55 protein-coding genes and 3 riboswitches (2 of these 58 only partly in view) are annotated in these 56,435 nt (G+C 64.1%); of the genes, 29 read left to right on the top strand and 26 right to left on the bottom strand.

Going from position 1 to position 56,435, the window contains the following annotated elements; translation table 11 throughout:
• Window positions 1-673, bottom strand: the 5' portion of a protein-coding gene (locus K5554_RS01615) for a DUF362 domain-containing protein (protein ID WP_255565456.1). Its footprint begins 407 nt before the window's first position; the window shows 673 of its 1,080 coding nt (coding positions 1-673); it begins with the start codon at window positions 671-673; its stop codon lies off the left edge, out of view.
• A gap of 160 nt (window positions 674-833) precedes the next feature.
• A riboswitch (molybdenum cofactor riboswitch) is annotated at window positions 834-949 on the top strand.
• A 43-nt stretch (window positions 950-992) separates the two neighbouring features.
• Here K5554_RS01615 and K5554_RS01610 point away from each other — a divergent pair.
• From K5554_RS01610 to K5554_RS01570, 9 genes are all read left to right on the top strand, one after another.
• Entirely contained in the window at window positions 993-1,202 is a 210-nt protein-coding gene (locus K5554_RS01610) for a hypothetical protein (protein WP_221040639.1), read from the top strand.
• A gap of 13 nt (window positions 1,203-1,215) precedes the next feature.
• Window positions 1,216-2,448, top strand: coding sequence for a gephyrin-like molybdotransferase Glp (glp, locus tag K5554_RS01605; protein WP_255565455.1), 1,233 nt, complete (start codon window positions 1,216-1,218; stop codon window positions 2,446-2,448).
• A 40-nt stretch (window positions 2,449-2,488) separates the two neighbouring features.
• Window positions 2,489-4,438, top strand: coding sequence for a molybdopterin biosynthesis protein (locus K5554_RS01600; RefSeq protein ID WP_221039431.1), 1,950 nt, complete (start codon window positions 2,489-2,491; stop codon window positions 4,436-4,438).
• A complete protein-coding gene (moaA, locus tag K5554_RS01595) occupies window positions 4,410-5,381 on the top strand; it encodes a GTP 3',8-cyclase MoaA (RefSeq protein WP_221039430.1) in 972 nt (323 codons plus the stop codon). Before K5554_RS01600 ends, moaA begins: the two co-directional genes overlap by 29 nt.
• A 3-nt stretch (window positions 5,382-5,384) precedes the next feature.
• Window positions 5,385-5,879, top strand: a complete 495-nt coding sequence (moaC, locus tag K5554_RS01590) for a cyclic pyranopterin monophosphate synthase MoaC (RefSeq protein ID WP_221039429.1) — start codon at window positions 5,385-5,387, stop codon at window positions 5,877-5,879.
• A complete protein-coding gene (locus K5554_RS14635; RefSeq protein WP_370636932.1) occupies window positions 5,867-6,850 on the top strand; it encodes a molybdenum cofactor synthesis domain-containing protein in 984 nt (327 codons plus the stop codon). Before moaC ends, K5554_RS14635 begins: the two co-directional genes overlap by 13 nt.
• A gap of 121 nt (window positions 6,851-6,971) precedes the next feature.
• Window positions 6,972-7,089, top strand: a riboswitch (molybdenum cofactor riboswitch).
• A gap of 72 nt (window positions 7,090-7,161) precedes the next feature.
• Window positions 7,162-8,061, top strand: coding sequence for a substrate-binding domain-containing protein (locus tag K5554_RS01580; protein ID WP_255565454.1), 900 nt, complete (start codon window positions 7,162-7,164; stop codon window positions 8,059-8,061).
• Between the two features lie 54 nt (window positions 8,062-8,115).
• Window positions 8,116-8,814: an ABC transporter permease gene (locus K5554_RS01575; protein ID WP_221039428.1), complete on the top strand. Its 699-nt coding sequence runs from the start codon at window positions 8,116-8,118 to the stop codon at window positions 8,812-8,814.
• Window positions 8,811-9,578, top strand: coding sequence for an energy-coupling factor ABC transporter ATP-binding protein (locus K5554_RS01570; RefSeq protein WP_221039427.1), 768 nt, complete (start codon window positions 8,811-8,813; stop codon window positions 9,576-9,578). The genes K5554_RS01575 and K5554_RS01570 overlap by 4 nt, the downstream gene beginning before the upstream one ends.
• A 99-nt stretch (window positions 9,579-9,677) precedes the next feature.
• On the opposite strand, the gene K5554_RS14540 is transcribed toward K5554_RS01570, so the two are convergent.
• The 12 genes from K5554_RS14540 to K5554_RS01510 all read right to left on the bottom strand — a co-directional run bounded on the left by K5554_RS14540 (window position 9,678) and on the right by K5554_RS01510 (window position 22,217).
• Window positions 9,678-10,760, bottom strand: coding sequence for a glycine betaine ABC transporter substrate-binding protein (locus tag K5554_RS14540; protein ID WP_221039426.1), 1,083 nt, complete (start codon window positions 10,758-10,760; stop codon window positions 9,678-9,680).
• 187 nt (window positions 10,761-10,947) lie between these two features.
• A complete protein-coding gene (locus K5554_RS01560) occupies window positions 10,948-13,104 on the bottom strand; it encodes a heavy metal translocating P-type ATPase (RefSeq protein ID WP_221039425.1) in 2,157 nt (718 codons plus the stop codon).
• 151 nt (window positions 13,105-13,255) lie between these two features.
• The gene (locus tag K5554_RS01555; RefSeq protein WP_221039424.1) at window positions 13,256-13,681 is read right to left on the bottom strand and encodes a metalloregulator ArsR/SmtB family transcription factor; all 426 of its coding nucleotides are present in this window, start codon (window positions 13,679-13,681) and stop codon (window positions 13,256-13,258) included.
• A gap of 183 nt (window positions 13,682-13,864) precedes the next feature.
• Window positions 13,865-14,449, bottom strand: coding sequence for an orotate phosphoribosyltransferase (gene pyrE, locus K5554_RS01550; protein WP_370636931.1), 585 nt, complete (start codon window positions 14,447-14,449; stop codon window positions 13,865-13,867).
• 23 nt (window positions 14,450-14,472) lie between these two features.
• The gene (locus K5554_RS01545) at window positions 14,473-14,973 is read right to left on the bottom strand and encodes a hypothetical protein (RefSeq protein WP_221039423.1); all 501 of its coding nucleotides are present in this window, start codon (window positions 14,971-14,973) and stop codon (window positions 14,473-14,475) included.
• A 5-nt stretch (window positions 14,974-14,978) separates the two neighbouring features.
• Entirely contained in the window at window positions 14,979-15,905 is a 927-nt protein-coding gene (gene pyrF / locus K5554_RS01540; protein WP_221039422.1) for an orotidine-5'-phosphate decarboxylase, read from the bottom strand.
• Window positions 15,906-16,204: 299 nt separating this feature from the next.
• On the bottom strand, window positions 16,205-17,683 hold the full coding sequence (locus K5554_RS01535) for a sodium:solute symporter family protein (RefSeq protein ID WP_221039421.1): 1,479 nt from the start codon (window positions 17,681-17,683) through the stop codon (window positions 16,205-16,207).
• Window positions 17,680-17,886 (bottom strand): hypothetical protein, encoded by a 207-nt coding sequence (locus K5554_RS01530; RefSeq protein ID WP_221039420.1) that lies wholly within the window; start codon window positions 17,884-17,886, stop codon window positions 17,680-17,682. The genes K5554_RS01535 and K5554_RS01530 overlap by 4 nt, the downstream gene beginning before the upstream one ends.
• A 15-nt stretch (window positions 17,887-17,901) precedes the next feature.
• The gene (locus K5554_RS01525) at window positions 17,902-18,816 is read right to left on the bottom strand and encodes a dihydroorotate dehydrogenase (RefSeq protein ID WP_221039419.1); all 915 of its coding nucleotides are present in this window, start codon (window positions 18,814-18,816) and stop codon (window positions 17,902-17,904) included.
• Window positions 18,813-19,601, bottom strand: coding sequence for a dihydroorotate dehydrogenase electron transfer subunit (locus tag K5554_RS01520; protein ID WP_221039418.1), 789 nt, complete (start codon window positions 19,599-19,601; stop codon window positions 18,813-18,815). Before K5554_RS01520 ends, K5554_RS01525 begins: the two co-directional genes overlap by 4 nt.
• Window positions 19,598-20,899, bottom strand: a complete 1,302-nt coding sequence (locus K5554_RS01515; protein ID WP_221039417.1) for a dihydroorotase — start codon at window positions 20,897-20,899, stop codon at window positions 19,598-19,600. Before K5554_RS01515 ends, K5554_RS01520 begins: the two co-directional genes overlap by 4 nt.
• A gap of 19 nt (window positions 20,900-20,918) precedes the next feature.
• Window positions 20,919-22,217 carry a Zn-dependent hydrolase gene (locus K5554_RS01510; protein WP_221039416.1) on the bottom strand — a complete coding sequence of 433 codons (1,299 nt, stop codon included), beginning with the start codon at window positions 22,215-22,217 and terminating at the stop codon, window positions 20,919-20,921.
• Window positions 22,218-22,432: 215 nt separating this feature from the next.
• On the opposite strand from K5554_RS01510, the gene K5554_RS01505 reads away from it, so the two are divergent.
• From K5554_RS01505 to pth, 14 genes are all read left to right on the top strand, one after another.
• A complete protein-coding gene (locus tag K5554_RS01505) occupies window positions 22,433-22,648 on the top strand; it encodes a DUF4177 domain-containing protein (protein WP_221039415.1) in 216 nt (71 codons plus the stop codon).
• 84 nt (window positions 22,649-22,732) lie between these two features.
• Window positions 22,733-23,557, top strand: a complete 825-nt coding sequence (locus K5554_RS01500) for a cyanophycinase (protein ID WP_221039414.1) — start codon at window positions 22,733-22,735, stop codon at window positions 23,555-23,557.
• Between the two features lie 71 nt (window positions 23,558-23,628).
• Window positions 23,629-26,268, top strand: a complete 2,640-nt coding sequence (gene cphA, locus K5554_RS01495; protein ID WP_221039413.1) for a cyanophycin synthetase — start codon at window positions 23,629-23,631, stop codon at window positions 26,266-26,268.
• A gap of 112 nt (window positions 26,269-26,380) precedes the next feature.
• The gene (gene ispE, locus K5554_RS01490; RefSeq protein ID WP_221039412.1) at window positions 26,381-27,283 is read left to right on the top strand and encodes a 4-(cytidine 5'-diphospho)-2-C-methyl-D-erythritol kinase; all 903 of its coding nucleotides are present in this window, start codon (window positions 26,381-26,383) and stop codon (window positions 27,281-27,283) included.
• A complete protein-coding gene (locus K5554_RS01485; RefSeq protein ID WP_255565563.1) occupies window positions 27,262-27,999 on the top strand; it encodes a GntR family transcriptional regulator in 738 nt (245 codons plus the stop codon). Before ispE ends, K5554_RS01485 begins: the two co-directional genes overlap by 22 nt.
• Entirely contained in the window at window positions 27,953-28,750 is a 798-nt protein-coding gene (locus K5554_RS01480; RefSeq protein WP_221039410.1) for a nucleotidyltransferase family protein, read from the top strand. The genes K5554_RS01485 and K5554_RS01480 overlap by 47 nt, the downstream gene beginning before the upstream one ends.
• The gene (purR, locus tag K5554_RS01475; protein ID WP_221039409.1) at window positions 28,720-29,544 is read left to right on the top strand and encodes a pur operon repressor; all 825 of its coding nucleotides are present in this window, start codon (window positions 28,720-28,722) and stop codon (window positions 29,542-29,544) included. Before K5554_RS01480 ends, purR begins: the two co-directional genes overlap by 31 nt.
• Before the next feature lie 3 nt (window positions 29,545-29,547).
• Window positions 29,548-30,633: a redox-regulated ATPase YchF gene (ychF, locus tag K5554_RS01470; RefSeq protein WP_221039408.1), complete on the top strand. Its 1,086-nt coding sequence runs from the start codon at window positions 29,548-29,550 to the stop codon at window positions 30,631-30,633.
• 29 nt (window positions 30,634-30,662) lie between these two features.
• The gene (locus tag K5554_RS01465) at window positions 30,663-31,052 is read left to right on the top strand and encodes a RidA family protein (protein WP_221039407.1); all 390 of its coding nucleotides are present in this window, start codon (window positions 30,663-30,665) and stop codon (window positions 31,050-31,052) included.
• 110 nt (window positions 31,053-31,162) lie between these two features.
• Window positions 31,163-31,429: a septation regulator SpoVG gene (gene spoVG, locus K5554_RS01460; protein ID WP_221039406.1), complete on the top strand. Its 267-nt coding sequence runs from the start codon at window positions 31,163-31,165 to the stop codon at window positions 31,427-31,429.
• A 50-nt stretch (window positions 31,430-31,479) separates the two neighbouring features.
• On the top strand, window positions 31,480-32,883 hold the full coding sequence (gene glmU / locus K5554_RS01455; RefSeq protein WP_221039405.1) for a bifunctional UDP-N-acetylglucosamine diphosphorylase/glucosamine-1-phosphate N-acetyltransferase GlmU: 1,404 nt from the start codon (window positions 31,480-31,482) through the stop codon (window positions 32,881-32,883).
• A 28-nt stretch (window positions 32,884-32,911) separates the two neighbouring features.
• Window positions 32,912-33,859 carry a ribose-phosphate pyrophosphokinase gene (locus K5554_RS01450; protein WP_221039404.1) on the top strand — a complete coding sequence of 316 codons (948 nt, stop codon included), beginning with the start codon at window positions 32,912-32,914 and terminating at the stop codon, window positions 33,857-33,859.
• A 12-nt stretch (window positions 33,860-33,871) separates the two neighbouring features.
• Window positions 33,872-34,513, top strand: coding sequence for a 50S ribosomal protein L25 (locus K5554_RS01445; RefSeq protein WP_221039403.1), 642 nt, complete (start codon window positions 33,872-33,874; stop codon window positions 34,511-34,513).
• 6 nt (window positions 34,514-34,519) lie between these two features.
• Window positions 34,520-35,104, top strand: coding sequence for an aminoacyl-tRNA hydrolase (gene pth, locus K5554_RS01440; protein WP_221039402.1), 585 nt, complete (start codon window positions 34,520-34,522; stop codon window positions 35,102-35,104).
• A 174-nt stretch (window positions 35,105-35,278) separates the two neighbouring features.
• On the opposite strand, the gene K5554_RS14630 is transcribed toward pth, so the two are convergent.
• The 9 genes from K5554_RS14630 to K5554_RS01395 form a co-directional block, all read right to left on the bottom strand.
• Entirely contained in the window at window positions 35,279-35,554 is a 276-nt protein-coding gene (locus K5554_RS14630) for an AbrB/MazE/SpoVT family DNA-binding domain-containing protein (protein ID WP_221039401.1), read from the bottom strand.
• Between the two features lie 64 nt (window positions 35,555-35,618).
• Window positions 35,619-37,016 (bottom strand): dihydrolipoyl dehydrogenase, encoded by a 1,398-nt coding sequence (gene lpdA / locus K5554_RS01430; protein WP_221039400.1) that lies wholly within the window; start codon window positions 37,014-37,016, stop codon window positions 35,619-35,621.
• A 20-nt stretch (window positions 37,017-37,036) separates the two neighbouring features.
• Entirely contained in the window at window positions 37,037-38,386 is a 1,350-nt protein-coding gene (locus K5554_RS01425) for a 2-oxo acid dehydrogenase subunit E2 (RefSeq protein ID WP_221039399.1), read from the bottom strand.
• A 176-nt stretch (window positions 38,387-38,562) separates the two neighbouring features.
• Window positions 38,563-39,846 (bottom strand): TRAP transporter large permease, encoded by a 1,284-nt coding sequence (locus tag K5554_RS01420; protein ID WP_221039398.1) that lies wholly within the window; start codon window positions 39,844-39,846, stop codon window positions 38,563-38,565.
• 4 nt (window positions 39,847-39,850) lie between these two features.
• Entirely contained in the window at window positions 39,851-40,327 is a 477-nt protein-coding gene (locus K5554_RS01415; RefSeq protein WP_221039397.1) for a TRAP transporter small permease, read from the bottom strand.
• Between the two features lie 73 nt (window positions 40,328-40,400).
• A complete protein-coding gene (locus K5554_RS01410; protein WP_221039396.1) occupies window positions 40,401-41,399 on the bottom strand; it encodes a TRAP transporter substrate-binding protein in 999 nt (332 codons plus the stop codon).
• A 65-nt stretch (window positions 41,400-41,464) separates the two neighbouring features.
• Complete coding sequence (locus K5554_RS01405) at window positions 41,465-42,226, bottom strand: SDR family NAD(P)-dependent oxidoreductase (protein ID WP_221039395.1); 762 nt, start codon at window positions 42,224-42,226, stop codon at window positions 41,465-41,467.
• A gap of 85 nt (window positions 42,227-42,311) precedes the next feature.
• A complete protein-coding gene (locus K5554_RS01400) occupies window positions 42,312-43,283 on the bottom strand; it encodes an alpha-ketoacid dehydrogenase subunit beta (RefSeq protein WP_221039394.1) in 972 nt (323 codons plus the stop codon).
• Complete coding sequence (locus K5554_RS01395) at window positions 43,271-44,260, bottom strand: thiamine pyrophosphate-dependent dehydrogenase E1 component subunit alpha (RefSeq protein ID WP_305038866.1); 990 nt, start codon at window positions 44,258-44,260, stop codon at window positions 43,271-43,273. The genes K5554_RS01400 and K5554_RS01395 overlap by 13 nt, the downstream gene beginning before the upstream one ends.
• A gap of 104 nt (window positions 44,261-44,364) precedes the next feature.
• Here K5554_RS01395 and K5554_RS01390 point away from each other — a divergent pair, with 104 nt between their 5' ends.
• Window positions 44,365-44,529 (top strand): hypothetical protein, encoded by a 165-nt coding sequence (locus K5554_RS01390; RefSeq protein ID WP_221039393.1) that lies wholly within the window; start codon window positions 44,365-44,367, stop codon window positions 44,527-44,529.
• A 171-nt stretch (window positions 44,530-44,700) separates the two neighbouring features.
• Here the strand turns inward: K5554_RS01390 and K5554_RS01385 are convergent, their stop codons facing one another.
• From K5554_RS01385 to K5554_RS01370, 4 genes are all read right to left on the bottom strand, one after another.
• Window positions 44,701-46,665 carry a sigma-54-dependent Fis family transcriptional regulator gene (locus K5554_RS01385; protein WP_221039392.1) on the bottom strand — a complete coding sequence of 655 codons (1,965 nt, stop codon included), beginning with the start codon at window positions 46,663-46,665 and terminating at the stop codon, window positions 44,701-44,703.
• 138 nt (window positions 46,666-46,803) lie between these two features.
• Window positions 46,804-47,481 carry a cell wall hydrolase gene (locus K5554_RS01380; RefSeq protein WP_221039391.1) on the bottom strand — a complete coding sequence of 226 codons (678 nt, stop codon included), beginning with the start codon at window positions 47,479-47,481 and terminating at the stop codon, window positions 46,804-46,806.
• A 7-nt stretch (window positions 47,482-47,488) separates the two neighbouring features.
• A riboswitch (cyclic di-AMP (ydaO/yuaA leader) is annotated at window positions 47,489-47,625 on the bottom strand.
• Window positions 47,626-47,845: 220 nt separating this feature from the next.
• The gene (locus K5554_RS01375; RefSeq protein ID WP_221039390.1) at window positions 47,846-48,049 is read right to left on the bottom strand and encodes a hypothetical protein; all 204 of its coding nucleotides are present in this window, start codon (window positions 48,047-48,049) and stop codon (window positions 47,846-47,848) included.
• A gap of 31 nt (window positions 48,050-48,080) precedes the next feature.
• Window positions 48,081-48,302, bottom strand: coding sequence for an aspartyl-phosphate phosphatase Spo0E family protein (locus K5554_RS01370; RefSeq protein ID WP_221039389.1), 222 nt, complete (start codon window positions 48,300-48,302; stop codon window positions 48,081-48,083).
• A gap of 361 nt (window positions 48,303-48,663) precedes the next feature.
• Between K5554_RS01370 and mfd the strand changes: the two genes are divergently transcribed.
• From mfd to mazG, 5 genes are all read left to right on the top strand, one after another.
• On the top strand, window positions 48,664-52,167 hold the full coding sequence (gene mfd, locus K5554_RS01365) for a transcription-repair coupling factor (protein WP_221039388.1): 3,504 nt from the start codon (window positions 48,664-48,666) through the stop codon (window positions 52,165-52,167).
• A 30-nt stretch (window positions 52,168-52,197) separates the two neighbouring features.
• Entirely contained in the window at window positions 52,198-53,127 is a 930-nt protein-coding gene (locus K5554_RS01360) for a peptidylprolyl isomerase (protein WP_221039387.1), read from the top strand.
• A 111-nt stretch (window positions 53,128-53,238) separates the two neighbouring features.
• Complete coding sequence (gene spoVT, locus K5554_RS01355) at window positions 53,239-53,796, top strand: stage V sporulation protein T (protein WP_305038865.1); 558 nt, start codon at window positions 53,239-53,241, stop codon at window positions 53,794-53,796.
• 93 nt (window positions 53,797-53,889) lie between these two features.
• Window positions 53,890-55,485, top strand: coding sequence for a polysaccharide biosynthesis protein (locus K5554_RS01350; RefSeq protein WP_221039385.1), 1,596 nt, complete (start codon window positions 53,890-53,892; stop codon window positions 55,483-55,485).
• A 5-nt stretch (window positions 55,486-55,490) separates the two neighbouring features.
• On the top strand, window positions 55,491-56,435 hold the 5' portion of the coding sequence (gene mazG / locus K5554_RS01345; protein ID WP_221039384.1) for a nucleoside triphosphate pyrophosphohydrolase. Its footprint extends 528 nt past the window's final position; only the first 945 of its 1,473 coding nucleotides appear in the window; it begins with the start codon at window positions 55,491-55,493; its stop codon lies off the right edge, out of view.

The following is a 56,435-nucleotide window of genomic DNA, read 5'->3' as shown; positions in this document are numbered from 1 at the left end:
CGTACGCATCCACCAGGACAGGATCCCGCCCTACCAGCACTTGGTCCATGGCGACAGGATTGCCGCCCTCCTCAAAGGTGAGGTCACCGCACAATCCGTCTACTACTACCAAATCGGATTTCACCACTTGGTTTAGCGCGGCAATGGGCCGGTGCAGGCCGAGGGCATGGAAGCGCCGTTTCTCGCTATCGGGCAGGCAACCCTTGAGGTTTTTCAAAGCGCAGGTGAGTCTAGTCTGGCAGTGGGCTTTGAGTACAGGGACATTGATGAAATAGTCAAGGCTGAGCGCCGTCCGGCAGACGCGCATTTCTTGGCCGTGAGCGGTTACTTTTTGGGTCGCGTCGTGCTTAAGGTCCACAAGTTTTACACCGTAGCGGCTGGCCAACCGGGTATAGCCGCAGACGGCGAAGGCGCGCTCCGTCCTATGACCGACCGCGCTGCTTTCTAAGATAGTTATGTCCTTGCACCCGGCCGCGTGCAGGTATTCGATAATCCCGGCTACCACCTCCGGCGAAGTTGTCGCCCCTGAAGACGCCGGTTTTTCCACCACCAGGTTGGGCTTGATACCGATGCGCATAGCAGGGCGCAGAGCCTTTGCCACATCGAGGGCTGCCAGGGCTTGCAGCACCATTTCCCGCGGATTTGTTCCGTAGCTGACCACCAAAGTGTTCACGCTTGTTACCCCCAATCACTACTTTTTCCGTTACGATGTCTTGGACCTTGATGCGTCCGCCTTGAGGCAAGTATACATTACTCGCGCCGACCCGCGACAGAAACAGAGGAAAAGGAAGAAGGATTTGCTCCACCGGCGAAGAATTATAGACCTAAGATGTAAATTCGATAAGCTCCGAGTCCCAAGGCCTACGGTGAAGCTAAGGCCCGGGACCGTTAGGGTGGGTTGGGAAACCGGCCCGCCTCCCTCATGGAAAGGAGCGCACGGGGAGCCACCATGAGGGCTCCCTTTCTGATTATTCGCGATGGGGGTGTGCAAAATGGCGGAAGAATTGGGCAAACTCAAACCGCAAGAGAAGAGTACGGCGGTGCTGAAAGAAGAACTGCTTAAGCTGGCCAAGGACGGTAAGGTGAGCTGCGCCCAGGCCACCGCTCTCGCCGAGCGGCTGGGGGTCGAGCCGCGGCGGGTGGGCGCCGCGGCCGACGAACTGGGACTTAAGATCACCGCCTGCCGCTTGGGCTGCTTCTGAGGGGGGCGCCGGGTTGGACGACTTTTTTCACGTGCGGCCGGTGGCGGCGGCGCGGGAGGAGCTTTTTTCCCGCTGGCAGCCGCAGCCGCTCGAGGTGAAGCGGGTGCCGCTGACGGCGGCGGTGGGCCGGGTGCTGGCCGAGCCCGTCCGCGCCGCGGAGGACGTGCCGCCCTACACCCGCTCCACGGTGGACGGGTATGCCGTGCGGGCGGCGGATACGTTTGGAGCCAGCGAGGGCCTGCCGGCGCTCCTCGACCTGCTCGAGGACATCCGCATGGGGGCCGTGCCGCAAAAGGCACTGGCACCGGGGCAGGCAAGCCGTATCGCCACGGGGGGGATGCTCCCGCCCGGGGCGGACGCGGTGGTGATGGTGGAGTACACGGAGGAGCTGGATGCGACCTCGTTTGCCGTTCTGCGCCCGGTGGCGCCGGGCGAGAACGTGATCCGGGCCGGGGAAGACGCGGCGGCCGGGGAAGAGCTCCTGCCGGCGGGTGCTCGCCTGCGCCCGGCCGATGTCGGGGCGCTGGCGGCCCTTGGCATTACGACGGTGCCGGTGGGGCGGCGGCCGCGCGTAGCGGTGCTTTCCACCGGCGACGAGATTGTACCTCCCGAGGTTACGCCGGCGCCCGGTCAGATCCGCGACAGCAACAGTTACTCTCTGGGCGCTGCGGTGGCAGCTGCCGGGGGCGAGCCGGTTTACCTGGGGCTGGCGCGGGACGAGTACCAGGCGGTGCTGGCCGGCGTGCGGCGCGGGCTGGAAGGGGCCGACCTGGTGGTGCTCTCGGGCGGGAGCTCGGTGGGGGTGCGCGATGTGGCGGCCCGGGTGCTGGCCGAGCTGGGGCCGCCGGGGGTGCTGGTGCACGGTGTGGCGCTGCGCCCAGGGAAACCGGTGCTCATCGCCCTCTGCCAGGGGAAACCCGTTTTCGGCCTCCCCGGCCACCCGGTCTCCGCTCTGGTGACGTTTGATCTCTTCGTGCGGCCGGCCATCGCGCGGCTCCTCAGGCTGAAGACACGGCCACAGGCCGGCGTGCGGGCCCGCCTGGCGCGCAACCTGGCCTCCGCCGCCGGGCGCGAGGACCACGTGCGCGTGCGCCTGGTGGAGACGGCGGAAGGCCTCACGGCCGAGCCCGTTCTGGGCAAGTCGGGCCTCATCACCACCCTGGTGCGGGCCGATGGCACCATCGTGATCCCGCCTGCCCGCGAAGGCCTGCGGGCCGGGGAGGAAGTTGAAGTGTACCTGCTCTGAGCCCTTGTTCGGCTACGCAGGAAAAGTTAGGAGCGATAGCATGGAGCGACAGGTGTACCTTGAGGACATCCCGTACGAAGAAGCGCGGCAGGCCTTCCTTACGCCCTTCGCCGGCCGGGTGATGCCGCCCGAGACCCTGCCCGTGCCGGAGTGTGCCGGGCGCGTCACGGCCGCCCCCGTCTTCGCCCGCCTCTCCTCGCCCCACTACCACGCTGCGGCCATGGACGGCGTGGCGGTGGCGGCCAAGGTCACCTTCGGGGCGAGCGAGACCAGCCCGGTGCGGCTCACAGTGGGGGAGGACGCCTTCTGGGTGGATACGGGGGATCCGCTGCCTCCCGGCACCAACGCGGTGATCATGGTGGAGGACCTGCACGAGCTGCCGGGTGGCGAACTGGAGATCATCCAGGCGGTGAGCCCTTGGGAGAATGTACGCCTCTTGGGCGAAGACATGGTCCAGACGGAGCTTATCCTCCCGGCCAATCACCGTCTGCGCCCCGTGGACTTGGGGGCCCTCCTGGCCGGAGGTGCCACGGCAATCGCCGTCCGCCGCCGCCCGCGCGTGGCGATCCTGCCCACGGGCACCGAGCTGGTGCCGCCGGGGAAGGAGCCGGCGCCGGGCGAGATCATCGAGTTCAACTCCACCATCTTCGCGGCCCAGGTGAAGGAGTGGGGAGCGGAACCGGTGGTCTTTCCCATCACCCCGGACGATTACGAGCTGATTAAAGCGCGGGTGGCCCAGGCAGCCGGCGCGGCGGATGTCATTCTCATCAACGCCGGCTCTTCTGCCGGTTCGGAGGATTTCAGCGCCCGCGTCATCGGCGAGCTGGGGCGGCTGTTCGTGCACGGTGCGGCCACCCGGCCGGGGAAACCGGTTATTCTAGGCAGCGTCCAGGGCAAACCAACGATCGGCGTACCGGGTTACCCGGCTTCGGCCGTGCTGGCGCTCGAGCTGTACCTCAAGCCGCTTCTCACCCGCCTCCTGGGCCTCCCGCCGGAAGAGCCGCCCAAGGTTACGGCCCGTCTGGCCCGCAGCCTCACTTCGCCCCTGGGCGTGGACGAGTTCGTGCGCGTCAAGCTCGGCCCCGTCGGCCCCCACCTTATGGCCACGCCGCTCCCGCGCGGCGCCGCCCTCACCACCTCCCTCGTGCGGGCCGACGGGATCCTGAAGGTGCCGCGCGGCAGCGAGGGGATCAAGGCGGGGGCGCAGGTGGAGGTCAGCTTGCTCAAGAGCGAGATGGAAATCCGGGGCACGGTGGTGGCCGTCGGCAGCCACGACCTCACGCTCGACATCATCGCCAACCTGCTGCGGGAGAAATACCCGGAATTTACGCTCTCCTCCGCCCATGTGGGGAGCCTGGGGGGACTTCTCGCCCTGCGCCGCGGTGAGGCCCACCTGGCGGGAACGCACCTCCTGGATGAGGAAACCGGCGAGTACAACATCCCCTACCTCAAACGGTATCTTCCTGAGGAAGAGGTGTACCTTATCACCCTCGTTTACCGCGAGCAAGGCTTGCTGGTGCCGCCGGGGAATCCGAAAGAAATCCGGACGCTGGCCGACCTTACCCGTCCGGATGTTACCTTCATCAACCGGCAGAAAGGTGCCGGCACGCGGGTGCTCCTCGACCGGGCCTTGAAGGAGGAAGGCATCGACCCGCAGAAGATCCAGGGCTACCAGCGCGAGGAGTACACCCACACCGCAGTGGCGGCAGCCGTAAAGAGCGGGGCGGCGGACGTGGGCTTAGGTGTCCTGTCGGCGGCGCGCGCCCTGGAGCTGGACTTCATTCCCTGGCGGGCGGAACGCTACGACCTGGCCATCCCTGCTGTTTACCTGGATCACCCCGGGGTCAGGGCCGTCCTGAGCATCATCCAGAGTCCCGAATTCAAAGAACAGGTTACAGCCCTGGGGGGCTACGACCTCAGGGATACCGGCAAGATCCAGTGGCCACGAAGGGGGGAGGAGGATGCGCGACCGGCTGGGACGGGAGATTGATTACCTGCGGGTTTCGGTGACGGACCGCTGCAACCTGCGCTGCCTGTACTGCCTGCCGCCGCAAGGGGTACGGCCCAAGGCCCACGACGAGATTCTGCACTACGAAGAGATCGTGCGCCTGGTGGAGGTAGGGGTGAGCCTGGGTATCCGGCGGGTACGCCTGACCGGCGGGGAGCCGCTGGCGCGCCTGGGGCTTACCAAGCTGGTGGCCCAGCTCGCCGCCATCCCTGGCCTTGAGGACCTTTCCTTAACGACCAACGGCACGTTGCTGGCCCCGCTGGCGGCGCCGCTCAAGCAGGCCGGGCTGAAACGGGTAAATGTCAGCTTAGACACGCTGCGGCCGGAGCGCTTTCGGGCCATCACCCGCCGGGGCACCCTGGCCGATGCCTGGGCGGGGATCGAGGCTGCCCTGGCGGTGGGCCTTGACCCGGTGAAGATCAACACGGTGGCCTTGGCCGGGGTGAATGACGATGAGATCGGTGAGCTCGCGGCCCTTACGCGCCGGCTTCCCCTGCACGTGCGCTTTATTGAGGTGATGCCGCTGGGGGCGGACCTCGACTGGGCGGCGGCCCATGCCCTGCCCATGGCGGCCGTCCGGTCGGCCGTGGAAAAGGCAGGGCTCTTGGAGCCGGCCGACGTGGCCGGGGCGGGCCCGGCGGCAGCCTGGCGCTTCCCGGGGGCACCGGGGACGGTGGGTTTCATCGCCGCCCTTTCGGAAGCCTTTTGCGCGCGCTGCAACCGCCTGCGCCTTACGGCCGATGGCCGGCTCAAGCCCTGCCTGGCGTCCGACGTGGAGGTGGACGTGCGGGGGCTGCTGCGGGGCGGTGCCGGCACCGGGGAACTGAAGGGTGCTTTCCGGCGGGCGCTGGAGCTGAAGCCGACCCACCACGACCTGGCGAGCTATACCGAGCACACCCGCGTGATGTGCCAGATAGGGGGCTAGAGCATGGAACTTACGCATCTTACGCCGGCCGGCGAAGCCCACATGGTGAACGTGGGGCAAAAGCCGGTCACCCAGCGCCGTGCGGTGGCGCGGGGGGCGGTTAAGATGGCCCCGGCCACGCTGGCGCTGATCGCTGCAGGCGGCGTCCCCAAGGGCGATGTGCTGGCGGCGGCGCGCCTGGCCGGCATTATGGCGGCGAAAGAAACGCCGCACCTTATCCCCTTGTGCCACCCGCTCAACCTGGGCGGGGTAGAGGTGCGGCTCAGACTGGATAAAGGGGCGAGCTGCGTGGAGATTGAGGCAGAGGTGACGCTGGCCGGCCGGACCGGTGCCGAGATGGAAGCGCTTACAGCGGTGAGCGTGGCTGCCCTGACCGTTTACGACATGTGCAAGGCCGTGGACAAAGGTATGAGCATCGAGCACATCCGCCTGGTGGCCAAGTCCGGCGGCAAGAGCGGTATTTACCGGCGGGAGGGTGAGGAACCATGGGAAGGGTAGCCGGCCGCGTAAAGGCGGTCTGTACCAGCACCGCCAAGGGAACCCGCAAAGAGGACCGGGGAGAAGGGGTCTTTAGACCCGGTTACGGTGTCGAGGGCGACGCCCATGCCGGTCCGTGGCACCGGCAGGTGAGCCTCTTGGCTCAAGAGAGTGTCGATAAGATGATCGCCAAGGGGATTAAGCTGGTTCCCGGCGACTTTGGGGAGAACCTTACCACCGAAGGAATTGACGTTGCCCACCTGCCCGTCGGCACCCGCCTGAAGGTAGGCGCGGACGTGCTGCTGGAGGTCACCCAGATCGGGAAAAAGTGCCACCACGGCTGCGCCATCTACCAGCAGGTGGGCGACTGCATCATGCCCCGCGAAGGGATCTTCGCCCGCGTGCTCTTAGGGGGCCGGGTTAGAAACGGTGATCCCATCCTGATCGAAGAAGGTTACCGCCTGGCCATCGTCACCGCCAGCGACAAGGGGGCGCGCGGGGAACGCGAAGATACCGGCGCCCAGGTGATTCGCCGGCTGGTGGCAGAGCTGGGCGAGGTGGTGGAGTACAAGGTTCTGCCCGACGAGCGCGAAGAGCTCGCGGCCGAGCTTAAGCGCTTGGCCGACGAGCGGGCCATCGACCTTATCCTTACCACCGGCGGCACGGGGCTCGGACCTCGCGACGTTACCCCGGAGGCCACCCTGGACGTGGTCGACCAGCTGGTGCCTGGCCTCCCCGAGGCCATGCGCGCGGCGGGCTTCGCCAAAACGCCGCACGCCCTCCTTTCCCGCGCCGTAGCCGGCATCCGCGGGCGTACGCTGATCGTGAACCTCCCCGGCAGCCCCCGCGGTGTGGAGGAAAACCTCAGCGTCATCCTGCCGGCCCTGCCGCACGGCCTGGCCGTCCTCACCGGCCGCGCCGCCGAGTGCGGGCGGCCTGCGGCCGACCGGCAGTTCAAAGCCGTCCATTCGTTCCAAGGCGAAGCCGAGTAGAGTCTGCACGTTGACCGTAGGAACGCTCATCCGCCTTAGAGGGGTTGTCCGCCGACCGGCGTAATTCGTGTATTGTCCGGTAGGCGGGAAGCCGCTCTTTCCGGCTCCCAAGCAGTTCCCGGCGGTCAGCATCTTCGACCCCGTGCGCCTAAGGCGGGAGCTACGGCGGCGGGGCGTTAGGGTTAGGCCGGAAACAGCCTGGCCTCCCGCATTTGGAAAGAAGGTGCAGGGCCGGCCGCCCCCCGGGCCGGTACCGGGCGGCAAAAGGAGGTGCACGGAGGGGGTAAACTGCCGCAAAGGAGAGACCGCAGGTGAAAAAGTATCTTGTCGTGGCCCTCTGTGTTCTGCTTGCCCTGGCCCTCTTCGGCTGCGCGCCGAAGGCCCGGCCGGAGCAGCAGGCCGATCAGGAAGCCGGTAAGGAGCCGGCGCAGCCGGCCGGTGCCCCGGCGGGCAGTAAAGAGGTCATCCTCGCCACCACCACCAGCACCCAGGACAGCGGCCTCTTGGATGTCCTCATCCCCATTTTTGAGCAGAAGACGGGCTACCGGGTAAAGACGGTGGCGGTCGGCACCGGCCAGGCCCTGGCCATGGGCGAGCGGGGCGAGGCGGACGTGCTCCTGGTGCACGCCCCGGCAGCGGAGAAGAAGGTAGTGGAAAGCGGGGCGGCCATTGACCGCCGGCTGGTCATGCACAACGACTTCATCATCGTCGGGCCGGAAAAGGACCCCGCCAAGATCAAGGGTTCGGCCACCACGGCGGATGCCTTCAAGAAGATCGCCCAGGCCAAGGCCCTCTTCGTCTCGCGCGGCGACGACTCCGGGACCAACAAGAAGGAGCTCGAGCTCTGGAAAGCAGCCCAAATCGAACCCAAGGGTTCCTGGTACCAGGAGTCCGGTACCGGCATGGGCCAGACGCTGAACATCGCCTCGGAAAAGGGCGGCTACACCCTGACCGACCGTGCCACCTACCTGGCGCTCAAGAAGAACCTGGCCCTCACCATCCTGCTCGAGGGAGACAAGTCGCTCCTTAACGTGTACCACGTGATGCAGGTCAACCCCGATAAGTTCCCCAAGGTGAACGCCGCCGGCGGCAAGGCCTTTGCCGACTTTATGGTGGACGCTGAAACGCAAAAGGTGATTGGCGACTTCGGCAAAGACAAGTTCGGCCAGTCCCTCTTCTTCCCGGATGCCGGGAAGCCGGACACCTATTAGGGTGAACACCGGGGGGCCGCGCCAGTGCCGGTCTCCCGAGCCTAAGGTGATAAAATGGATTTAGTGGTGCAAGGTCTGGCCAAGGCCTTCCGCCTGCTCGTAAGCGGCGACCCGGAGGTGCTGCAGATTACCTTCCTCACCCTGCGGGTGTCGGGCCTGGCCACCCTGATCAGCCTGGGTTTGGGCGTGCCTTTGGGGCTGTACCTGGCGGTGGCGCGCTTTCGGGGCCGGGAGCTTCTGGTAGGCGCTGTGAATACCGGGATGGGCCTGCCGCCCACGGTGGTGGGGCTCTGGGTGAGCATCCTCCTCTGGCGCAACGGGCCGTTGGGCATGCTTAACCTCATGTACACCCCCACGGCCATCGTTATCGCCCAGGCGGTGATCGCGGCGCCGGTGGTGACCGGCCTCACCATGGCTGCGGTGCAACAGCTCAACCCGAAACTGCGCCTTCAGGTTTTGGCCCTGGGCGCCTCACCGCTTCAGTTCTGGTGGCTCATCATCCGCGAGGTGCGCTTCGGGATCCTGGCGGCGGTGATGGCCGGCCTGGGAAGCGTCATCTCCGAGGTGGGGGCGTCCATGGCGGTGGGCGGCAACGTGCGCTGGTACACGCGCGTCCTCACCACGGCCATCGTGCTCGAGGTGAGCAAAGGGAACTTCGACATGGCCTTGGCTTTGGGGTTTGTTCTCATGCTTCTCGCCTACAGCATCACGTATGTCCTCACCATCGTGCAGCAGAGGAGGCGGCGCTTGTGACGGCGGTGCTGGAAGCGCGCGACATGGTGATAAGAAAAGGCGGGCGGCGCATCTTAAGCGTCGCCCACCTTACGGTGGAGCCGGGCGAAGTGCTCGCCGTCATCGGCCCCAACGGCGCGGGCAAGAGCACACTGCTTACCGCCCTGGCCTGCCTGGACCTGCCGAAAAGCGGGGCCGTGTTCTTCCACGGCCAGCGCGTCACGCGCGCCAACGCCCTTGCCGTGCGCCGCCGGCTCGCGGTGGTGTTTCAGGAACCGCTGCTCCTCGATACCACGGTGCTCGAGAACGCGGCGGTGGGGCTTAAGCTGCGCGGCCGGCGCCGGGAGGCGGAGGCCAAGGCCCGGGTCTGGCTGGAGCGCTTCGGCGTGCTCCACCTGGCCGACCAGCCGGCCCTCACCCTTTCGGGCGGCGAAGCCCAGCGGGTGAGCCTGGCCAGGGCCTTCGCTCTGGAACCGGAGGTACTGCTGCTCGATGAGCCCTTTGCTTCGGTGGACGTCATTGCGCGCGCCGGACTCATCCAGGAGTTCAAGAACGTACTCGGCAGCACGGGCACCACAGCAGTCCTTGTGACCCACGACTTCCGCGAGGTGAGCGCGCTGGCCACCCGCGTGGCGGTGCTGGCCGGTGGCGCAGTGCAGGCCGAGGGTACGCCTGCGGCCATCGCCGCCCACCCGCGCTGGGGCGCCCTCGCCCACCCGGGGTCAGGTATCAACTTAGCAGCGTTTTTATCAATTCTGCAAAAACCACAACCTGAAGCGCAATAAGTAGTTGCGGCAGCCGGACCCTTGCAGCCCAGCTCTTTTTCCAGGATGTTCTTGACGATGCGGCTGGGCGGGGTGGTTAAGATGCATTCTTATTCCCGGTTACTTCCACCAGCTGTCGACGACGTCTTTGTTCTCGGCCATCCAGGCCTTGGCTGCCGCCGGCGGCTCCTCCCCGTCGGCGATGCGGCCTTCCAAGTCACCCAGCTGCTGGGCGTTGAGCTTGAAGTTTTTCAGGAAGTCGGCCACTTCCGGCATATCTTCTGCCAGCCCTTTGCGGGCGGTGATGTGAATGTTCTCGACTTCACCATAGTCCTTCTTGGGGTCTTCCAGGAACTTGAGATCCCAGCGGGCGAACTTCCAGTGGGGCGCCCAGCCGGTGACCACAATCCACTCCTTGTTGTCGATGGCCTTCTTGAGGGCTGCCGTCATGGCCGGTTCGCTGCCTTCGACCAGCTTCAGCTTTAGGCCGTAATCCTGAATGGCCTTGGCGGTGGCTTTCATGATGCCGGCCCCGGCCAGATCGTGGGTGATGAAAACTATCGTCTTTTTTACCTGCGACTGCAGGTTCAAGAGCTCATCCTGCATCTGCTTGCGGATCAAAGGATCCAGGGCGCTGAAGGCCTCGTCCATGAGCAGTACCTCCGGCTCGGTGGCCAAGGCGCGCGCCAGCCCTACCCGCTGCTGCATTCCCCCGCTTAAGGCAGAAGGATAGGCCGCCTCCCAGCCGGTGAGGCCCACCAGCTCGAGGGCCTGCCGCGCCTTCTCGCGCCGCTTAGGGGCAGGGATTCCCTGCACCTCCAGCCCATACTCCACATTGCCGAGGACGGTGCGGTGCGGGAAGAGGCCAAAGCGTTGAAAGACCATGGCCAGCTTTTCCCGGCGTAGCTGCCGCAATTCTGCCGTATCCAGAGCGGTGATGTCCCTGCCCTCAACCAACACCTTACCCCGCGTGGGTTCTATCAGGCGATTAAGGCAGCGGATCAGGGTGGACTTGCCACTTCCTGAAAGACCCATTACCACAAAGATTTCGCCCCGGCGCACGGCAAACGACGCATTGTTGATACCAACGGTATGCCCCGTTTCCACCAGGATTTTTTCTTTGCCGAGTCCCTGCTCCAGCAAAGGAAAAACGGACTGGGGCCGAGGGCCGAAGATTTTGTACAGGTTCCGTACAACTATCAAGTTGTTTGGGGTCAGGTATCAACTTTTCAACGTTTCTCTCAAAGATGCGAAAAGGTGCGAACAGCCCAGGCGGGACTGAAAAAGGGGTGACCGGTGGCGGTCACCCCTTGGGTGCTTCAGAAAAGGATTGAAGGCTTCAGCTCACTCTGGGTAAGTGATTGCAGCGCACTTCTGGGTGCATGGAATCCTAAGACGATGAAGGGCGCCGGTAGTTCAGGGTGCGGGTGGCGTTAAGGACGGCGAGGACGGTGACGCCGACGTCGGCAAACACAGCTTCCCAGATGCTGGCGAGGCCGAGGATGCCTAGGCCGAAGAAGAAAGCCTTGATGGCGAGGGCGAGGACGATGTTCTCGGTTACGATGCGGCGTGTGTGCCGCGCTATCTCAAGGGCAGCAGCCAGGCGCCCCGGCGAGTCTTCCATCAGCACCACGTCTGCCGCTTCAATGGCGGCGTCGGAGCCGAGGGCTCCCATGGCCACACCGATGTCGGCCCGGGTGATAACCGGGGCGTCGTTGATGCCGTCGCCGACAAAGGCGAGCTTGTGCCGGCGCCGCTCGGGGAGCGCCGCCATGAGTTCTTCGATTTTGCGAACCTTATCCTCGGGAAGAAGGCCGGCAAAGCAGGCATCCAGCCCTAGAGTCTCGGCCACGCGCCGGGCGGCGCTTTCCTCGTCTCCGGTAAGGAGCACCACCTTGGCTACTCCCAGCTCCTTCAGGTGGCGCACGGCCTCGCCGGCGTCTTCTTTGAGCTCGTCGGCGATGACGATGTAACCGGCGAAGGTCCCGGCCACGGCCACATGAACGCTCGTCCCTTCCAGATGGCACACCTCCGCCCCGTGGGCGATGCCCTCGCGGTGAAGCAGCCGGTCGTTGCCGACGAGCACCGTTTTTCCCTGTACCTCGGCGGCGACGCCGTGGCCGGGGATTTCCCGGTAATTGTGCACCTGGTCTGCGGGAATATCCCAACCGTAGGCCTGGCGGATGGATTGGGCGATGGGGTGGGTGGAGTAGGCCTCAGCAGCAGCGGCGGTGCCGAGGAGCTCTTTTTCGCTGAAGCCGTTGTAAGGTACCACTTTGGTGACGCGAAACACGCCCTTGGTCAACGTCCCGGTCTTATCGAAGGCCACGGTGTGAAGCGCCGTGAGGGCGTCCAGGAAGTTGGCCCCTTTGACCAGAATGCCCTGGCGCGAGGCCCCGCCGATGCCGCCGAAATACCCCAGGGGGATGGAAACCACGAGAGCGCAGGGGCAGGAGATTACCAGGAGCACCAGGGCACGGTACACCCACTCCGAAAAGGCGGCGCCGGGAAGAAGGAGCGGCGGCACCAGGGCCACCGCCAGGGCGGCGCCGACCACCGCCGGCGTGTAGTAACGGGCGAAGACGCTGATGAACTGCTCGGTGGGAGCCTTGCGTGCCCCCGCTTCTTCCACCAGCTGCAGGATCCGGGCGACGGCGGACTCGCCGAAGCTCTTGGCGACCTTGACGGTAAGGAGGCCCTGGCCGTTTACCATCCCGGCCAGGACGGTCTCGCCCGGCTCCACCTTGTGTGGCACCGCCTCACCGGTGAGGGCCGAGGTATCGAGAAACGACGTTCCTTCCACGACTTGGCCGTCCAGGGGGACGCGCTCGCCGGGCTTGACGATGATGCTGGCGCCCACCGGTACTTCTTCAGGAGGCACCGCCTGCACCTCACCGTTCAGCTTGAGATTGGCGTGATCCGGCCGGATATTGAGGAGCGCTGCGATGGAGCGGCGGGAACGGTCCACCGCGCGGTCCTGCAGGTATTCCCCCACGGCATAAAACAGCATCACGGCTGCCGCCTCAGGCAGCTGGTGAATGGCCACGGCCCCCAGGGTAGCCGCTGTCATGAGGAAGCTTTCGTCGAAGAAGTCGCGGTGCAGCAGGTTGAGCACAGCCCGGCGCAGCACCGGCCAGCCCACAAGAAGGTAGGCCGTAAGGAGCACGGCGTACTCAGCCCAGGCGTAGGGGGTGGCGTGCAGGCGGCGGTTATAAAGGACCCCAAAGGCAAGAAGGAGTGCCGCCGCCCCGATGAAAAAGAGGGTGCGCCGCACTTCTTTTTCGTCGTCTTCTTCTCCTTCCCGTCCCTCTTCTTTTCCTTTTCTTCTTCCTTCTTCTTTATCGCCTCTTCCGGTGGGAACAAGGGTTACCTCCGGTTCCACCCGGGTGATGGCCGCCTGGGCCGCAGCGCAGAGCTCAGCCGGCACTTCCACGCTCCGGCCGGCAAAATTCACCGTAACATGCTCCAGTCCCTTGATCTTGCGCAGCTCTTTCTCAATCTTGGCGGCGCAGCTTGCACAATCGAGGCCCTCTAAGATGTAGCGCATGGCGCGGCCCCTTTCTTGAAGTTTTTCTTTAAGAGAATTGGATGGATCGAACTTAACTTGTGCCAAGGTTATACGCTTTACTTACCTGTTACGCATTGCCTACCCGGGCGGGGTGCGGGCGCGCGCGGCGGGCCTGGGTTAGGGACATGGGTTACCGCTGGTGCCCGGCGTGATCGCAGGCCTCACTAATAAGGTGCAGTACGTGGGCATCGGCCAGGGAATAAAGGGCCATCTTGCCCTCGCGCCGGTACTTTACCAGGTGCTGTGCCCGCAGCAGCCGCAGGTGATGCGAGACGTTGGAAACGGTGGTGCCGAGGATGGTCGCCAGGTCGCAGACACAAAACTCCTCGTGGGCGAGGAGGTAGAGGATCTTGGCCCGTGTCTCGTCGGCCAGCGCCTTGAAGAGCTCGGCCACCGGCGCCAAGGGGGGCAGGGTCCCCACCCAGCGGGCCACTTTTTCCGCGTCCACGGCGAAAACCTGGCAGATGCCGTCGTCCGAACGCGCACCCCCGCTTACGGCGCCGCCGCACTTTACACTGCGCGCTGCCTTTTCTGCCGGCCCCGACCCGCTGTTCATCTATTTCCCACCTCATTAAAACAGTTGTTCAAGCGTTCCAAGGTGAGTATATACCATTGCCCGCGCATGGTCAAGCGATGCGGGCATAGGAACCTTGAGCCGCAAGAACCAGCCTGCGATTAGAAAAAGCCCCTACAGTTCAGCTGTAGGGGCGAAGGCGGGGCTCGACCGTGGCCGTGGGGTTCAGTGCTTTTTCAGGTAGCGGCTGCCCGGCTCTTCAATTGGTACTCCCTGGGCACAGAGCGGACAGGCGGCGGGTTCCCAGCTGGGGATGTCGAGGGTGAGGAGCGGGAAGAGGGGGAAACCGAAGTCCACTCGGCCGCCGCTGCGCTCCACCAGGCAGGCGATGCCCACCACATGCGCCTGGGCCTTTTCCAAGGCGCTCAACACTTCGCGCACGGAACCGCCGGTGGTGACGATGTCCTCCACCACGAGGACCTTTTCGCCGGGCTCCAGGGTAAAGCCGCGGCGCAGTTTCATAACGCCGTTTTCCCGTTCGGTGAAGAGGGCGCGCGTACCCAGTTGGCGCCCCAGCTCGTAGGCCAGGATAATGCCGCCCGTGGCTGGGCCCACCACCACGTCCGGCTCAAGCCCTCGCACGCGTGCGGCCAGCTCGGTCAAGAGGGCGGCGGTGTGCTCCGGATGCTGCAACACGGCGAATTTCTCCAGGTAGGTGTCGCTGTGACGGCCGGAGCTCAGGTGGAAGTGGCCGCTCAGGTAGGCGCCGGTTCGGCGCAGGATGCCTTCGATTTGTTCCTTGTTCATCATGATGAAAGTCGCTCCTTTCGTGTTCACCAAGCGGGCGGGGGCTGGTGGGCCGGCGCAAAGGGGGCTGATGACGCAGTTTTTCCGGAAGCCTCGGCAGCGTTCTCGAGGAGAACGGCGTCGGCGCCGGCGTGCACCAGGTCCTCGGCTTCGGTTGCGGTAAGCACCGGGCAGCGCACGATGAGGGGCAGGGTGATGGCCGGGTGGACCGCAGCCAGCGCCTGGGAGGCCTGCTGGGCGTTCGGCGCGGTAAGGACCACAGCGTCGGCCCCGGCGGCCGCTACGGCACGGGCGAGACGGGGGAGTCCGTCTGCAGCGGCGGGAAGTCCTACTTCAAGGGCGGCGACCAGCGGCCGGCGCAGTCGGTAGCGAGCTTCGGCTATGCGCCGCGCGGCTTCCGGCGCCGGCGTGCCGGCGGTAACCTCCATCCAGACGGCGCCGGTTTTCCCACTTCCCGGGCCTTGTTCCTTCTTGAGCAGCGCGAAGAACTCATACGGGCCGGCTGTTTCCGCCAGGACACAGGTCATTTCCTTCACCTCCCCACTTTGTACCCGGCTGCGCTGAGTTCCGCGATGAGGTCGGCTGCGGCCTGCCGTGAGGCGGCCGCGAATTCGTCCGGCGTAAAGCGGTCCTTATACGGCGAGCGGCTGAAGGCGTAGATAACGCTGCGCGCCGCCACCACCAGCGCGCCCAACCCCTCCTTGTCGAAGCAGGGGAGGGTGTCGCCGGCTTTGCCGCCCTGGGCCCCCACGCCGGGAAGGAGGAGGTAGGAGTGGGGCAGCCGGCGGCGCAGGAACCCGGCCTCCTCCGGGTAAGTGATGCCGGCGACGATACCCACGGGCGAGTAGACCTCTGCGCCGCGGGCGGCCTCCGCCCAGGCCGCCGCCCAGGCGGCGACCTCCTGCCAGAGGGGGCGTCCCGTTTCACGCGCCGTGAGGTCCTGCAGGTCGCCGGCTCCCGGGTTGGAGGTGCGCACCAGGACGAAGATACCCTTGCCGTTTTCCTGTGCCGCCTGGACAAAGGGGTCCACGCTGTCGCGCCCCAGGTACGGGTTCACCGTGAGGGCGTCGGCCGGGCAGGCGGCCTGGCTGTCCGGGGCGAGGTACGCCTGAGCGTACATGGCGGCAGTGTTCGGTACGTCGCCCCGCTTGGCATCCAGGATCACCAGCAGGCCTTTCCGGCGGGCGTAGGCGGCCGTTTCCTCCAGCGCCCGGATGCCGGCGGAGCCGTAGCGTTCATAAAAAGCGGCCTGGGGTTTCACGGCCGCCGCCAGCTCGCACGTAGCGTCGATGAGGGCGCGGTTAAAGGCCAAGATGGCGCGCGCCGCGGCTTCCTTGTCCTGTGCCGCAGCGGTGCGCAGGGCAGGCGGGAACCTGCTCAGGTCTGGGTCGAGTCCGATGACGAGGGGACTTTTCTTGGTCACGATAGCGTCTTCCAGGCGCTGAACAAAGCTTTCCACCGTAGTACCTCCTCGGCTTGACAAGCTGGCGCGAAGGGCTGTTCCCGTACAATATAACCTGCTTCCTCGGCGGCACGAAAAAACTCCCCGGCCGCCTGCGACCAGGGAGTAAGTAGGCTCTCTACCCTTCCCGGCCTCACAGGACCGCCTTTAAAGGGATACAAAAACCGCCTCTTTACCGGGGGGGCAAAGAGGCGGCTGACTATGACCGTATGTCTCCTTGCCACTCTCCCGGAATGGCTTAAAGGTTTGCTGTTTGTTACATTGTACCTCAGGTGCCGGTACCTGTCAACAGATCACTACTCCCCAATTTGCGCCAGGTACCCGTGGATGCGCTCCACGGTGACCCGGGCCGGCGGCGCCGTAAAGAGCGGGACCACCAGGGTGAGGATCAGGTTGGTGAAGAAGGCCCAGAGGAAACCGGGATAGCCCAGCGGGGAGACGCCGGCGATGCGGGTATAAAAGAGGATGGCGAGGCCGGCCAAAAGCCCGGCCGTTGTCCCAGGCCGGTTGGCCCGACGCCAGTAGAGGCCGGCCAAAAAGCCGGGTGCCAGCTGAGCCAGCCCCGTATAGGCGACGTCGATGACCACTTGGACCAGGGACTGCGGCGGGCGCAGGGCGATGAGCGCGCTCACGATGACCACGGCCACGGTGACCAGCCGGGAGAGCTTAAGGTTTTCTGCTTCCGTGAGTTTGCGCCGCAGCATGGGGACCATAAGGTCCTGGGAGAACATCTGGGCGATGACGAGGATCATAGAGTTGATGGTGGAGACGCCGGCCGCGATGGACCCGGCCATGATGAGTGCGGCCAGCCACCAGCTGGAGTACTTTACGAGCAGGAGCGGTACCACCTTGTCCGGCGCCGGGATTTTCCCCAGGAGCACCTGCCCGGCCAGCCCGAGGAAGAGACCGGAGGTGGCGAAGATGACGATCTGCGAGACCGGAATGCCCAGGGCGGAGCGGGCGATGGCCGTCTCGTCCTTCGCCATGAGCGAGCGCACCCAAACGTGCGGCGTCAGCCAGATACCAAAGGGCAGCACGATGAACTGCATCAGCCAGACCTTATCCGTATAGAGGCCGGCGGCGCCCGGCCGGGCCAGGAGCTTGGGATTCAGGTCTATCACCCGGTGAAAGAGGCCCGCCAGGCCCCCGGTGGGGATTAAAGCCACAGCCGCAGCGGCGGCGATGGTGATGAGCAGCACCACCGCCTGAATGGCGTCGGTGAGCACCACCGAGTGGGCACCGCCGACGGCCACGTAGATCACCGAAAAAACGGCGATGACGATAAGGGCCAAGGTGTACGATACGCTGCCCTGCGCCACCCCGCTTATTGCGTGAGCGCTGCCCACATACTGCATGGCTAAAAAGACCACCGTCATGAGGATGGATACCAGGGACGTAACCACCTTAAGGAAGCGGCTGTTGTAACGGTCGGCGAAAAAGTCGCCGATGGTCAGGTACCCGTACTTCTTGCCCAGGAGCCAGATGCGGTGGCCGAAGTAGAGCACCATCAGGGCTACCCAGACCTGCGAGAGCACGATCACGATAAAACCGATGCCGTGCAGGTAGAACATGCCCGGGCCGCCCAGGAAGGCAAAGGTGCTCTGCAGGGCGGCGATCATGGTGAGCGGCAGCAGCACCGCGCTGACACCGCGGCCGGCCAGGAAAAACCCTTCCACCGTTTTTACCGCAGCGCTGCGGGAACCCCGCAGAGCAATAAGGAGCAGCACCAAGAGGTAGACGATGATGATCACAAAAGAGAGTATGCCGGTATTCACTTCGCCTTCCTCCTTTGGCTGCGCAGCCACTCATTGGCGGCCCAGAGGATGAAAATGAAATTGAGCACCGCCAGCGTCCACCAGTAAAAGAGGGGGAAGGGCAGCCAGCCGAAGAGATAGGGCTCGGGCCGGGCCGTCCAGGGCCAGGGGATGGCTGCGGCGAGAAAGAGGATGACGAACAACCACCAGGTTACAGGTTTCACGCTGACACCTCCTGATCAGTCGGCCCTGAGCGCACCGATGTACTCGCGCACCGATGCCGCCCCGTTTTCGGCCAGGCATTTCTCCAAGTCCGCAATGATTTTCGGCATGATGTACGGATCCACGATGTTGGCCGTACCCACCTGGACCGCGCTCGCGCCGGCGAGGAGGAACTCCAAGACGTCTGCAGCCGAGGCGATGCCGCCCACGCCGATGATGGGCACCTTCACCGCCTGCGCCACCTGGTAGACGCAGCGCAGGGCCACCGGCTTGATGGCCGGGCCGGAGAGACCGCCCAGGATGTTGGCCAGGAGCGGGCGGCGCCGCCTTACGTCGACGGCCATGCCGAGGAGGGTGTTGATGAGTGTCAGCCCGTCGCTGCCTGCTTCCACCGCCGCCTGGGCGATTTCCACGATGTCGGTGACGTTCGGCGTGAGTTTCGTGAAGAGGGGCCGGCGGGTGTGTTTTTTGACGGAGGCCACCACCGCCTGCGTCGCCGCCGCGGACATGCCGAAGGCCCGCCCGCCGGCCTCCATGTTGGGGCAGGAGACGTTGATCTCGTAGGCGGCAATACCTTCCTCCTTTTCCAGGAGTTCGGCCGCCTGCGCGAAGTCTTCCACTTTGGTGCCGGCGATGCTGACGATCAGGGGCGGGGAGAAGTGACGCAGCTTCGGCAGGTCGTTTTCGATAAACCACTTCACGCCGCGGTTCTGGATCCCGACGGCGTTGAGCATCCCGGCCGGGGTCTCGGCGATGCGCGGCGGCGGGTTGCCCGGCCGGGGATGGAGCGTGATGCTTTTGGCCACCAGCGCTCCGAGAACGTTGAGGTCCATATACTCCTCGTAACCGGGCAGGCCGAAACTGCCGGATGAGGGCATGATGGGGTTCTGCAGCCTGAGACCGCAGAGTTCTACGCTGAGGTCCGGTTTCATTCCAGTACCACCTCCTCCAGGGGAAAGACCGGGCCGTCTTTGCACACCCGTTTGTAGGTTTCACCTGCCGGCGTGCGTACGCGACAGGCGCACACCAGGCACCCGCCCAGGCCGCAGCCCATGCGCTCCTCCAGGGAGACGAAGGCGGGGATGCCCCGCGCAGCGGCCGACCGCTCCACAAGGCGGGCCAGGCGGCGGGAGCCGCAGACAAAGGCCTGCGCTGTGCCCGGCCGCTCCAGGGCGGCGCTGAGAAGCTCGTCTACCTGGGCCGGGTCGGAGGTGCCGGCTGCGTCGGTAACGGTGGTCACCGCGGCACCCAGGGCGGCCAGGGGCCGGCTTCCCACCAGGGCACTGGGTGTCCGGGCGCTCAGGATGGCCGTCACGGCCGTACCTTGGGCCAGGGCGGCTTCGCCCAGGGCCACCAGGGGCGCGCTCCCCAGGCCGCGCCCGACAAGGACGATGTGTCGGGCGCGGGGCGCCAGCGGGAAGCCCCGGCCCAGCGGCCCCAGGGCGCTCAAGGTGGTGCCGGGCGGGACGCGGCTGAGAAGCTCCGTGCCGCTGCCCACCACCTGGTAGTAGATCTCCACCGCCCCGGCCGCGGGCCGGAGGCGGTAAAAGCTGAAGGGCCGGCGCAGCAAGGGCACGGTGCCTGCGGTGCAGCGCACGTGGACAAACTGGCCCGGCCGGGCGGCATGTGCCAGCCCGGGGGCTTCCGCCACCAGGAGGTAGCGCCCCGCGCCCTGCGGTTCGTTGGCGAGCACTTTGAGGGTGTGGTTGACGTTCACGCAAAGGCCTCCTTTTCCAGGACTGTTCCGTTGGCGTAGACCAGCCGCCCGCCCACCAGGGTGTAGCGCACCTGTCCCGTCAGCCGGCGGCCGGCGAAGGGGGTGTTACGGCTTTGCGAGTAAAAGCGGGCCGGGTCCACCTCCCAGGTGGCGTTGGGATCGAAGATGGTGATGTCCGCGTCCGCCCCCGGGCGGAGTGTTCCCTTGGCCAGGCCCACGATGCGGGCCGGGAGGTAGGTGAGCTTGGCGACGGCCTGGGCGGGGGTGAGGACGCCGGCCTGTACCAGCTCCGTCCAGGTAAGGCCCAGGGCGGTCTCCAGGCCGATGATGCCGCTCGGGGCTTGGGCTAGGCCGGCGGCCTTTTCGGTGGGCGTGTGCGGGGCGTGGTCCGTGGCGATGGCGTCGAGCGTACCATCCGCCAGGCCCTGGCGCACGGCGGCCACATCGGCGGCCGAGCGCAGCGGGGGATTCATCTTGGCGTCGGCGCCCCAAGTGAGCAGGGCTTCGTCTGTCAGGGTGAAGTGGTGGGGGGTTGCCTCCGCGGTCACCGGCACCCCTCGGACCTTGGCCGCCCGGATGATGGCCACCGAGCGGGCCGAGCTTACATGCTGAATGTGCACGTGCCCGCCGGTAAGCCCAGCCAGGAGAACGTCCCGCGCCACCTGGATGTCCTCGGCCGCCGCCGGCATGCCGCCAAGGCCCAGGCGTGCGGCGGCCGTGCCTTCATTGACGATGGTGTCGGCCACCAGGGAGAGGTCGCCTTCGTGGGCAATCACCGGCAGCCCCAGGCGCCCGGCCTCCTCCAAGGCCTGCCGCATGAGCCGGGCGCTGGGGATAGGGTTGCCGTCGTCGGAGAAACCGGCTGCACCTGCCGCCTTGAGGGCGGCGAAGTCGGTGAGCTCCTCACCGGCCAAGCCGCGGGTGACGCCTGCCACGGTGTAGACATGAACCACCGCCTCGCGTGCGGCGCGCTTGTAAAAGGCGCGCACCAGCTCCGGTTCATCCATCACCGGCTTGGTGTTGGCCATGCAGACCACGCTGGTGAAGCCGCCGGCGGCCGCGGCCCGGCTGCCGCTGGCCAGGGTTTCTTTGTGCGTGAGGCCCGGGTCGCGAAAGTGCACGTGGATATCGACAAAGCCGGGAACCACCATGAGTCCCTGCGCGTCCAAGACCTCTTCTCCGGGTTCCGCGCTGAGCTCCGGACCTAAGGCGGCGATCTTGCCGGCTTTGAGGCGCAGGTCATACCTACCCTGCAGCGCGTTGGCTGGATCCAGCACCAGCCCACCTTTAATCAGCATACATCTCGCCTCCTGCCGTTCAGGCATTGCCAGTCGTTGCTGGAAGATTGCTCGGGGCTTCCTTCGGCGCGGTCTGTCTGGGTACAGGTTTCGCCAGCTCCAGCAGGGCTGCCAGCAGTACCTCGGCCCCGCGGGCGATGTCCTCCAGGCTTGCTTCCTCGGCCGGGTTGTGGCTGATGCCTTCCCGGCAGGGGATGAAGATCATACCCGTGGGCGTAAGGTGCGCCATGTTCATGGCATCGTGCCCGGCCCCGCTCGGCATTAGCATGTAGGGCACGTCGAGGCGGCGGCACACGCCTTCCAGGGTGGCGATGATGCCCGGGTGCAGGGGAACCGGGTCTTCGGCGGTGAGTTCTTCCACCTGGGCGTTGACCCGGCGCCGGCGGGCGATTTCCGCCAGGTCGGCGCGAATCCCGGCCACCGCCCGCGCGATGCTCTCCTTGTCAATGCCGCGCACATCGATCCCCACCACTGCTTTCCCCGGGACCACGTTCATCGCCCCCGGTTCGGCTTTCAGTATCCCTACCGTGGCCACGCTCTGCTGAGGGGACTCGGCCCGGCCCCAGCGCTCCACCGCCAGAACCAGCTCGGCCGCCGCCGCCAGGGCATCGCGCCGCAGGCCCATGGGGGTGGCACCGGAGTGGTCGGCGCGCCCGCTTAAGGTGACGCGCAGGCGCGTAGGGGCGGCGATGGCCGTGACGATGCCGATTTTGTTCCCCGTTTCCTCCAGCACCCGCCCCTGCTCGATGTGTAGCTCCAGGAAGGCCTTGAATTCCTCCGGCCGGCGGCGCGCGGCGCCGACCTGCGCCGGGTCCACGCCGGCGCCCGCCAGGGCTTCCGGGAGAGAAACCCCGGCGAAGTCCGTAAGGCCGGCCCATTCCTCCGGCTGGGCCCGCCCGGTCAGGACCTTGCTTCCCAGCGTGGCCACGCCGAAGCGACTTGATTCCTCGGAGACGAACACGATCACCTCGAGGGGATGGCGGGTGCGCATCCCGCGCTCTTTTAAGGTGCGCAGAGCGGCCACGGCCGCCAGCACGCCCGCTACCCCGTCATAACGTCCACCCTGGGGCACCGAGTCCAGGTGCGAACCGCAGGCCACCGCGGGGAGGGTGTCGTCCTCCCCGGGCCGGCGGGCGATCAGGTTGCCGATGGCATCGCGGCGGACGTCCGCCCCCAGCGCGGCCAGCTTCTCCGCCACCTGCCGGTGCAGCTCCCGCTCTTCCGGGCTGAAGCCCAAGCGGGTGACGCCCGGCCCCGGCTCGGCCCCGACAGCGGCCAGGCGGCGTAAATCTTTCTCCAGTGCAGCAACGTTAATCAACAGCCCATCACCCCGTCCTGTTGTCTTTTAAAGCGGCAGGTCGCACACTCTGTTTTTGGGCGGAAGGCTTTACCTTTTCACCCACTTTGTGCCGGCTGAAAAGAGTATACCCCAAATCGAGGCGGCAAAAAAGCAGGAAGTGCCGGATTTTGCAGCAGGAAACCTCCCCGCCGGCTGCGAATAGAGGGCGGAGGAAGAGGAAAGGAGGACAAAGAGTGGACCAGTACGAGTACAAGGTTCTCATCCTGGGTTCGGCCGAGGAGCTGGAGCCGAACCTTAACGCCTTGGCGGGCGAAGGCTGGCGCCTGGCCTTCATGTACCCGGTGGAGGTGGCGTTCGGCGGCCACAACCTGGTGGTCACCCTGGAGCGGCCGCGCTTGGGCAGTGAAGAACAAGCGGACGCAGGGCCGGGTGAAGAGCAGCCCGCGTAAGCGCCCTGGGAAGCGGCCGTATAAATCTTTCCCGCCCGGTAAACCCTAGGATGCGTGGCCCGGCAAAGCCGGGCGGGAGGGGCTATGAGCGCAAAGGTCAAAGGCAACCTGGTCATCATCGGCGGTGCGGAGGATAAAGAAGGCGTCTGCCTCATCCTGCGCCGCTTTCTCGCGCTGGCCGGCGGGGGAGAGGCGGTGGTGGCCGTCATCACCACAGCCACCGAGCAGGCGGAGGAAGTGGGGGCCGAATACAGCCGGCTCTTTTACCGCCTGGGTGCGGCCGAGGTGCGGCACTTGGATGTTCCCGATCGTGAAACTGCCCGGTCGACGGCGCTGGCGGACACCCTGCGCCGCTCGACCGGCGTTTTCCTCACCGGCGGCGACCAGCTGCGCCTGACCAGCATCCTGGGCGGCACACCGCTGGCCGGGGCCCTGCATGCCGCCGCCGGCCGGGGGGCGGTGATTGCCGGCACCAGCGCCGGCGCCTCGGCCATGAGCGCCACCATGATCGTAGAAGGCCAGGACGGGAGCGCGCCCCGCCGCTCCATCATCAACATGGCCCCCGGTTTAGGCTTCCTCAAGGAAGTGGTGGTGGACCAGCACTTTGCGGAGCGCGGGCGCATCGGCCGGCTGCTGGCCGCCATTGCCGAAAACCCATACATACTGGGGCTTGGTTTGGACGAGGACACGGCGGTGGTGTGTGACGCGGACGGGCTGCTCACCGTGGTGGGCTCGGGGGCGTGCACCGTGGTCGACGGCCTCACCATCCGAGAGAGCAACGTCTCGGAAAGTTCGGCCGGCGACCCCCTGGTCCTCACCCACGTTACCCTGCACGTTTTGCCCGCCGGGTACACGTTTAACCTGAGCCGTCGGGAACCCGGAGCTGTTCGCCCCGAGGAGACGAGGTGAGTGCTGGAACGAAAAGCCGGGCACGTTCACCCGTCCCCTAAGAAAACTCCGGGAGGAACAAAGCTGCACGCATGAGAGTTGAAGAGCTTGCGGTTTACAGCGGCCGCAACGTTTACAGCCACCATCCCGTGGTTAAAGTCCGGCTCAATCTCGAGCACCACGCAGACAAGACCACGGCCGACATCCCGCTCTTTACCGACCGGCTGCTTTCCCTGCTGCCGTCTCTGCGTGACCACCACTGTTCCCGCGGCTACCCCGGCGGGTTTGTGGAGCGCCTGCGCGAGGGGACGTACCTGGGGCATGTGGTGGAACACGTGCTGCTGGAACTCCAGAACCTGGCCGGGTTTCCGGCCATTTACGGGAAAACCTGCTCCACCGACGACCCGGCCGTCTACGAGATCGTCGCTGAGTATAAGGCGGCTGCGGCCGCACGCGAGGCGGCTTACCAGGCGGTGGAGATGGTGAACTGCCTGCTTTTGGGCGACGACCCGCCGCGCACCGAGGCCATCACCGCCCGGCTCAAGGAGCTGGCCGCGCGCTACGAACTGGGGCCGACCACCGCCGCCCTGGTGCGGGCGGCCCAGGAACGGGGCCTGCCGGTGCTGCGCCTGGACGACCGCAGCTTGGTACAGGTGGGTTACGGTGTGCGGCAGCGGCGGGTGGAGGCGGCCCTCACCTCCCTTACTTCCTGCCTCGCCGTGGACATCGCCGGCGACAAGACGCGGACCAAGGAGATCCTGCGCCGGGCCGGGATAACGGTCCCGGAGGGACGCGTGGCCCGCTCCGAGGAGGAGGCGGTGGCCGCCCTGGCGGAGCTTGGCGCCCCCGTGGTGGTGAAGCCGGAGTGCGGCAACCAGGGCAAGGGAGTGTCGCTGAACCTCAAGACCGTGGCCGAGGTGCGGGCCGCCTATACCCTGGCCCGCAACTGGCAGCGCCGCGTGCTGGTGGAGAAGTACGTGGCGGGCCGCCACCTGCGGGTGCTGGTTGTGGGGGGCAAGGTGGCCGCGGTGGCGGAGCGCCTGCCGGCGCATGTGGTCGGCGATGGGCGACACAACCTGCGCGAGCTGGTGGATATAACCAACGCCGACCCCCGCCGCGGTATCGGTCACGAAAACGTGCTGACGAAGATCGCCATTGACCCGGTGGTGCTCATGGTCCTGGCGCGCCGGGGGCTGAACCTGGACTATGTGCCGGCCGCCGGTGAGACCGTCTTCCTGCGCGAAAACGCCAACCTGAGCACGGGCGGCACTGCCCGTGACCTCACAGATCAGGTGGCGGCGCCGGTGAAAATGGTGGCGGAACGTGCGGCCCGGGCGGTGGGGCTGGACGTGGCCGGGGTGGACCTGGTGGCGGCCGACCCGGCGGATTCGAAGAGCGCCGTCACGGTGATCGAGGTTAACGCGGCGCCCGGGCTCAGGATGCACCTGGCCCCCTGTGAAGGGAAGGCACGGCCGGTGGCGGAAAAGATCATCTCCCACCTCTTCCCGCCCGGAACCGGCGGCCGCATACCCCTGGTGTCCGTGACCGGCACCAACGGCAAAACCACTACCGTGCGTCTCATCGCCCACCTGCTGGCCCTTACTGGGCGCACGGTCGGGTTTACTTCTACCGATGGGGTTTTTATCGGCGGTCAGTGCGTATGGCAGGGTGACAACGCCGGCTTTCGCGGCGCGCGCCTGGTGCTGGAGGATCCGACTGTGGAGGCGGCGGTGCTGGAGACGGCGCGCGGCGGTCTCATCCGGGACGGTCTGGCGTACGACTGGGCCGACGTGGGCGTGATCACCAACATCAGCGAAGACCACCTGGGGCAGTACGGTATCGAGACGCTGGAGGACCTGGCCCACGTGAAGTCGCTGGTCATCGAGGCCGTGCGGGACGACGGCTGCGCCGTGCTCAACGCCGACGACCCGCTGGTGGCCTCCCTGGCGGCACGGGCGCGCTGCCCCGTCATCTACTTCAGCCTCACGGCCGGCAATGCCGTCGTGCGGCGGCAGCTCGCCGCCGGTGGGCGGGTGGTGCTGGTGCGCGAAGGCAAGGTGCTGCTGGCCGAAGGAGAAGAAGTGGAGTACCTGTGCTCGGCCCGGCGCATTCCCCTAACCCTGCACGGTACGGCCCGGCACAACCTGGCCAATGTGCTGGCGGCCACGGCCGCCGCCTGGGGCCTGGGGCTGCCGCGCGAGGTTATTCGCCAGGGCCTGCGCAGCTTTTACCCTGACCTCACCAGCAACCCGGGCCGTGTCAACCTGCTCAGGGTGGGCGGGGCGCGCCTGCTCATCGATTACGGGCACAATGTTGCCAGTTACCGCAGCACCCTGGAGATGGCCCGCCGCCTGGCGCGCCGGCGCCTGCTCGGGGTGATCGGGGTGCCCGGCGACCGGCCGGACGAACTGGTGGAGCGCGTCGGCCGCACCGCGGCCGAAGGCTTCGACCTCCTTTTCATCAAAGAGGACGAAGACCGGCGCGGCCGTCAGGCAGGCGAGATCGCCGAGCTGCTCCTGAAGGGTGCGCGGGCGGCGGGCTTTCCCAGCGAGCACGCCCGCATCATCCTGCGGGAAGAGGAAGCCTTGCAGGCGGCCCTGGCCGAGTGCCGCCGCGGGGACCTGGTGGTGATCTTCTACGAGAAACTGGACCGGGTGCTCGAGGTGGTGAGCGCCGTGCGCGCCGCCTCTCCCCCCGCCTCTGCCGGGCTGGCGGAGCTCGGGGCGTGCTAGGAGCGTGCTGGAAGGGCGGGCGGACACCCCGCCGCGGCCGCAAAACTGCGCGGCAAAAAGAGGAGTTTGCCGGGTAAACAGCCAATATATCTGCCAGGGAGGGGGGACGGCTATGGAGTTTTTTCCCGCCTGGGCCAAGGTTAACCTGGGCCTTGCGGTGCGGGAGAAGCGTCCCGATGGTTACCACAACGTCCGCATGGTCATGCAAACAGTCTCCCTGGCCGACAGAATCGGGCTCGAGCCGCAGGCGGAAGGGATTTCCCTCCAGGTGACAGGGGCGGCGCTCCCGGCGGGGCCGGAAAACCTGGCCTGGCGGGCGGCACACCGCCTAATGGCAGAATACAAAATACCAGGTGGCGTCTCGATCGAGCTTGAGAAACACATCCCAGTGGCCGCCGGCCTGGCGGGTGGGAGCGCCGATGCCGCCGCCGTCCTTTACGGTCTGAACCGCCTCTTTTCCTTAGGCCTTACCGAGGCGGAGCTTGGACGGCTGGCCTTGGAGCTGGGCAGTGACGTACCCTTTGCCCTTTTAGGCGGCACCGCCCTGGCGGAAGGGCGGGGCGAGGTGTTGACCCCGCTGCCGCCGCTGGCGCCCTGCTACCTGGTACTGGCCTGCCCGGAGCTGGCGGTGGCCACCGCCTGGGCTTACCGGGCGTTCGACGAGCGGCCGGAGGCGGGAACGGATATCGCGCAGCTTGCGGCGGCCGTGCGCTGCGGCGACCTCCAGGCTGTGGCGGCCCGGCTCGGCAACAACTTTGAATCGGTGGTGGCGGCGCGTTATCCCGTCATCACGGAGCTGAAGGAAACTTTCCTGGCTTTGGGGGCGCTGGGCGCCTCGCTTTCCGGGAGCGGGCCCACGGTGTTCGGCCTTTTTGCCGACCGGATCCAGGCCGAAAACGCGGCGCGCCGGCTGGGAAAGAGGGTGCGGACCTTTGTTACCCTGCCGGTTACGGCCGGGGCCGGGACCTTTCCGCGGGAGGCGGTGAACGTTTGGTGCGCAAGCCCCTCAACTTAGAACCGGCCCGCTGTCAGCCTCTTTGGGAGGCGGTGTACCAGGCCCTGCGCGCTGCCATTGTGCGCGGCGATCTAGCGCCCGGCGAACGCTTGGCGGAGCAGCAGCTGGCGGAGGAAATGGAGGCCAGCCGGACGCCGGTGCGGGAAGCTCTGCGGCGGCTCGCGCTCGAAGGTTTTGTGGTACTCGTGCCCCGCCGGGGTGCCTATGTGGCGGAGCTTTCCTTTAAGGATATGAACGACGTTTTCGAGTTACGCGCGGCCCTGGAAGGGCTGGCCGCCGCCCTGGCCGCCGAGCGGATCACCCCGGAAGAAGTGGCCGCTCTGGAGCAGGCGGTGCGTGAGCTGGCGGAAGCGGCCGCGGGCGGGGCGAGTGAGCAGGTGGTACGCATCGATACCGATTTCCACGGCCGCATTTATACCGCCAGCCGCAACCGGCGCTTAATGCAGATTGTGGCCAATCTGTCCGACCAGATCCAGCGCTTCCGTATGCGTTCGCTGGCGGCGCCCGGCCGTCTTAAGGACACGCTGAGCGAACACCGCCGGCTGGTGGCGGCCATTGCCCGGGGTGATGCCGCGCAGGCGCGCAAGCTGGCGGAAGAGCACATCGAGCGCGCCGAGGCCAGCCTGCTCAAGGCGCAGCAACAGGCGGCCGGAGCGGGAGAAAGGAGTGGTGGCGGTGGTGGACGCGGTGGTGCTGGCGGGGGCGGCCAACGCTAAGAGACTGCGCGCGGTGAGCCGGGAGCCGTATGAGGCGCTGATCCCGGTGGCCGACCGGCGTATGGTGGACTTTGTGGTGGCGGCCTTGGAAGAAAGTCCCTCCGTGACACGGGCGGCGGTGGTGGGGCCGGTGCCCCAGCTTAAGTACCTGGAGCAGGGCAAGGTGAAGGCCGTTCTTCCCTGCGCCGGCAGTGTAATGGATAACCTGCGCCAGGGTCTGGAGTGGCTGCAACCCCAGGGTTATGTCCTGGTGGCTACCTCGGATATTCCACTCCTTACGGCCGCGGCGGTGGAGGACTTTCTGAAGCGCGCGCAGGCGACCCAAGCCGACTTCTACTATTCCATCGTGGAAAAGGGTGTGGGCGAGGCCCGTTACCCGGGTGTCAAGCGCACCTACGTGCGCCTTAAAGACGGCACCTTCACCGGGGGTAACCTCTTCCTCTTTCACCCGCGTATCGTGGACCGGGTCTGGCGGCTGGCGGAAGAGATGGTGCGCCTGCGCAAACAGCCGCTCAAGATGTGCAGCCTGCTCGGGTGGGGCCAGGTACTGCGCCTGGTGCTGGGCCAGCTGACCATCGCCGCGGTGGAGCAGCGTTTCGCCGAGATCGCGGGCGCCGTAGGCAAGGCGGTCATCTCGCCCTACCCGGAGGTGGGGATCGATGTCGATAAACCCAGCGATTACGAACTTGTCCAGCGGTTCATGGGATGGGGGGGAAAGACATGGAGCGGCGGCGCCGGGTTGAACGGCTGATTGCTGTAACCCGCTACCTGGTGGAGCATCCCTGCCAGTTGATTTCCCTGAGTACGTTCGGCGAAGAATTGGGGGCGGCCAAGTCCAGCCTCAGCGAGGACATCGGCCTCATCAAGCGGATGCTGGATAGAGAGGGAGAGGGTTGGGTGGAAACCGTTCCGGGGGCGGCCGGCGGCGTCCGCTACCTGCCGGAGCTGACAGGTGCCGGAGCCCGGACGCTGGTGGCTTCCCTGGCACAGGAGCTTTCCCACCCGGCACGCTTTTTGCCCGGCGGCTTCCTTTATTTGACCGATATCCTCTTTACGCCCGTCATCATGGAGGGGGTAGGCCGGATTTTTGCCGGCCGTTTTCGCCTGTTCGAGCCGGAGTGGGTGGTGACGGTGGAAACCAAAGGCATACCCGTCGCCCTTTTCACCGCCCGCGCCTTGGGAGTGCCGGCGGTGATCATCCGCCACGAGAGCCGGGTGACGGAGGGGCCGGCGGTGAGCATCAACTACCTGTCTGGTTCCACCCGGCGCATTCAAACCATGTCGCTGCCCCGGCGGGCGCTGCCGAGCGGGGCACGGGTGGTGGTGGTGGACGACTTTATGCGGGCCGGGGGCACCGCCCGCGGCATGCACGAGCTCATGGCCGAGTTTGGCGCGCACGTGCTCGGGACCGGTGTGCTCATGGCGACGCGCGAACCGGAGAATAAACTGGTCCCGGACTACTTCTCCCTGCTCGTCCTGGAGGAGGTAAAAGAGACCGGGCCGGAACTCAAAGTGCGCCCGGCCGCCTGGTTGGAAGGGGGGTAAACCATGCGCGTCGGCATAGTGGGGCTGCCCAACGTGGGCAAGTCGACACTCTTTAACGCCCTGACGCGGTCGGCGGCGCCGGCGGAGAACTACCCTTTCTGTACCATCGAACCGAACGTGGGGCGGGTGGCCGTCCCCGACGCACGGCTGGAGCAACTGGCCAAGCTCCTGCAGCCGGAAAGGGTTGTTCCAGCGGTCATCGAATTTGTCGACATTGCAGGGCTGGTTAAGGGTGCCAGCCGGGGGGAGGGTTTAGGGAACCAGTTTTTAGGCCACATTCGCGATGTGGATGCCATCCTTGAGGTGGTGCGCTGCTTTCAAGACCCGGACGTTGTGCATGTCAGCGGCAAACTCGACCCGCAGGCGGACATTGAGACCATTGAAACCGAGCTGATCCTGGCCGACCTGGAGGTGGTGGGCCGCCGGCTGACGAAAGTGGAACGCCAGCTGAAAAGCGGTGAACGCCGCTGGCGGGAGGAATATGACAGCTTGAAGGCGGTCGAGACGGCCCTGAGCGCGGGCCGCACAGCCCGCTCGCTGGCAAAAGAGGTGAATCTGCCTGCCGACCTGAACCTCCTTACCGCCAAGGCACTGCTTCTGGTGGCCAATGTGGGCCAGGAGGGCCTGACGGGCGAGGGAGCGGCCTGCTGGAAGAGCGTGCAGGCGGCCGCCCAGGCGCGGGGGGCGGAGGCTGTTTGGCTGGCCGCCGAACTGGAGGAAGAACTCTGGGCCCTGGAGGAAGAGGAACGGGCGGCTTTCCTGGCCGACCTTGGCCTGAGCGAACCGGGCCTGGAGCGGCTGGTGCGGGCCAGCTACCGCCTCCTCGACCTGGTCACCTTCTACACCGCCACGGGCGGCCGCGAGGTACGGGCCTGGGCGGTGCCGCGCGGCACACCGGCGCCGGCGGCGGCCGGAAAAATCCACAGCGACATGGAGCGCGGCTTCATCCGCGCCGAGGTGGTTTCCTGCGCTGAGCTTTTGCGTGCCGGTTCCCTGGCTGCCGCCCGGGAGCAGGGGGTGCTGCGCCTGGAAGGACGGGACTACCTGGTTGAAGACGGCGACGTGATCCACTTCCGCTTTAATGTGTAACCGGTTCAGCTTAAGAGGAGGTAATTGATATGAAGACTGCTGTTGCAACCGACAAGGCTCCGGCCGCCATCGGCCCTTATTCCCAGGCGATCCGGGTAGGCAACCTGCTTTTCACTGCCGGCCAGATCCCGCTCGACCCGGCCACCGGCCAGCTGGTAAGCGGGGACATCAAAGCGCAGACGCGGCAGGCCCTGAAGAACGTGGCCGCCATCCTGGAGGCGGCCGGCACCTCCCTGGCGCACGTGGTGAAAACCACGGTGTTTCTGAAAAACATGGCTGACTTTGCGGCCATGAATGAGGTGTACGGCGAGTTCTTCACGGCCCCTTACCCGGCTCGTTCGGCGGTGGCTGTGGCCTCACTTCCCAAGGATGCGGCGGTGGAGATTGAAACCGTTACCCTTATTCCAGAAAAAGACTAAACTGAGCGGTGAAAGCGGAGAAACAGGAACAACAGGAGGAGTTTTTCCCCTGCAGCGCGAATAGGCTCTACAAAGAAACAACCTGGGGGTAGGAAGGGTGGTGGTGCCGCGTGGAGATAACAGACGTTAGGGTGCGGCGTGTCGCGGGAGAAAGCAAAATGAAGGCCTACGTTTCTATAACCCTGGATGGCAGCTTCGCCGTCCACGACATCCGGGTGGTGGAAGGGCCGAAGGGACTGTTTATTGCCATGCCGAGCAAGAAACTCCCCAATGGAGAATTCCGGGACATAGCCCACCCGATCAACGCCGCCACCCGCCAAATGCTGCAGGAACGCATTCTCCAAGCCTACGCTGCGGCTCAAAACGGAGGAGCTTAAAGGCTCCTCCTCTTTGCGCACGGCGTGGCGATGTCTGGGAGGGAAGATTAATGAGCCAGTTAGCCGCTGTCATCCTTGCGGCCGGCAAGGGTACGCGCATGAAGTCAAAGCGGCCCAAGGTCCTGCATGAGGTGTGCGGGCGACCGCTGGTGGCCTACGTGGTCGAGGCGGCCCGGGCCGCAGGAGCGGCCGAGGTCGTGCTGGTGATCAACCACGAAATGAACGCGGTGCGGGAGCTCTTCGGCCCGGACGTTAAGTACGCCTACCAAAAGGAGCAGCTGGGAACAGGGCACGCCGTGCTCGCGGCGCGCCCGGCCCTCAGCGCTGCGAGCGGGGACGTGCTGGTCCTGTGCGGCGATACCCCGCTGCTTTCCGGGGAGCTTTTGCAGGCGCTGGTGACCAGGCACCGGGAAGGGGCCGCGGCGGCCACGGTACTGACGGCGGAGCTCAAGGACCCAACGGGGTACGGGCGCGTTGTGCGCGATGCCGCCGGGGAAGTGGAGGCCATCGTCGAGGAACGGGACGCTGCACCGGCCGTTAAGGCCCTGCGCGAGGTGAACACGGGAAGCTACTGCTTTGCCGCCGCGGCGCTCTTTGCCGCCCTGGACGAGGTGGGAAGGGAGAACGCGCAGGGGGAATACTACCTTACGGATGTGCTCGGTATACTGCGGCGAGGCGGCCGGCGCGTTTTGGCCCTGGCGGCACCGGAGCCGGCACTGACGCAGGGCATCAACAATCGGGTGCAGCTCGCAGAGGCGGAGGCTTTTCTGCGCGACCGCATCCGCCGCGAACTGATGCTGGCCGGTGTAACCATCCTGGACCCGGCCTCCACCTTTATCGATGCCGGGGTGAGCATTGCGCCGGACACCGTCATCTACCCCTTTACCATCATCGAAGGGCGAAGCAGCATCGGCCGCGGCTGCCGCATCGGGCCCGGCGTCCAGCTCAGGGACAGCCGGGTAGAAGACGGCGCCACCGTCAGCCAGGCCGTGCTGGTGGAGGCGGTGGTGGGGCCGGGTGCCACGGTTGGCCCCTTCACCTACCTGCGCCCGGGCACCGTGCTGGCGGAGGGGGCCAAGGCCGGGACCTTTGTTGAGATAAAGAAATCGGCCATCGGAGCGGGAAGTAAAGTACCCCACCTCTCCTACGTGGGCGATGCCCAGGTGGGACGCGGGGTGAACATCGGCGCCGGCACCATCACCTGCAACTACGACGGTTTCAAGAAAAACGCAACCGTCATCGAGGACGAGGTGTTCATCGGCAGCAACACCAACCTGGTGGCGCCGGTGCGCATCGGCCGCGGCGCGTACACGGGGGCGGGGTCCACCATCACGCGCGACGTTCCCCCGGGGGCACTGGCGCTGGAGCGGGCGGAACAGAGAGTTTTGCCGGACTGGGTGAAGAAACGGCTGGAAAAGCTCGCTTGCGCAAAGGAGAAGGGTAAATTAGAATAGGTGGGGAAGGGACAAGGAGGAGAGGTTAGTGGCGCCAGATCAACGGCGGCTCAAGGTTTTCTCCGGTAATGCCCACCCGGAGCTGGCCAAGGAGATTGCCGCCTACATCGGGGTACCTTTGGGCGCGGCCAAGGTGAGCCGCTTTTCCAACGGCGAAATCCAGGTGGTCATCGACGAAAGCGTGCGCGGGGCGGACATCTTTGTGGTCCAGCCCATTACGAGCCCGGTAAACGAGAACATCATGGAGCTTCTTATTCTCATGGACGCCTTCCGGCGGGCTTCTGCGCGGCGCATCACGGCGGTAATACCGCACTACGGCTATGCCCGCCAGGACCGGAAGGCCCGCGGGCGCGAACCCATCTCGGCTAAACTCATGGCCAACCTCCTGGTCACGGCCGGCGCGGGCCGGGTACTCACCATGGACCTGCATGCCGCCCAAATTCAGGGCTTCTTCGACATCCCGGTGGATCACCTTCTGGCCGGGCCGCTCCTGGCGGAGTACTTCCAGAAAAAAGGCCTGGAGAACGTCACGGTGGTCTCGCCGGACATCGGCGGTGTGACCCGGGCGCGCGACCTGGCCCAGCGCCTGCACGCCCCCATCGCCATAATCGATAAGCGCCGACCGGCGCCGAACGTGGCGGAGGTTATGCACGTCATCGGGGACATAAAGGACCGCACGGTGATTATGGTAGACGACCTCATCGACACGGCCGGCACCATTCTTTTGGGCAGTCAGGCGCTGAAAGAGTACGGTGCCAAGGAGGTTTACGCCTGTTGCACGCATCCGGTTCTTTCCGGGCCGGCTATCAGCCGGCTGGGGGAGGCACCGGTAAAGGAAGTGGTGGTGACCAATACCATTCCGCTCGGCCCGGAAAAGCAGCTCGATAAAATAAAGGTCCTTTCGGTGGCTCCCATTTTCGGCGAGGCTATCATCCGCATTTACGAAGACCTGTCAGTGAGCAAACTGTTTGAGTAAGGAGAGAGAAGAATGGCGGAAGTTGTGGTAACGAAAAAGCGTACGGCGACGGGTAAAGGAGCCAGCCATGCCGACCGGCGGGCCGGCCGGGTACCGGTAGTGCTATACGGGGAAGGCGTGGCGGAACCCGTGCATCTTGTCGCTGAGCAGGGCCGGCTCGAGAAACTCCTCACCACGCACGGGCCCGGCTCCATTGTCACCGTAAAAGTGGAGGGCGAGGCCGAGCACCCGGCGATGATTAAAGAGGTGCAGTACCACCCGGTGCGCGGGAACGTCGTTCACGTTGACTTTCAGGGAATCTCGCTCACGAAGAAGCTCCGGACCGTGTTGCCGCTTGCCCTGAAAGGGACCCCCCAGGGCGTCAAGGAGGGCGGTGTCCTGCAGCACCAGCTGCGCGAGGTGGAAGTGGAATGCCTGCCGCACGACCTGCCTGAGTCCATTGCGGTCGACATCAGCGGGCTGGATGTGGGCGACGCGCTCTTTGTGCGCGACCTTGAGGTGCCGGCGGCGGTTAAGGTGCTCACCGACCAGAACGAGGTTATCGCCAGCGTCCTGGCCCCGACCAAGGAAGAGGAAGGCGAGCCGGCGGCCGCGGAAGCGGAGGCTGCCGAGGCCGGCGAGGCTCCGGCGGCGGAAGAGAAGGACAAGGAGTAACGCTGCATGAAGCTGGTGGCGGGGCTGGGTAACCCGGGCCGGGAGTACGAGGAAACGCGCCACAACGCGGGTTTCCTGGTGGTGGATTACCTGGCGCGCGAAGAGAAGCTTACTTTTGCCGCTTCGGATTTCCACGCCGCCCTGGCGCGCGGTCGGGTGGCGGGTGTGGACGTGGTCCTGGCCAAGCCCCAAACCTACATGAACCTGAGCGGCCTGGCGGTGGGTGCCCTGGTGCGCTGGTACAAGCTCGACCCGAGCGAGGATCTCCTGGTGGTATCCGACGACCTGGACCTGCCCCTGGGGCGCCTGCGCCTGAGAGCCCGGGGCAGCCACGGCGGGCACCGCGGGCTTCTTTCCATCATCAGTGAACTGGGTACCAGCGATTTCGCCCGCCTGCGCCTGGGTATCGGGCGTCCCGAAGGCTCCGAAAGCGCCAAAGACAAGGTGCTGGGGGCCTTCAGCGAGGAAGAAGGGCGCATCCTGGACGAAGTGATCGTGGCGGCGGCCGCCGCCATCCGCACCTGGCTTGCAGAGGGCGCCGCGGCGGCCATGAACCGGCACAACAGCTTCCAGGCGCCGTACGAGGCCTGAGACGACGGGGCCCTCCCCATGGCGTCGCCCTCAGGCGGGGGCGCAGTTTCGCGCCCGCGCACAGCAAAAGGTTCCGCTCCCTGCTGGGAACGGAACCTTTTACTGTACGTGTGAAGTTGCTAAACCAGGGGTTCAACTTTTATTCCCGGGCTGGGCAAATCTAGAATCTCGGGATCACCAGTGAGGAGTGGGGCATTGAGTTCTTGCGCCAAGGCAATGGCAAACAGAGCTGTGTTCCTTAAGATGATCTTCCAGCGCCGTGCTGTTTCGCAAGGCACCACGCCAGGATTCCCAAGTATGAGTCCCGCGTCGGCCGGCAATAGGTTCGAGAACGATCTTACGGCCACGTAAATGAAGACTTAGCTCCCCGCCTTGTTCCAGCCCGAGCTTTTTCCGGATGCCAATTGGGATCACGAGTTGGCCCTTGGAGGACAGACGTGATAGTGGCACTGGCCTCCCTCCTTCTTACCACTATTGTAAGAAAAAAAGGGGCTAGCGTCAACTTGCGCCTTCCCTAGCGCCGCCGCGGGATGTGGAGCGCCAGGTTGTCGGCGGCCAGGGCGGCCTCGGCATAAGCCTCGCTTACGGTCGGGTGCGGGTGGATGGTGGAGGCGAGCTCGCCCAGGGTGGCCTCCAGGCGCAGGGCCAGTGCCGCCTCACCGATGAGGTCGGTGGCCCGCGGGCCGAGGATCTGGACACCCAGAACCTCACCGTAACGCTCATTGGCCACGATCTTGAGGAACCCGCCCTCATCGCTCTCAATGAGGGCCTTGCCGTTGGCGGCGAGCGGGAAGCGCCCGACCTTCACCTTGTACCCGGCCTCTTTGGCCTGCTCCTCGGTAAGCCCCACGCTGGCGGCTTCCGGCTGAGTGTAGATGCAGGAAGGGACGGTCTTGTAATCGATTTTGCGCGCGGCGCCGAGCGCGTTCTCCGCCGCTACCGTCCCTTCTGCGAAGGCCACGTGCGCCAGCATGGTGCCGCCGATGGCGTCACCTGCGGCGTAGATGCCCGGTACGCTCGTCTCCAGGTACTCGTTCACCGTGATGCGGCCGCGTTCCGCCGCTACGCCGGCCGCCTCGAGGCCCAGGTCGCGCGTGGCGGGGCGGCGGCCCACGGCCGCCAGCACCTTCTTTACGCTGAAGCTCAGCGGGCCTGCGGGAGCTGCCACCTGCACCGTGACTCCCTCCGGGGCCGGAGCGCAGCTTTCCACCTTGGCGCCGGTGTGGATCTCCACGCCCAGGCGGGTGAGGTGGGCGCGGACGCCGTTCACAAGCTCTGCATCCAGGGTGGGCAGAATCTGAGGCAGCATCTCGATGATGATGCACTTGGTGCCGAGGGCCTGGTAAACCGAGGCCAGCTCCACGCCGATGACCCCACCGCCCATAATGAGGAGGCTCTCCGGTACCTCCGGCAGGGCGAGGGCGTCATCGCTCAAGATCACGTCGGGGAGGTCGAAGCCCGGTAGCGGCAGGCGCACCGGCTCGGAGCCCGCCGCTAGGATGATTCTGTCGGCGGTGATCCGCGCCTCGCCGCCGTCCGGCAGCGCTACGGCCACGGTGCGGCTGTCCGCCAGGCGCGCCGTACCGGCGATCACCCTGCAGCCGGCCTGTTTCAGCAGGAGGCCTACACCTGTCACCAGGCGCTTCACCACCGCCGCGCGCCGCGCCTGCAGGGCCGGCCAATCTACGGCAAGTCCTTCGGCCTTAAGACCGATCTCTGCACCGCCTTGGACGGCCCGGTAGAGTTCGGTGGTGTGCAGCAGGGCCTTGGTGGGGATGCAGCCGACGTTGAGGCAGGTGCCGCCCAGGGCTTGCTTTTCCACCAGCGTCACCTGCGCTCCCAGCTGGGAAGCGCGCAGGGCGGCGACATAGCCCCCCGGCCCGCCGCCGATAACAACAACCTTCGTCGCCATGAGTTCTGCCTCCTAAACCTTTATAGCATCAGCGCGGGCTCTTCCAGGTAGGTCTTCACGTGCGCCAGAAACTCCGCCGCCAGCGCCCCGTCGATGAGCCGGTGGTCAAAGGAGAGACTCAGGTTCATGAGCGGCCGGATGACGATGCCGCCGTCCGCCACCACAGGCTTCTCGGCAATGCGGTTCACGCCCAGGATGGCGCTCTCCGGCTGGTTGATGACGGGGGTGAAGGTGTCGACGCCGTACATCCCCAGGTTGGTCACGGTGAAGGTGCTGCCGCCCGCTTCATCGGGCGAGAGTCTCCCGGCGCGCGCCCGGGCGGCCAGGTCCTTTATCTCTTCGGACAGGGCAAGCAGGCTTTTCTGGTCGGCATTTTTCACCACCGGCACGATGAGCCCGTTGTCGAGCGCTACGGCGACACCCACGTGAACGGCGCTGTGGTAGATGACCTCGGTTTCCGTGAGGGAGGCGTTCACCACGGGAAAGGCGCGTAACGCCCGTGCCGCGGCCAGGACGACGATGTCGTTGAAGGAGACCTTCTTCCCCTGGGCCTTGAGGGCTTCGCGCAGCGCCCGGGCGCGGGACATGTCGACCTCCATATTGATGGTGACGTGGGGTGCCGTGCGCTTGCTCTCGGCCATGCGGCGGGCGATTACCTTGCGCATGCCCTCGAGCGGCTCGCGGCGCTCCCGCTCCTGTGCACCCTGGGCGGCGGCCCAGGCGCGGAAGACGTCTTCCTTGCCGATGCGTCCGGAGGCGGCCACCCGGCTAAGGTCTACGCCCAGCTCCTGCGCCAGGCGCTCGGCCACGGGGGTGGCCCGCACCGGTCCGGCGGCTTCCGCAGGGGCCGACGCTGATTCCTTCGCTTCGGCCTGGGCATCCAGGTGGGCGAGGACGTCTTTTTCCACAATGCGGCCGTCGGGGCGGGTGGGTTTAACTTCTCCCAGGTTGACGCCGCTCTCGCGGGCCAGCCTCTTGGCGGCGGGGGAGGCTTTCACCTCACCGGGAGCGGCTGCCGCGCCGCCGGTTTTTGCCTCTTCGGTGCCGGTTGCTTCAGCGGACGGGGGGGCTGCCGCTTCCGGCGCCGCCGGCGGGGCGTCTTGCGCTCCGGGGACCTCCGGCAGGGGCTCGTCGGCCGCGGCGATGACGGCCACCGGGGCGCTCACGGGCGCGGTGCCCCCTTCCGGGACGATGATCCGGCGCAGAATCCCCTCTTCCAGGGCCTCCACCTGGTTGGTGATCTTGTCGGTGGCGACCTCAAAAAGAAGGTCGCCCTTTTTTACGCTGTCTCCCACCTGCTTGAGCCACTTGGTGATGGTGCCTTCGGTCATGGTGAGCCCGAGCTTGGGCATGGTGACAATACTGGCCATGGTATCGGCTTCCTTTCACATGGGATAAGGCACGCCTTCAGGCGGGTCGACCCGGCAGGCCGATGAGGGCCGCCCGGCCGCCCTTCATCAAGGCTTGGAAGGCCTGGCGCAGAGCCAAGGTTACGGGGATGGTCTCAGTTTCCCAGTTGTGCAAGAATGGTGCCTCTAATGTCTTCCTACTTGAGGTAGTGAGGAAGGAACGTTATGATCTGAGGGAACGCTGTAATAACGGCAAGTACTACGAGCCCTACAGCGAAGAACGGTACAGTTTCCTTTGTTGTTTGTCCCATATTAGCGCGGGCAATGTCGTTACCAAGTAGGAGTGTGGCTCCAACCGGAGGTGTTAGGAGACCTAAGCACAAGTTGAATACCATGATTACGCCAAACTCCAGGGGCCCCATCCCGACTTTTGCTACCAACGGGACAAGGATCGGTGTGAGGATTACAACGGCAGCGTTGGCCTCCATTAAACAGCCAACAATCAAGAGAAATACGTTAACTAACAAGAGAACTCCGAACCTGGAACCGGTAATAGCGAGTATAGAATTCGTAACGGCTTCCGAAAGATGGTTAGCGACAACTAAGATGCTGGTTATTTTTGATGCAGCAAGTATCATCATGATCACCGCGCTCGAGATTGCCGCTTCTACGACGACATCCCAAAGTTTCTTCCAAGTAATCTCCTTGTATATGAATAGGCCAACAAAAATACCATAGGCTACAGCAATTACTGAGGCTTCCGTAGGAGTATATATTCCGAAAAAGATGCCTCCCAGGATTATTACTGGCATTAACAATGCCCAGAGCCCTTCCCGGATGGCTTGCAACGACGCAGACAGACTCATTCTTTCATGCTTGGGGAAACGCCTCTTGCGGGAAATCACATAGGCGGCAATTCCGAGACCGGTGCCGATCATTAGGCCAGGTACCAGCGACCCAATGAACAGGTCGTTTATTGACATCCCAAGTGCGGCTCCGTAAACGATTAAAGGAATGCTTGGAGGAATAATGGGGCCGCACACTGCACCCGAGGCAGCAACAGCGGCGGCAAAACTGCTACCGTAACCTTCTTTTTGCATTGCAGGAATGGTAATTCCTCCAATAGCCGCTACCGTTGCTACGGCCGATCCGGATATGGCCGCAAAAACCATGGAGGCAGCGACTGTTACGATGGCCAGGCTGCCGTCAACCCAACCAACAATAGCATTGCTGATGGAAAGTATCTTCTTGTTAATTCCACCGATAGTCATAATGCTTCCGGCCAGTATGAAGAAGGGGATAGCGAGGATAGGAAAGGAGTCGATTCCGGCAAATATTTTCTGGGGGATGATATTTAACGGCATGTTACCCAACATTAGTAGAGTGGCAAGGGCAGTGACCCCGAGAGCGAACGCTATGGGCATGCCTAGTATCACCAGGATGGGCATGGCCACCAACAAGAAGAAAGCGGTTATCGCCATCGTATTAACGCTCCTTTTGCTTAGACCACGACAGATTTAAAAGATACTCCGTGAAGAAAACTAACATAAGGAGAGAGCCAACCGGTATCGCCAGATAGGGATACGCCATGGGTATCCGCATCCCTCCGGACAGTTGACGGCTTGTAATTGTAAGCAGCTGTAAGCCTTGCCAGCCAATGACGGCAACAAAAACCATACATAGGATTGTTGACGAAGCAGAAAGAAGCAACTGGAGTTGCGGCGACATTTTTTCTTTTATGAAGTCAATACTCATGTGCCTATTAGAACGTATTGCCAAGGAGGAACCAAGCATTACCAACCAAACGAACGAGAATCGGGCCAGTTCTTCTGACCATACATTCGCCCTGCCGAATACATAACGAAGCACCACCTGCCATGTTACTGACGCAGTCATTATGCACAAAGCAATGCCTAGAACGGCACGCAATACGATTTCAGCCTTGTTAAGTAGTTTGGTCAAGACTTCTTTCCTCCTCGATAGTCCTCCTCGAAGAATGGGAAGAGGGAGAAGGCTCCCCCTTCCCCAAAGGAGACTACAACTGCGTGATCTTGTCAGCCCATGGCTTTAGGTGGGGGAAGTGTTGTCCTACAAAGTCGCCTAGCTTCTGAACGAATTCGTCCCTGTTCACTTCGACATAGGTAATACCTTTTGACTTGAACTTGTCAAGGTAATCTTTCTCTGTCTTCAGCACTTCTTGAGTGCGCCAACTTGCTGCTTCGTTTGCTGCTTCTTGTATTGCAGCTTGTACTTCCGGATCCAAGGACTTAAAATACTCCCTATCCATTATGAAAACGTCTGTACCATAGATATGCTTGGTACCGATGAGATAGGGACATACTTCGTAAAAGGCACTGTTCCAGTTCTCAGACAGCGGGTTTTCTTGTGCATCAACGGTTCCTTGCTGCAACGCGGTGTATATTTCGGTGAAAGCCATGGGTGTCGGGCTGGCACCTAGCTGTTCCCATGTCTTCACATATACGGCGATATTTGGCACGCGAATTTTGAGACCTTTGAGGTCATTGACTGATGCCACTTTCTTCTTGCTTGTGACATATCGCGCACCTCGGTAGGCAGGTCCCATAAGCTGGAAACCCGCATTTGACCCTACTGTCTCTAGAATTTCTTTTCCGATATCTCCGTTCCAAACTTTTGAATAATGATCAGAATCCTTGATCAAAAACGGGACAGCTTCTATATCAGCGTACTTATCGTAGGCGTCCAGGGTGCCCACACTTTCAAGCACAACTTGAACACTTTTAGCCTTTAGCCCCTCGATAGTCTCACGCCAGTCGCCCAGAGTGCCCCCAGAGAAGACTTCAACCTTAACCTTACCACCAGTCTTTTGCGAAACAAGGTCAGCAAATTTCTTACACTCAAGGTCCCGAACGTCCCCGACCGGTGACACATTGGCTAGTCGAAGGACAGTTGTCGAAGAAGCTTGTTGTGCCTGAGGGGTGGTACTTTGGCAACCCAAGAGAACCAAGGATCCAGTGAGGACTAATGACACGAAAAGTGTGAATGCCTTTCTCATCTGTCCTATGCCCTCCTCTTATTAAAATAAAGTTGAAATAAATAAGCAAACAAACAAGGCCCACTTCAGTGCATGGCATACCCCCCATCGACAGTTATGGTTGCTCCCGTGATGAAGGCGGCGTAATCAGAGGCAAGGAAACACACCAAGGCTCCTAGACCCGCGGGATCTCCGGCACGCTTGAGTGGAAAAGCACTGACAATGGCTTCCCTTTGTTCCGGAGTTAAGATTGAGGTTAGGGGCGTGATATGGAGTGAAGGAGCAATTGCGTTCACCGTAATGTTGTACTCTCCAAACTCTCGTGCCAAGGCCTTTGTTAACCCAATTACACCTGCTTTTGATGATGCATAGGCCGCCTTACCCAGTAGTCCGCCGCCCCGCAAGGCCGCTACAGATGAGAAGTTAATGATCCTTCCCCAGCACGATTTCAGCATACCTTTGGTCATTATTTTGCATGTATTGAACATGCTGTTAAGGTTAATGTCAATTAGCCGTTTCCATTCTGGCTCGCTTAGTTCTGTAATGTTTTTTTGAAATCCGGGTCCACCGCCGGCACAATTGACTAATATTTCAGGAGGGCTAAAGTGCTTTAAAATCTCTTCATATGTGGCGCTCACAGCGTCGAATGTGGTGAGATCAACCACATACCCTTCAGCTTGAGGGCAATGCAGTCTAATCTTTTGAACTGCCTCTTGGAGCATTTTCTCTTTTAAGTCTAAGAGTACAGGAATGGTACCTTCTTCTGCCAACTTTTGGGCAACTGCGAAACCTAATCCCCCTGCAGAACCTGTCACCACAGCAACTTTTCCTGCTATCCCGAGGTCCATATAGCTCAATCCTTTCTTAGCTGACTGCTCTTTGTTGACCTCCGGTCAAACTAGCAAACCGGTAATTGCTTCTGTAAAAGACTTGCTAGCAGATTTCCTTGACGGCAGCCACGATGTCTTCCACCTGGGGCAGCGTCAAAGGTTCCAGGGCGGGGCTGAAGGGAATGGGCACGAACTTGGCCCCGATGCGCTTGATCGGGCCGTCCAGGTAATCGATCATTTCTTCCGCCGCCAGCGCGGCGACTTCAGAACCGACGCCGCCGTTCTTGGTGGCCTCGTGGGCGATGATGAGGTGCTTTGTCTTCTTAACGGAAGCGAAGATGGTCTCCTTATCGAGCGGGACAATGGTGCGAAGGTCGATCACCTCGGCCTCAATACCGTCCTGGGCGAGGGCCTCGGCGGCCTTGAGGGCCTTGTGCAGGGTGATGGAGTAAGAGACGATGGTGACGTCTTTGCCCTCGCGCACCACCTTCGCCTTGCCGATGGGCGTGAGGAACTCTTCCTCCGGCACCGGCCCCTTCATGCGGAAGAGGTCCTTGTTTTCGAAGTAGAGCACCGGGTTGTCGTCGCGGATGGCGGACTTTAGGAGGCCCTTGGCATCGGCCGGGTTGGAGGGGATGACCACCTTGAGGCCCGGCACGTGTACAAACCAGGCCTCCAGGCTCTGGGAGTGCTGGGCCGCGGCGGAACGGGCGGCGCCGTCCGGAGCGCGCAGCACCAACGGCACCGTGCACTGCCCGCCGAACATGTAGCGGATCTTGGCCATCTGGTTGACCACCTCGTCCATGGCCACGGTGATAAAGTCGACAAAGTGCATGTCCACCACCGGGCGCATCCCGGCCAGGGCGGCGCCCACGCCGGCGCCGACGATGGCTGTTTCCGAAATCGGGGTGTCGCGCACCCGGTCGAAGCCGAACTTCTGCGGCAGGCCTTTGAACTGGCCGAAGATGCCCCCCTGGCGCGCGATGTCTTCACCCATCAAAAAGACCCGGCTGTCGCGCTCCATCTCCTCCGCCATGGCCTCTTGGGTGGCCTCTGAGAAGGTTATTTCCCGCATGCTGCTTCCCCGCTTTCGACATAAAGATCTTGGAACAGCTCCTCCGGTCCTGGGTAGGGGCTTTCCTTGGCAAATTGGACGGCCGCCGCGAGCTCTTCCTTCACCTGGGCTTCGATTTCCGCCAGTTCCTTCTCGCTGAGCCGGCTTGCGGTCAGAACCTGCTCGCGGAAGTTCTTCAGGGGGTCGTCGTTTTCAAAGTGCTCCTGGACCTCCTCCCGGGTCCGGTACATCTCCGGGTCGCCGACAAAGTGGCCCTTGATGCGGTAGGTCTTCGCCTCGATGAGGGTGGGACCGCCGCCGGACCGGGCCCGCTCCACCGCCGCCTGGGCGGCTTCGTACACCGAGAACACGTCGTTGCCGTTCACCACCACGCCCGGAATGCTGTAGCCGATGGCCCGGTCGGCGATGTTCTCCACGGAAGTGGTGGTGCGGTAGGGGGTGGTGGAAGCCCACTGGTTGTTTTCACAGACGAAAATCGCCGGCAGCTTCCAGGCGGCGGCCATGTTCATGGCCTCGTGGAAAGTGCCGCGGTTGGAGGCACCGTCGCCGAAGAAGCAGACGGACACGCGGTCGCTGCCGGAGAGCTTGGCCGCCAAGGCCGCACCCACCGCCAGGTTGTACCCGCCGCCCACCACGCCGTTGGCCCCGAGCATGCCGATGGAGAAGTCGGCGATGTGCATGGAGCCGCCTTTACCGTGGCAGTACCCTGTGCGCTTGCCGAAGATCTCGGCCATCATCCGCTTGAGGTCGGCTCCTTTGGCGATGGTGTGGCCGTGGCCGCGGTGGGTGCTGGTGATGTAGTCGGTGTTTTTCAGGTTGGCCATGACGCCGGTGGCGATGGCCTCCTCGCCGATGTACAGGTGGACAAAGCCAGGGATCTCGCCGGCCAGGAAGAGGTCGTTGATCTTCTCTTCGAAGGACCGGATGGTGAACATGGTACGGTAAAAGGCCTTTAAATCATCGCGTGAGAACTCCAAAACGGTAGCACCTCCTGTCAGAACTGGGCGCCCAGCTTGCGCGGGCCCCTCTTGCGCCAGCCCGGGGCGGTTCCTCCCTTTGCACGCCTCCACAAGAGCGAGGTATGCAAGGAGCGTACCAGGAGGTGGCGGTAAAAGACGAACAAGGGGAAGACAAGCAAAAGGAGCAGGTGAGCGGAATAAAAAAACGCCCGGAGGCCCGGGCGCCCCTAGACCTGACCGGCCGGCCGGTGGTCGGCGGCTGCGTTTGGGTCTATGTGCCGGCTTAATGGCGGCCAGACCGGCCGCACGTCGGTGCTCAATTTCTGCGCAGCGAGCTTCTTGCCGTGCGGACAAGGCCGCTGTCAACATTCTTCCACGCTTCTGCCCAAAACCAGGACACTGTGTAAAATTTGAGCAAAAACGGTCCGGCCCCATGCCGGTCGGTCCGCCCTGCACCTTTAACTCGCCTTTATCTGATACTTCTTGAGCTTGTTGTACAGGGTGTTGCGGCTGATCTTGAGGAGGCGGGCGGCCAGGGAAATGTTACCGTCCACGGCCTGCAGGGCACGGCGGATGGCCTGCTTCTCCAGCTCCTCGATGGCGAGCGGCTCTGCGGGTGCCGCGGGGCCGGCCTGCTGGTGCTTCAAGAGGCGCAGCACCTCGGCCGCACTGATCTCTTTGCCCCGGGCCATGTTCACCGCCCGCTCGATGACGTTTTCCAACTCGCGCACGTTGCCGGGCCAGGGGTAAGAGCGCAGGATCTGGAGGGCACCGGGGGCGAAAACGTGTACCTCGTGACCGAGCTTGCGGCTGATCTTTTCCGTGAGGCGCTCCACCAACAGCTCGAGGTCGGCTCCCCGCTGCCGCAGCGGCGGAATGAGGATGGAGATGACATTAAGCCGGTAATAGAGATCGCGGCGGAAGTTGCCTTCCTCCACCTCGCGGGCCAGGTCCTTGTTGGTGGCTGCGATCACCCGCACATCGCAGTCGATGTAATGGCTGCCGCCCAGGCGCACCACCCGGTGTTCCTGCAAAACCCGCAGCAGTTTGGCCTGCATGTCAAGGGGCATGTCACCGATCTCGTCAAGAAAGATGGTGCCACCGGAGGCCAGCTCGAACTTGCCGGGCCGGCCGCCGCGGGAGGCGCCGGTGAAGGCGCCTTCCTCGTACCCGAAGAGTTCGCTTTCAATGAGCTCGCGGGGCAGAGCGGCACAATTGAGAGCGACAAAAGGCCCCTCCCGCCGGTTGCTTTCATTATGGACGGCCTGGGCGAAGAGTTCTTTGCCGGTGCCGCTTTCGCCCTGCAGCAGGACGGTAGAGGAACTCTGCGCGGCAATTTTGGCCAGGCGCACGCACTCCGCTATTTCGCGGCTTTCACCCAGGATGTCGGCAAAGGTGAAGTTGGCCGTGGCGCCCACCATCTGGTTGACCATCTTACGCACGCGTTTTATCTCGCGGAAAGTATCCACCACTCCCGTGAGGTTGCCATTCTCGTCGCGGATGGGGACGGCCGTTTTAATGAAGTGCTTGAAGCCGCTGCCGGTTTTCACCATGAACTCCCGGTCCACGTAGCCGTGCCCGCTTTCCAGGACGGAAAGGACTACCGGCCTGAAGTCCACGATGTCGCCGACGAACTTACCCACGACTTTTTTCGGGTCCACGCCCAGGATCCGGCCGCCTGTGGCGTTTATGTAGGTGATGTGCCCGCTGCGGTCGATGGTGAGAAGGCCGTCGGACATGGATTCCACGATGGCCTCCTGATACTTGTGCTGCAGCCGGAGTTCCTCCGTCGCCTGCCGCATGGCCAGCTGGCCTTCGATGGCGCGGGCGGCGGCCACCACCATGCCCAGGGTGTGCGGGTGCACCTGCCTGAGAACCCCGGACACGTTGAGCGCTCCCCAGGCCGTACCGTCGGGACCGAGGATGGGAGCCGCCGAACAGGCCCAGGGATGGTGCGCCCGGCAGTAGTGCTCGTAGCCGGCTACCTGTAATGGTACCTTTTCCCGTAGCGCGGTGCCCACGGCCGTGTTACCCACTATGTCTTCGCGCCACACCGCCCCGGGGACGAAGTTGAGCGCGCTGGCGGACGCTTTAAGGATTGTCGGATCGCCCCGGACCTCAATCACCACGCCGTCGCGGTCCACCAGGACCACGGCGAAGCCGGACCCCTGCACGATTTCGTACAGGCTGGTGAGGAAGGGCCGCGCCACCTCAAGGAGTTCGGCGTTGGCCGCCAGGTGGGCGGCGTACTCCGGTGCCGGCAGCACCTCGGTGCAAAAACCCTGGTTGGGATCTACTCCAAGGTGACGGCAGCGCTGCCAGGCCGTGGCCACCAGGGGAGGGACCCCGGGAAGCACCGTTCCCGTTGCGGTGAAAGTTTCCCAGGCCTTCTTAAGGCTGGGGAAAGCCGGCTGTGTCTTCATACCCCGTACCCCCTGCCAAATGTCAAATATTTGACAAGAATCGTCTATCATCTGTTTATGATGCATAATTCGTCCCTGTAAGGTAAAAATCCTGCCGGGCAAAGAAAAAGACCCGCCGGCGCGGGTCGAAAGGGAATCCTATTTAGCGAACACGTGATTGCCGATCTGGGTGAGGACGGGGCGGCTGAAAATCCAGGTGGACCAGGCCCGGGACGGGTTGTAGAAGTAAAGGGCGCCGCCGGTGGGATCCCAGCCGGCTAGGGCATCCTGGGCGGCCCGGATGCTTTCGGCATCGGGTGTCTGGTAGAAGGTGCCGTTCAGTATGGGCTCAAAGGCATCGGTTTCGTAGAGGACGCCCTCCAAAGTGTTGGGGAAACGCGGGTCGCGCAGGCGATTGAGAATCACGGCGCCGACCGCTACTTTTCCTTCGTACGGTTCACCCTGTGCCTCGGCCGTGATCATCTGGGCCAGCAGTTCAACCTCCCGCATGGATGGGCGGGCGCTGCCCCGGGAAGCCAGCGCGGCCGGGGTGCCGCCGTCCGGGATGGTGAGCACATCGCCGGGGTAGATCAGGTCGGTCCAAAGGCCGTTTGCCTGCTGTAGAGCGGTCACGCTTACGCCGTAGCGCTGGCCGATGAGCCAGAGTGAGTCGCCCGGCTGTACGGTGTAGGCTGCGGCAGCGGCCGGGGCGGACACACCGAACACCAGGAGCGCTGCCAGTCCGACCATCACACTCTTTTTTTCGGTCTCCAGCGTGAGCTGTTTCCGGATGCGTTTCAGGGTCAGAGGTAACCGGGTCAAAAGCTGCTTCAGCATGTTCCTCGCTCCTTTCCTTCACTCGCTTCCGGGGTTAGTTCCAGGTTAGGACCGAAGGATGTCCCTCTCGTAAGAGATGCACCCGCCGCTGACAAGCGGTACATTCCCCCGTACCTCTCGAGGAGGATTCAGCACAGACAACTTTACCGCCCCCTGTTGAGTTGTCTAAGGCTGTAAAACCTACAGCCATGTTAGCACACCGTGTGGCGCTTGTCAGCCGCCACAGGCGGGCGCTGAAGCTGGGCAGGCCTGTCCGTGGCGTGTGAAGGGAAAGGATAGAGTCCCAATGCAGGCACAGGCCGCCGCAGGCGGAGTTAGACCGCATTGGGAATAAGCTCCTAAAAAAATCGGCCCTTTGCAGGGCCTAAATGCTCAGGATCATTTGCACTGTTTCCCCGTCGTAGCCCACCATGACCTCCCGTACCAGATCCGGTTGGACTACTTGGCTTAACTCACTTTTGGAGAGTTGGAGGAGGTCAGAAGTGGAAAGGCCTGCCAGGCGCTGCCGCTCGTGTTCTTTCACAGAAAGGGTGATTGAAATCAACCCCTTTACCGATGTAAGCTCCATACCGTATCTTCCCCCCAACCCAACCTCTATTCTAGCTTCCGCTTCGCTCACACCTTTCCTGCTGCGCCGGCGCGACCAGGCTTACCTGCAATTTGGCAATAAGCTCATCCAGCTGCATGGACAGTTCGTACGCACCCGGCGTGCGCAATTGGGATGGATTGGAGCAGACCAGGCGATAGAGTTTCTCCCGTAGCGCTTCAATCTCTTGGTCCAGTTCTTGAAGCCGGCGGGGCTCCTGCGCGACAACCTTCACCCTGCTCGCTCCTTTCCCTGCTGTCATGTTAATATTATACATTTATGGAATGAACAATCCAAGACCCAGGCGCACTAAACCTTCGGTCTCAAACATAGACTGGTCCTGGAAGATGCATACACTGCGGGCTCAGCACGCTCTGCGGCGCGCCGGCCGGCGGCAGTCCCGTTTTCGGTTTTGCGCCGGCTTGTTGGGGGCCACGGCCTCTGACCGCCGCCACGGCCTTGGCCGCGCGCCGTGATCGGCTTGCGCCTCCTTCCAGGCCCCGTTATAATAAAGAAGGCGATAGAGGGGCGCCGTTTTGCGCCTCCTTCCTTTTGCGGCCCCTCAGTTTGTCTTACTCCCGATAGGGGGAAACAGAATGGCCCTTTGGGACAATGCAGCAGAAAATAGCGAACTGCACGAGCTTTTAAGCAACGTGGCACGCGGCGTGCCGGAACAACTGGTTCACGGTGTGAGCGGCGCACAGAAGGCCTACCTGGCCGCCCTCGTCCTTGAGGAAATACGGCGGCCGGCCCTCTACATCACGAGCCACCTACAGCAGGCCGAAACCGTGGCCGAGGACCTGGCGGCGTTTCTACCCGGCAGTAAGATCCTTGTCTTTCCGCCGGCGGAGGTACTGCCTTACGAGTACTACGCCGAGAGCCCGGAACTTACGGCTCAGCGGCTGAACGTTTTGGGGGCGCTGGTGCGGGGCGAGGCCGGCGCCGTTGTGGCGCCGCTTGCGGCCCTGACCCGGCGTCTTTTGCCCCCGGCGGTCTTTGCGCGGCAGGGTTTCTGGCTGCGCCCCGGAGACGAGGTGGATCGGGAAAAGCTGCTGGAGCACCTGGTGGAGCTGGGCTACACGCGGGTGGAACGGGTGGAAAACCGCGCGGAGTTTGCGGCGCGCGGCGACATCCTCGACGTTTTCCCGCTGCCCGCGGTCCGGCCGCTTAGGGTGGAGCTTTTTGATACCGAAATAGACTCCCTGCGGGAGTTCGACCCGGAAAGCCAGCGCTCCCTGGCCAAACTCACAGGTGCCTGGGTCGGGCCTGCGCGGGAGGTGTGCCTGCTGCCGGCCGAGCGCGAGCATGCGCTCGCCGCCTTTGCCGCCTCGGCAGGGCGCTACCAAGACGGCCTGCGCGCACGGGGCCTCAGCGCTCAGGCGGAGCGGGTGCGCCAGCGCGCGGCCGCTTTCCTGGAACGAGCGAGGGAGGGCCTGCCCGAGGCGGCGGCGCGGCTCCTCCCCTTCGCCTATGAGGAAGAGACCTATCTTATGGACTACTTTTCCCCGCGCACCTTGGTTTTCCTGGACGAGCCCCTCGAGCTGGTGGAAGAGGGCCGCAGCTTTGCCCAGGGTCTGGCCGGGATGCAAAAGCACCTCCTGGAGGAGGGAAACCTGCTCCCGGAAGAGGCACAGCTTTACGCCGGCCCTGACATCCTCCTTGCGCGCCTCGGGCGCCTGCAGCGCGTGGGTCTCAGCCTTTTCCTGCGCCGGGCCCCGTACAGCAATCCCCAGGCCTTCATCTCCATCGCGGCGCGGGGCCTGACGCCCTACCACCAGAATGAAGGGCGGCTGGCGGAAGATCTCAGGCGCTGGCACCACGACGGCTATGCCGTCACGCTCCGGGCCAGCAACGAGAACCGGGCCGGCCGTCTGAAGACCTGGCTCAAGGACAACGTGCCGGGCATACGGGCCGCCGTGGCGGTGGGCCCGATTTCGGCCGGCTTTGAACTCCCCACCTTGAAGGTGGTGGAGATAAGCGACGCCGAGATCTTCGGCCAGGCTCGCCGGCGGGAACGGCGGGCGCCGCTGGAAGAGGCGGCCGTCCCCAGCTTCACGGACCTTAAGGTGGGGGACCTGGTGGTGCACGTGGTACACGGCATCGGTCGCTACCAGGGCGTGAAGACGCTGGAGAGCGCCGGCAGCACCCGCGACTACCTGGTGCTCGAGTACGCAGGCCACGATCTGCTGTATGTCCCCACCGACCAGGTGCACCTTTTGCAGAAGTACATCGGCCCCGAGGGCGAGAGCCCCCGCTTGAGCAAGCTGGGCGGGAACGAGTGGCAACGGGCCAAGAGCCGGGCCAAACGCTCGGTGGAGGAGATGGCCCAGGAGCTGCTTGCCCTTTATGCCCGCCGCAAAGCGGCCCCCGGCTATGCCTTCGGCCCCGATACCGTGTGGCAAAAAGAGTTTGAAGATGCCTTCCCCTACGAGGAGACCCCGGACCAGCTCAAGGCCATCGAGGAAGTGAAGCGGGACATGGAGAGCCCGCATCCCATGGACCGCCTGCTCTGCGGCGACGTGGGCTACGGCAAGACCGAGGTGGCCATCCGCGCTGCCTTTAAGGCGGTGATGGACGGCAAACAGGTGGCCGTGCTGGTCCCCACCACCATCCTGGCGCAACAGCACTACAACACCTTCCGGCAACGCCTGGCCCGCTATCCGGTGCAGATTGAGATGCTGTCCCGCTTCCGCAGCGCGCTGGAACAGCGTGAAATCATCAAGCGCCTCAAGCGTGGGGCCATCGACATCATCATCGGGACGCACCGGCTGGTCTCGAAAGACGTGCGCTTCGCCGATCTGGGCCTGGTGATCATCGACGAGGAGCAGCGTTTCGGTGTGCGTCAGAAAGAGCGCCTCAAAGAGCTTAAGGCGACGGTGGACGTGCTCACCCTTACCGCTACGCCCATCCCGCGCACGCTGCACCTTTCCATGGTGGGCCTCCGGGATATGAGCCTTATCCAGACCCCGCCGGAGGACCGTTACCCGGTACAGACCTACGTGGTGGAATACAGCGACGCGCTGGTGCGCGACGCCATCGCCCGGGAAATCGGCCGCGGCGGCCAGGTCTTCTACCTTTACAACCGGGTGGAGGGCATCGAGGCGGAAGCGCGCCGGGTACAGGAACTGGTTCCCCAGGCCCGGGTGGCCGTGGCCCACGGCCAGCTATCGGAAACCCGCCTGGCCCGGGTGGTGCTGGGCTTTTTGGAGCGCGAGTACGATGTTCTGGTTTGCACCAGCATCATTGAAAACGGCCTTGACATGCCCAATGTGAACACCCTGGTCGTACGCGACGCGGACCGGCTGGGACTGGCGCAGCTTTATCAGCTGCGCGGCCGGGTAGGGCGCTCCAACCGTGTGGCCTACGCCTACTTTACCTACGAGCCCCAGAAGCTCCTTTCACCCATCGCGCAAAAACGCCTGCAGGCGCTGCGCGAGTTTACCGAACTCGGCTCCGGCTTCAAGCTGGCGGTGCGGGACCTGGAGATCCGCGGCGCGGGCAATATCCTCGGCGCCGAGCAGCATGGTCACATTGCCGCCATCGGCTTCGAAATGTATTGTAGCCTCCTGGAGGAGGCAGTGCGGGAGCTGAAAGGAGAAAAACGGCCGGTCGAAGTGGAGCCGCAGGTGGACCTGAAGGTAACCGCCTATCTGCCTGAGAGTTACGTTGCTTCGGCCCGCGATAAGATGGAGCTTTACAAGGCCATTGCCGCCTGCCGCAGCGAAGGCGATGTCGAGGAAGTGGCCGCCGACCTGATCGACCGCTTCGGCGACCCGCCGCCGGAGGTAGCGACGCTCCTTGAGGTCGCGCGCCTTAAGGTGCTGGCCCGGGGGGCCCAAGTGGCGGGGCTCACCCAGCGCGGGGACAAGGTGGTGCTGACGCTTTCCCCGGGTGCTTACCTGACGCCGGAGGAGGTAATTTCTCTCAGCCGCGCGACGCGCCGGCGCTTGGTGCCCCTGCCGGGACACGAGCGGGAACTGCTCTTGCGGACCGAGGGCCTCCAACCGGCAGAGGTGCCGGCCGCCGTCCGGCAGGCCCTGCTGCGGCTCCGGGAGCTTGTCGCCGCGCGCCAGGTCGAGTACAATGGGACCAACGACTGACACCCGACCCAACTGAAGGAGGAGAAAGCATTGAAGGTAAGGCGGCTCCTGGCGCTGGCGGCGGCGCTTCTTGTGCTTGCCGGCTGCAGCGGCAACCGGGTGGTGGGCACGGTCGGTGAACGCCAGATTCTGGCGACGGATGTGGACAAGCGTGTGGCTTTAGTGAAGTTGTTTTCACCCGAGCTTGACGTAAGCCAGGTTTCCCGCGCCGGCGTGGTGGACCAACTCCTGGACGAAAACGTGCTCCTTGCGGAAGTGGAGAAACAGGGTATCGCGGTGAGCACGGACAAGGTGCAGCAGGCTTGGCAAGAGGTTGAGGCTGGGCTTGTCAAGCAGTTTGGCGATAAGGCAAAACTGGATGCGGCCTTAAAGGAAGCCAAGCTTTCCGTGGACGACATTAAACGCGTGGTGGAGAACAACCTCAAGCTGGAGGAACTCTACCAGAAGGTGACCGCCGGCATCAAGGTGACGCCGGCGGAGGTGGAAAAGTACTACCGGGAACACCAGGCGGACTTTAAGGTGCCTGAACAGGTGAAGGCGAGCCACATCCTGGTGGCGGATGAGAAGTTTGCCCAGGAGCTGCGCGCCCGGCTACTCAAGGGTGAGGACTTCGCCAAACTGGCCAAGGAGTACTCCACAGACCCTGGTTCACGGGAAGCGGGCGGCGAGCTGGGTTACTTCCCGGCCGGCCAGATGGTGCCCGAATTCGACAAGGCGGCCTTTAGCACGCCGGTCGGCGAGCTTAGCCCGGTGATTAAGTCGAGTTTTGGCTATCACATCATCAAGGTGGAAGACAAAAAACCTGCCCGCACCTTGGCCTTGGCCGAGGTGGAGCAGTACCTCAGCGCCCAGCTTTCCGCGCAGAAGAGAGACGAGAAATTCCAGGCCTTCCTGAGCGATTTAAAAGGCAGGCTGAAGCCAGAAAACAAGTTGACGGAGGAGACAACGCCCCAGAAATAGCCGCTCCTCGCCGCCGGCCACCCCGCATGGCAAAAATGAATAAAAGTGTCAAAATCACTATATACTATCTGTGTAGAGATCCGGATGAGCGCGGGTAAAGGAGGGGTGGAAATGAAGGCGACGGGCATCGTTCGACGTATCGATGATTTAGGACGCGTAGTGATCCCGAAAGAGATTCGCAGAACTTTACGCATTCGGGAGGGAGACCCTCTAGAGATATTTGTGGACCGGGAAGGGGAGGTCATCCTTAAGAAGTACTCCCCCATCGGGGAACTGAGCGACTTCGCTCAGGAGTACGCTGATTCCCTCGCAGAGTCCGTAGGACACATCGCATGCATCGCAGACAGGGACACCATCATCGCCGTGGCCGGAGCCCCCAAGAAGGAGTTCCTCAACCGGCAGATCAGCCCCGCCGTGGAGAAGGTTATGGAGGAACGCCGCACCGTCCTTATCAACAATCCCAAAGAGAACAAGTACTGCAAGGACTGCGTGACGGAAGACGACGACTGCCGTTTCAGCGCCGAAGTCATATCTCCCATCATTGCCGAAGGCGATCCCATTGGCGCTGTGATTCTCTGCTCGAAAAACCCGGAGGTCAAGATGGGCGACCTGGAACTGAAGCTGGCAGAGACGGCGGCCGGCTTTCTGGCCAAGCAAATGGAACAATGACGGGATGGACGAGGGACGGAACGCACTGGGGCCGGGTTGAAACCCGGCCCCGTTCTGGTATAATGAGGGAGTGATCCGGAAAGGGGTGAGGGGATGAAAAAGGTGCGGTCGCAATCCTTCCTGGGCGGGGCGGCCATCCTGGCTGCCGCCGGTATCGTGAGCAAGGTATTCGGCGCCGTCTACCGGATTCCCCTGGCCCGCCTGATCGGCCCCGAAGGCATGGGCCTTTACGGCATGGCGTACCCGCTTTACACCATGATCCTGGCGCTCTCCACCGCCGGGATCCCGGTGGCCATTTCCAAACTTGTGGCGGAAAAGCTGGCCTGCGGCCGGCCGGACGAAGCCAGGCAGGTGTTTGCGGTGTCGCTCAGGGCGCTTTTTGTTTCCGGACTCGGCTTCAGCCTGCTCCTCTTTGCACTGGCCGGGCTGCTGGTTCGCCTGGGCCTGCTGCGCGACGCGCGCGCCTACTGGCCGCTGGTGGCCATTGCGCCGGCCATTTTCTTGGTGGCTGTTATCTCGGCGCTGCGCGGCTACTTTCAGGGGCAGCAGGACATGGTGCCTACAGCGGTCTCCCAAGTGCTGGAGCAACTCCTGCGGGCGGGCACGGCGCTCGCCCTTGGGTACCTGCTCCTGAGGCGCGGTATCGAGTTTGCGGCGGCCGGAGCGGCGTTCGGCGCGGTTACCGGGGGGCTGGGCGCCCTGGCGGTACTGGCCTGGTACATAAGAAGGGAACCGCCGCTTAAGGCCGCCCGGGTGGCGCCGGCAGAACGCCGGGCCGTTTTGCGCACAGTCTTCGCTTTGGCGGTGCCGGTTTCCCTGGCCAGCCTGGTGATGCCCATCATCCAGAACCTGGATGTTATTATTGTGCCGCGCCGGCTGGAGGCGGCGGGGTATACTATCCGGGAGGCGACGGCCCTCTTTGGGCAGCTTTCGCAAATGGCGGCCACCTTGATCAACCTTCCCACCATCATCACCGTGGCCCTGGGGGTGAGCCTGGTGCCGGCCATCTCTGCCGCCGCGGCGAGCGGCGACAGGCTGGGACTCCGGGCGCGCATGCAGACGGCGCTGCGCCTGACGGTCCTTATTGAGCTGCCGGCCTTCGTCGGCCTTTTGGTGCTCGCCGGCCCGATTATGGACCTTTTGTACGATCTCCCGGCTGCCGGAGTCGCCCTGGCCCCGCTTTCCGCCAGCTGCCTCTTCCTCGGCCTGCACCAGACAACCTCCGGCATCCTCCAGGGCCTGGGCCGTACCGACATCCCGGTGCGCAGCCTGGCGGCTGGGGCGGCGGTTAAGGTGGTCGTGACGTATTTTTTTACCGCGCTGCCGGCCCTGGGTATCCGCGGTGCGGCTTTCGGCACGGTGGCGACCTTTATCGTCGCCATGCTGCTCAACTCCCTGGCCATTCAGCGCTTGGTGGGCTTTCCCTGGGATGCGCGGGAACTGGTGCTCAAGCCGGGTGCGGCCGCCGCCTTCATGTCGGCCTGCGTGCTGGCGGGTTACCACCTGAGCTTGCCGTATCTCGGGACAAGTCTGGCCACGCTCCTGGGCATCGCCTTGGGCGTACTCAGTTACGGGGCGGCTCTTGTCCTGGTCCGGGCGGTGCGCGCGGAGGATCTGGAGCTGCTGCCGGCTCCGGGCCGAACTTTGGCCAGGCGTCTTGGGTTTTCGTCCCGGCAAGGAGGTAGTTGATTGAGATGCCAAAGATCACTGTGGTCGGGCTGGGCCCGGCCGGGCTGGACCTGGTGCCGCCCCGCGCGCGGGAGGCCCTAGGCGCGGGCCGGGTTTATCTGAGGACGGCACGCCATCCGGCGGCGGAGGAACTGCTGGCGGGCGGGGATGGGAACATCAAAAGCTTCGATGATCTCTACGAGCAGGCTGCAGACTTTGAGGAGCTGTACGCCCGCATCGTGAGCGAACTGCTTGCGGCGGCCGCGGCGGCGGACATTGTCTACGCCGTGCCCGGGCACCCCCTGGTGGCGGAGGAGACGGTGCGCCGGCTGCGGGATGAAGCCCCCGGTCGGGGAATACAGGTGGAGATCCTCCCGGCCGTAAGCTGCCTGGACACCATTTTCCTGGCCCTGGGGCTGGACCCGGTGGAGGGCCTCCAGGTGCGCGATGCGCTCACCCTGAGGAAGGTACCCCTGGACACGGCGCAGCCGGCGCTCCTTCTCCAGGTTTACAGCCGGCTGGTCGCCGGCGATGTCAAACTGAGCCTGCTGGAGCTTTACCCGCCCGAGCATCCGGTGAGACTGGTGCGCGCGGCCGGGCTGCCCGGCCGAGAGGCGGTAACCGAACTTCCCCTGTACGAGCTCGACCGCCGGGAGCTTGACCACCTGAGCAGCCTTTATGTTCCCCCCCTTTCCCGCCGGGCTGTGCCCGCCCGGTATCCCCTAGACCCGCTGGTCAACGTCATGGCGGCCCTGCGCGGTCCCGGCGGCTGTCCCTGGGACAAGGAGCAGACCCATAAGCTGCTGCGGCGCTACCTCATTGAAGAGTGCTACGAGGTGATCGAGGCCATTGATGAGAATGACATGCATAAACTACAGGAGGAGTTGGGAGACTTACTCTTACAGGTGGTGTTCCACGCCCGCCTGGCTGAGGAGGCCGGCCGCTTCGATATCAACGCCGTCGTGAGCGGT

The organism is Gelria sp. Kuro-4 (assembly GCF_019668485.1).
Classification (GTDB): Bacteria; Bacillota; DTU030; order DUMP01; family DUMP01; genus DUMP01.
The sequence above is the reverse complement of the archived record's forward strand: the minus strand, read 5'-3'. Positions and strand labels throughout refer to the sequence as shown.

What these genes read in the sequence shown, in the direction of transcription:
- K5554_RS14635 (WP_370636932.1), top strand. Translation starts at nt 5,867, where the DNA reads ATGGGAAGGGTAGCCGGCCGCGTAAAGGCGGTCTGTACCAGCACCGCC.
- pth (WP_221039402.1), top strand. Translation starts at nt 34,520, where the DNA reads ATGAAGCTGGTGGCGGGGCTGGGTAACCCGGGCCGGGAGTACGAGGAA.
- K5554_RS01400 (WP_221039394.1), bottom strand. Translation starts at nt 43,283, where the DNA reads ATGCGGGAAATAACCTTCTCAGAGGCCACCCAAGAGGCCATGGCGGAG.
- K5554_RS01600 (WP_221039431.1), top strand. Translation starts at nt 2,489, where the DNA reads ATGGAGCGACAGGTGTACCTTGAGGACATCCCGTACGAAGAAGCGCGG.
- K5554_RS01390 (WP_221039393.1), top strand. Translation starts at nt 44,365, where the DNA reads ATGCAAGGAGCGTACCAGGAGGTGGCGGTAAAAGACGAACAAGGGGAA.
- spoVT (WP_305038865.1), top strand. Translation starts at nt 53,239, where the DNA reads ATGAAGGCGACGGGCATCGTTCGACGTATCGATGATTTAGGACGCGTA.
- K5554_RS01410 (WP_221039396.1), bottom strand. Translation starts at nt 41,399, where the DNA reads ATGAGAAAGGCATTCACACTTTTCGTGTCATTAGTCCTCACTGGATCC.
- K5554_RS01420 (WP_221039398.1), bottom strand. Translation starts at nt 39,846, where the DNA reads ATGGCGATAACCGCTTTCTTCTTGTTGGTGGCCATGCCCATCCTGGTG.
- K5554_RS01405 (WP_221039395.1), bottom strand. Translation starts at nt 42,226, where the DNA reads ATGGACCTCGGGATAGCAGGAAAAGTTGCTGTGGTGACAGGTTCTGCA.
- K5554_RS01465 (WP_221039407.1), top strand. Translation starts at nt 30,663, where the DNA reads ATGAAGACTGCTGTTGCAACCGACAAGGCTCCGGCCGCCATCGGCCCT.
- mfd (WP_221039388.1), top strand. Translation starts at nt 48,664, where the DNA reads ATGGCCCTTTGGGACAATGCAGCAGAAAATAGCGAACTGCACGAGCTT.
- lpdA (WP_221039400.1), bottom strand. Translation starts at nt 37,016, where the DNA reads ATGGCGACGAAGGTTGTTGTTATCGGCGGCGGGCCGGGGGGCTATGTC.
- K5554_RS01375 (WP_221039390.1), bottom strand. Translation starts at nt 48,049, where the DNA reads ATGGAGCTTACATCGGTAAAGGGGTTGATTTCAATCACCCTTTCTGTG.
- K5554_RS01560 (WP_221039425.1), bottom strand. Translation starts at nt 13,104, where the DNA reads ATGCGCTACATCTTAGAGGGCCTCGATTGTGCAAGCTGCGCCGCCAAG.
- K5554_RS01545 (WP_221039423.1), bottom strand. Translation starts at nt 14,973, where the DNA reads ATGACCTGTGTCCTGGCGGAAACAGCCGGCCCGTATGAGTTCTTCGCG.
- K5554_RS01575 (WP_221039428.1), top strand. Translation starts at nt 8,116, where the DNA reads ATGGATTTAGTGGTGCAAGGTCTGGCCAAGGCCTTCCGCCTGCTCGTA.
- ychF (WP_221039408.1), top strand. Translation starts at nt 29,548, where the DNA reads ATGCGCGTCGGCATAGTGGGGCTGCCCAACGTGGGCAAGTCGACACTC.
- moaA (WP_221039430.1), top strand. Translation starts at nt 4,410, where the DNA reads ATGCGCGACCGGCTGGGACGGGAGATTGATTACCTGCGGGTTTCGGTG.
- K5554_RS01425 (WP_221039399.1), bottom strand. Translation starts at nt 38,386, where the DNA reads ATGGCCAGTATTGTCACCATGCCCAAGCTCGGGCTCACCATGACCGAA.
- K5554_RS01525 (WP_221039419.1), bottom strand. Translation starts at nt 18,816, where the DNA reads ATGAAACCGGACCTCAGCGTAGAACTCTGCGGTCTCAGGCTGCAGAAC.
- ispE (WP_221039412.1), top strand. Translation starts at nt 26,381, where the DNA reads ATGGAGTTTTTTCCCGCCTGGGCCAAGGTTAACCTGGGCCTTGCGGTG.
- pyrE (WP_370636931.1), bottom strand. Translation starts at nt 14,449, where the DNA reads ATGATGAACAAGGAACAAATCGAAGGCATCCTGCGCCGAACCGGCGCC.
- glmU (WP_221039405.1), top strand. Translation starts at nt 31,480, where the DNA reads ATGAGCCAGTTAGCCGCTGTCATCCTTGCGGCCGGCAAGGGTACGCGC.
- K5554_RS01555 (WP_221039424.1), bottom strand. Translation starts at nt 13,681, where the DNA reads ATGAACAGCGGGTCGGGGCCGGCAGAAAAGGCAGCGCGCAGTGTAAAG.
- purR (WP_221039409.1), top strand. Translation starts at nt 28,720, where the DNA reads ATGGAGCGGCGGCGCCGGGTTGAACGGCTGATTGCTGTAACCCGCTAC.
- cphA (WP_221039413.1), top strand. Translation starts at nt 23,629, where the DNA reads ATGAGAGTTGAAGAGCTTGCGGTTTACAGCGGCCGCAACGTTTACAGC.
- K5554_RS01385 (WP_221039392.1), bottom strand. Translation starts at nt 46,665, where the DNA reads ATGAAGACACAGCCGGCTTTCCCCAGCCTTAAGAAGGCCTGGGAAACT.
- moaC (WP_221039429.1), top strand. Translation starts at nt 5,385, where the DNA reads ATGGAACTTACGCATCTTACGCCGGCCGGCGAAGCCCACATGGTGAAC.
- K5554_RS01500 (WP_221039414.1), top strand. Translation starts at nt 22,733, where the DNA reads ATGAGCGCAAAGGTCAAAGGCAACCTGGTCATCATCGGCGGTGCGGAG.
- K5554_RS01380 (WP_221039391.1), bottom strand. Translation starts at nt 47,481, where the DNA reads ATGCTGAAGCAGCTTTTGACCCGGTTACCTCTGACCCTGAAACGCATC.
- K5554_RS01610 (WP_221040639.1), top strand. Translation starts at nt 993, where the DNA reads ATGGCGGAAGAATTGGGCAAACTCAAACCGCAAGAGAAGAGTACGGCG.
- K5554_RS01515 (WP_221039417.1), bottom strand. Translation starts at nt 20,899, where the DNA reads ATGCTGATTAAAGGTGGGCTGGTGCTGGATCCAGCCAACGCGCTGCAG.
- K5554_RS01445 (WP_221039403.1), top strand. Translation starts at nt 33,872, where the DNA reads ATGGCGGAAGTTGTGGTAACGAAAAAGCGTACGGCGACGGGTAAAGGA.
- K5554_RS01350 (WP_221039385.1), top strand. Translation starts at nt 53,890, where the DNA reads ATGAAAAAGGTGCGGTCGCAATCCTTCCTGGGCGGGGCGGCCATCCTG.